This is a genomic window from Olivibacter sp. SDN3, from assembly GCF_014334135.1.
Taxonomy (GTDB): Bacteria; Bacteroidota; Bacteroidia; order Sphingobacteriales; family Sphingobacteriaceae; genus Olivibacter.
The window spans coordinates 1038089-1095759 of the sequence record NZ_CP060497.1 but is presented as its reverse complement, the minus strand read 5'-3'; the positions used below and the strand labels follow the sequence as shown (position 1 = coordinate 1095759).

Genomic DNA, 57671 nt, shown 5'->3' with positions numbered 1-57671 from the left:
TACACAGAAAAAAATTACCAAAGCGTTGTATGATCGTATACCAGAAGGTGATGTTCGTAGGAACTTATTCAATGGGAGCCAAAATCCAGATTTGCCTATTTATTCTCAAGTTAAATTTCAATTAAGACAACCTGGTAACTGGGCATCCGATTACCTGTTAATGAGGTTAGCCGAAATGTATCTGATAAAGGCAGAAGCAGAAGCGCGCTTGGGTAATGCAGCACAGGCTACTGAAACGCTACAAACATTGGTATCTACCCGTTATCCTGCTTATAATGCAGGAGCTTTTAGTGGTAATGCCTTACTGGAGGAAATCCTGTTGCAGAGGAAAATAGAACTGTGGGGTGAAGGCTTCGGTTTATTAGACGTGAAAAGACTAGGTAACGGTCTTAATAGGCCAACAGGCGATGGTAATCATGGTGGTGGAGATTTAAATAGTGACGCTAATGCCGCGAATTTCGCCCCTGGGGAACTTGTGTTGCCAGCAAATACGAATAGGTGGTTGTTTGCAATTCCTCAGGATGAAATAAATGCAAATGGGGCATTGACGGCCGCCGATCAGAATCCTCAATAAATGAATGCAACCTAAAAATGTAGTCGTTTTTTGACCGCATACCTATTACAAGTAAATACGGCAGTCTTTATTGCCGTATTTACTATTTAAGATGAAATAATGTCTAAACCTAAATTTCTTCTTAGCTTATTTTTCTGTGGGATACTATTCTTCACGGAAGAGTCCTTTTCTCAGGGCGTTGACACCACATACTTACCTTCCAGATTACTAAACGGAAAAGTGTACAAACAAGATCATGGTAGTTTAAAGGGCGATCCCGGTTACTTGTTTAGTACCTTTTCTGACAGTTGTGAGATTATGTATGATGGTGTCTACTTTAAGAAGGTACCGTTGTTTTATGATCTGATAAAACAGGAGGTGATTTATTATGACGTAGATAAAAACCTGCCATTGTCATTAAATAAAGATCTGATCAGTAGTTTTGTTATTGGTGGCGACAAGTTTATACATGTTTTTTCAGGTGAGGAGGGAATAGAAAAGGGTTTTTATAAAGTCATATTTTCGGGAAAGGAATTTGAAGCCTTAGTGGCCATTAGTAAGAGCATCAAGGAAAATTCATTATCAAATGAAATCGTAAATGAGGTTGTGGCGGATTCTCGGCATTATGTAAGAGTGAGGGGCCGTTTTCATAAGGTCACATCAGAAAGAGCGCTTAGTCGCTTATTGAAAAAAGATATAAAGCTAGACATACGATTTAAGGAAGAGCCTGAAGCGTACATAAAGACTTTTTTATCATTGGTTGATCATCAATAGTCTTTTATACTTTTATGCGTAAGTTATTAACTACTTTTTTATTGACCGTTTTATACGCCTCAAGTGTTGTTTCTGGCTACGCCCAACAACATAAGGAGATCAGTTTCAGAACTTATGTTCAGCATACAGAGAATCGATCATCTGTTCGGTTTTATTATGATGAAAAGTTGCTGGATACGGTTAAAGTTTCTTATGACGATGATGATGAAATTTTAGTGGCCTTTAAGGAAGTATTTAAAAAAATGGATTATGGTGTTTCTATAGATTCATCAACCAATAGAATATTTATTACCACATTACCTTTAATATCAACCTATTTGCCGAAAAAGGACGTTCGAGCAGAAGAAAAAGTTTCTGCGAATACGCTAAAAAGTCCGCTTACACCGTTGAGGGATAAGGGAAGAGTGGTGGAAAGAAATGAATTAGTTAAGCTGGGCACTCGGCAAACCAATGACATTAATGGAAATTTTTTCATAACGGGAACTATCGTTAATAAGGCAGATGGAAAGCCGATTAATCATGCAAGGGTACTTTTTGAGAATCGATTTAGGGACTCCATTTTTACTGATAAAAATGGAAAATTTAAAGCGGAGTTATTGCCCGGAAGAACAAATGTAACCATTCGAAGCTTTGGAAAAGGGCTTTTTAGCTGTCAGTTAATGGTTTACGATGATGCGACACTGATCTTTGAGCTTTTTGACGAAATGAATCTGCTTGATGAGGTCGTTATCAATAGTGAAAGGCATAATCTTGAAAGACCTCAACTTGGGCTTGAAAAGCTTTCCATACAGCGAATCAAGCAGATTCCAACGGTATTTGGCGAGGCAGATGTAACGAGAGCAATACTTACGCTTCCTGGTGTTCAGGCAGTCGGCGAAGCCGCAAATGGTTTTAACGTTCGTGGTGGCGCAACAGATCAAAATCTAGTACTATTGGACAAGGCGACGGTATTTAATCCCGCTCATTTTTTTGGATTTTTTTCTGCTTTTAACCCTGACGTAATTGAAGGAGCGGAACTTTATAAAAGCAGCCTTCCGGTACAATATGGTGGCCGTTTGTCATCTGTCTTAGAGGTGAAGGAAAAAACACCTAATATGGAAAAATTTAGTGGGTCCGGTGGAGTGGGTCCGCTGACGGGACGTTTGAGTCTTGAAGGACCAATAGGAAGTAAAACCAGTGTTTTATTATCAGGAAGAACCACTTATTCCGACTGGCTGTTGAATTTGATCCCGGAAGATCAATACAATAATGGATCGGCGCAGTTTTATGACGCTAACTTTATGATGCGGCACGAACTCAATAACAGATTTTCTGTTTCAGCCTCAGGCTATCTAAGTAGAGATCGTTTTGCTTTTTCCGGTGACACGACTTATAGCTATAAAAATCAACATGCAAACCTAAGGTTAAATAGCATATTAAGCAGTTCATTAACGGGGGACTTTGTGTTTGGTTATGACCAATATAGCTTCCAGGTTCAAGGGCAGGAGCAGGCTAACAACCGGTATCAGTTGGAATATAAAATCGGGCAGGCATTTCTCAGAGGCGACTTTAAATGGAAGAACTCCGAAAATAGCAGCACATCATTTGGTGTGAATGCTATTTTGTATCATCTAAACCCTGGAAGCTTAAGGCCCATTGGCACAGAGTCGCTTGTTCAACCCGATGAAATACAGTCCGAAAAGGCCTTAGAGACAGCATTGTACGTGGGGAATGAATGGAAAGTCAGTGAAAATCTCTTTTTGGACGTTGGTTTGAGATATGTATTGTTCAATAATATTGGTCCCCAAAATATCAATGAATATGCGGAAGGCCTGCCCGTAAGCACGTCAAATATCACAGGAATAACATCATACCAAAAAGGCCAGGTTATTAACACCTATCATGCCCCTGAATTTAGGCTAAATATACAGCAACTACTTTCAGAAACCAGTTCGCTGAAGGTCGGTTTTAACAACTCAAGACAGTATATTCATATGCTCTCTAATACTACTGCTATTACGCCTACTGATATATGGAAATTAAGCGATCGTTATATCCGTCCACTTAATGGATATCAGACTTCCTTGGGTATATATAAAAACTATAACCATCATACTATAGAAACTTCAGCTGAGTTGTACTATAAAAAAATGCATAATTTATTGGATTATAAAAGCGGAGCCTCCTTAACGATGAACCATGCTATTGAAACTGATGTGATTCCTACAGAAGGAAGAGCATATGGAATGGAGTTAATGCTTAAGAAGCTGACAGGACGACTCAATGGTTGGGTTAGCTACACTTACTCCCGGATAGAACAACGGACACACGCGCAAAACCCAGCAGATCAAATTAATCAAGGGGCTTATTATCCGGCAGGTTTTGATAAACCGCATGATTTTACGCTCGTCGGAAATTATAGATTTTCACAACGTTATGGCGTTTCATTTAATGTTACCTATAGCACGGGTAGACCAATAACATTGCCGCTTGGTAGGTATGAGTATGGAGGCAGCCAGAGAGTTTTGTATAGCGATCGTAATAGTTACCGTATACCTAATTATTTTCGGACGGACCTGTCGTTCAATTTGGAAGGTAGTCACAAAATTAAGAAGTTAGCTCATAGCTCGTGGTCGGTCGGGGTTTACAATTTAACAGGGAGGGAAAATCCATTTTCTGTATTCTATATGGCAGAGGGTGGGCAGATCAATGGGTATCAACTGTCTGTTTTTGCAAGACCAATTCCTTTTATTAATTATAACTTCAAATTTTGATCTGATAGGAATGCAAGGTAAAATAGTATATACATTATTGATTGGCCTAATGGCAATTTCCGCCTGTAGAAAGCCTTACGATCCGGTGATTGGCGAGGAGAGCAGGGTGGGAGTATTGGTTGTTGAAGGTTTTATCAATTTGACCGGTGTGACTGAGGTTCGTCTTAGCAGAACGGGTTTCTTGGATGATTCTGTTGTACGACATCCGGACCGGGGAGCTATTGTTCAAATAGAAGGGGAGAATGGAGACTTGATCAACAGCTTGGAAACAGCTCCCGGAGTATATCAAACGGATACTATAGCATTGACGAAGGAAGTTAATTATCGTATCCGTATTAGAGACCAGGAAAATGAGGAATATTTGTCAGATTTTGTACAGCTTTTAATAACACCGCCTATTGAAAAATTAACTTGGGAGGAGATCGATGCCGGGATTGATTTAAAGGTTAGTACAGATGGAGCATTAACCAATACCTCATATTTCCGATGGGATTTTTTTGAGGACTATGTCTTTTATACACCTTTCAATTCTAGACTTATTTTTGAAAATGATCAAGTTAGAAGGAGAAATGCAGATGAACAAGTATTTCGTTGCTTTAGGAATCAGCGTTCTACAAATATACTCATTGGGAATACGCATGGACAAAGTAGTTCATTGATAGACGATTTTTACTTGAAAACTATTCCTAGGGGATCAGAACTTTTAACCGAAAGATATAGTGTTTTAGTTGAGCAAACGGCGTTAAGTAGGGAGGCTTATATGTTTTGGGACCTCATTAGGAAAAATTCGGAAGATTTGGGGGATATTTTTGGAACGATGCCTTCAGAATTAATTACCAATATTCAATGCATTTCAAACGCGAATAAGCAGGTAATAGGATTTGTCGAAGGTGGAAAAAAGGCAAGTAAACGGATCTACATCAACAATAATAATCTAAGCCGTGAATGGGTGGCAAAAGAGAATATATATGGTGATTGTACACCGGAAAGTGTTTTTATTGATGAAGTCAATTCACCCCTTATTGTTTTTGCGGGGGGAATGGTTCCCGTGGATGAAATTTATAGTAACGCTACGTCTTTGTTAATTGGTTATACATACGCTAATCCTCGGTGTGTTGATTGTACGATAAGGGGTTCCGCGAGGCCGCCTATGTTTTGGAATGAAAATGAATAGCTGTATGGCATATAATTATAGATCTTTTATCATCTTATTTTTTTATGTAAGCTTTTTTCAGCTTCATCAGGCATTTGCAAATCCGGGCTGGAACAATCAGCCTGAAAGTGTTTATCTTCATATTTCGAAAAGTACTTACCTGCCTGGAGAAACGATCTGGTTTAACATTTATGAGCTTGGGAATGGAGAAACTTCTATAGGCCCTAAAATTACTTATGTAGAGGTTTTGGATGCTCATTCGTTTGTTATAGCGCAAACAAAAGTATTGCTAGATGACGGAACCGGGGAGGGAGAATTTCAGCTACCGGTGGCGATATCTTCCGGTACTTATATCGTTGTAGCCTACACAGAGCGGATGAAATCATATGGACAGGAAAGTTTCTTCCGTAAAGATTTACTGATCGTTAATCCCTCGGACGAAATAATGCCGACAGCAGAAAAATTACCTAAAAATTTGAGTGTTAGGTTGGAGAACTATAAGCTGGTGGCCGACCTGGATAATAGGATTGTGGTGCAGTTGGTGGATGAATATGGTAGGGGGCTTGATTACCAGGGAGAAATAATCGATGCTGATAAGCAAGTTATTGAAACGTTTAGTTCCTCTGCCTTTGGATTAGGACAGGTTAGTTTTATACCGAAGTTGCATCATCAGTATCATATAATAGTAAAAGATGAGCAAGGGCATATATTTGAAAAAGAAATGCCTAAAGTTGAAAGTGAAGGATTCTTGCTGCGGCTTTATCATACGACTTCATCAATAGTGTTAAAGGGTCAGTACAGTAACGCTACTACTGAAAATCAGTTTTCTCTCGCTATTTATCATAAGGGCGAAAAGGTTTTAGAAAGAGAATACGATACCGACGTATACGCTTCCCTTAACGATTCCCTTGATTATGCGGTACTCCCGGAAGGTATTTCATATGTTGTGGTTAGAAATGCAATGAACGATATCTTGGCAGAGCACGCGCTATTTAAGACGCCCGATCGTAATGGGTTTACTGTAAACGAATTACAGGATTCTTACAACCGTAGATCGTTTATAAAACCGGTTTTCGATATGGCTGATACGGACGAAAAAACTACCCGTTTTTCTATTTCAGTTTATAGAGTTGACGACTTACAGCAACAGGACGTAAGGGATATCGCCACGTATTATTACTTAGAATCAGATTTAGAAGGAAAGATTGAGCAACCATTAGACTATTTCAATGCTATAAAAGGGACAGAGGATTTTATTAATTTAGATAATCTATTGATTTTTTATAGGAAAGACCAGCGTTTTAACGAGGAGATAATGACGGATGTTATAGGCCAGCCAGCAACTTTTAAATTCACATCGTTAAATGATAATCAGCCAATAATTTTAAAGAATGCTTACATAGGGCTTGTGGGCTCCTCGCCAAATTATTACGTTTCGAAAACAGATAGTTGTGGAATGGCAACCTTTGATTTGAGGTATATTCGCGGGTTGCAGACTTTAGCCATTGGTATTCATGGAGAAAATAGCCAAATTGAGGAGGTCTCGCCTTTTTATAAGCATAAGGCTTATAAAGTATACCCGTTTAAAGAAAGGGCATTGATTTCGAAAGAAACGCTGCTACAGTATTATATAAATAATCAACTAAATCTACGGTTTAATTTCCCTGATGCAGGTGAAGTGCAAACGCAAATGATTGACACACGTATAATTCCCTTTTATTACACCCCTGATGTTAGTTATGACCTGAATAAGTATAAAAGGTTCGCAACGTTACAGGAAACTTTTCATGAATATATACGAGAGGTAATGGTGCGACGGTCACAAAATAATTTTAGTCTTAGAATTCTAGATGAAAAAGCAAATACCTTTATGGGAAACAATCCGTTAATTTTACTTGATGGGGTTCCTATGACAGCTGAGTACTTCCTCAACTATGACCCTGCAAAGATTGAAACGATAGAGCTAATCACAGACACTTATATCTACGGGCCGAATATTTATGATGGTATCTTAAGTGCTAAAACTTCTTTTTTGTCGGGCGATTATCCAATAGATGCAGAAGTGACCTTGTATAAGTATAATGGTTTATTAAACCAAAATACTTTTCAGGCCCCCTCGTATCTAAACGAGGATGAACTGAAAAGTAAAAAACCAGATTTTAGGAATCAACTTTTCTGGAGTGTCATCGAGGGGGAACAGACGAAGTCTTTTTTTTCTTCCGACTGGAGCGGAGAATATATTATTGACATTCAAGGGATAAGTGCCAGTGGCAGAGTTATGTCTTCAAGAGCCGTTTTTAAGGTGAAAGATTGATCTAATAGACAGAGCGATGAACATCGGCTAATTACATTGATTTATGTTTGGAAAACCCTTTAGTGAAAAGCTAGATAGAGATGGGTGTCTTTGACGCTTTTCAAACAATAGTTTTTGCATACCATTAATGAATTTTGATAAAAATCACCTGTTACAAACTAAAATTGATAATATATTGGATTTTATCTATGTTTGGGAAAACATTACCTTGAGTTATGCCCTATCAATGTATCATCATAGACGATGAGCCCGATGCTCTGGAGATATTGAACGATTATATTCAGCAGATATCCGAGTTGGAGGTTGCTAAAAGTTATACCGATCCTGTAAAGGCAATGGCTGAGATAGCACAAGGAGATCTGGTCGATTTTGTTTTTATGGATATTGATATGCCGCTCATTTCAGGGATCGATTTATCGAAAGCCATTCGCGCTAAAACAGAGAAGCTGATATTCACCACAGCACACACTAAATATGCCTTTGAGGCTTTTGAAGTGGAAGCGGATGCGTACCTGCTAAAGCCCTTTACTTTTGCTAAGTTTGCGTTGGCGATTAATAAACTTATTAAGACGGATATTGTAAGCGCACAAACAATAGATAAGGCTAAAGATTTTTATGTCAAAACAACAGAAGAAAGGAACCGATTTGTAAGAATTAAATTCGATGATGTTATTGCGGTGGAAAGCGTCAAAAATTATATTAAGATATATACAACCACCGAAGAAGTAATTACCTATCTTACTTTGAAAGAGATAAAAGAGAGGTTAGATGAAACCGCAAATTTTATTCAGGTACACCGCTCTTTTGTTATTTCAAAGGATTACATTGAAAAGGTAGAAGGTAGCTTGGTAAAACTTCCCAATAACATGTTAGTACCCATAGGAACTTTTTATAAAGATCCATTTTATGAGTACTTAGCAAAAAATACAATAAAGACTGGCCGTCACAACTGACCAGCCTTTAACCAACCAACTAAAACTATAGTATAAAAAGTTAAAAATAAGAAGTAGCTGAAACGGTAAAAGTCATACCCGTTGTTGTTGGATCCTTCTCGCCAGTTTTAGCTTTCTTGCTGTTTTTAAATACGAAGAGCGTTTGTTTTTTTAATTTGAATTTTTTCATAGCCTTTTTCTTTTAAAGCTCTTATTTATTTTTTTTAGAAACAAAAAGTTTACACCAAACTAGCTTTTCCTTACACGAAACTGCTATAAACAGCAACAAAATGTTCTTAACCATCCAAAAGTTCATTAAAAGAAAGAAAATACATATTGTAGCTTGGGCTTCTTTTATTATCTACGAAACATTAATAATTGGTTTTGCAACGCAAAAGTTTAGTGAGATTGGCGACTATATCATTCATTATAGTTACAATATATGTTTTTTTTATTTTCATGCACATGTTACTTTGTATCACGTATTTCGGTTTAAAAATAGAAAAACTGTTTACTGGATATTACCATTGGCTACGTTATTAGAAATAATACTGTATACCAGCTTACTTTATGTCATTAATCTAACGGCATCTACTTTCCCTTATATTACGGGTATATCAGAGGTGGTTTTTAATAAGAGCTTCATACTAAAATCTGTTTGGCGCTCTTTATATTTTGTCGGTTTTTCTAGTGGATATTATTTTCTGATCACATTTTTGAAGGAGAAAGAACATACAACTGAGCTTGAACGTCAGCGGCTCAATCAGATTATTGGCCAACAGAAAATGGAACAGGAGCTGGCAAAAGCACAAAATGCTTATTTAAGAGCTCAAATTAACCCACACTTTTTATTTAATACGCTCAATTTTATTTATAATAAAACAAGAAAGTCAGCACCCATTGCTGCTGATGCTATTCTTACACTTTCTGCCATGATGCGTTACGCTATAGAAGCGGGGGAAGATAAAGGAAACATCTTGATTGAAGAAGAAATAGAGCAGGTACATAATTTGATTCACCTGCATCGACTAAGACAGAATGATCAGATCTATTTTGAGATAGTGGCTCAAAATGATGTGAAAAAAATTCGCATTATTCCGCTGATTCTTATTACGCTAGTAGAAAACATCTTTAAACATGGAAATCTTTCGCTTAAGCATCACCCAGCAATAATTAAAGTCTACATGTTGGATGCTAAACTTTATATTGAGACAGATAACTTGATTAATGCCATACATAATAAAACTGGCTTTAGTAAAGGTCTGGAAAATATAGAAAAGCGATTAAAAAATGCTTACGGCAATGCTGCCACCTTCGAGCACGAGGCAGACGCGCGTAATCATTTCAAAACGCAGGTGATGATTAATGTGGAGACGTTACACGCTTTTGCTTTGCCAATAGATATTTTAGATGATACTGGTAAATAACGAGTTCGTGCATGCGCTGATCGGTTGGAAAAAGTCTATTAATATGCATGTGTACAATATCAACCATCAACTGTTGTCTTCGTTTATTATGGTCTATGGTGCTCAGAAGTAACACTAAATGCTGTACGGTTCGGTGATAAGCTTTTTCCAATGTTTTGTTTAGCACTGGTATACCGATGTTATCTTTTAGTGAGATGTAACTTTTGTTTATTTTTTTGAATGCAGTGGTATGTATACTCATTTCACTGGCGAAGCTATCTGCCATACGTTGTATGTACTGACGCTGATCATGAAGGGGGAGACCTAGACCTTCCAGTACATCGTTTATAAATCTTAAGGTCATACCATATAATAATTGGTCACTTCTGCAGTGCCGCAGGAGTTTTAGTACATATTTGCTATCACTACAGAAGTAACGCTGGATTTCATCCACTGTTCTTACGCCATACCGTTCAATCTCCTGAATATATGGTTTGATCTGCCAATCACTAACAATGCCCTGATTAAAATAGCTTTCAATAAGATCTGCCATCTGTTTGATTAACTGCATTGATATGTTCCCTGATTTTAACTGGAGTCTAAGTCGGATATGTGGTGCAGGGTGGGGATATCGAATGAAAAACCAATTCTTAATGAGCTTTTTTACTGATTGCAGGTACGTATCAATAAGGGCTGTTAACACCTGATTGCTACGTAAGGTATGCGAGTAGATTTCGAAGTATAACCATTCATTACCGGGTAAATGAATAGGACGTTCTTCCTGATAAATGGGAACCGGTGTTTCCTTACTTGTCGGTTCGTAAACGACCTCACTATGTGAGAAGCTTACGATGTATTCTTCTAGATAAGGTTGGTTCTTTTCGTCTTGTATCGAAGGTCTTTCGGGAAGGAAGGCCTCTGTTATATATAGATATTTCTTCCCCAAACAATAGTTTATAAAATAGTTTAAATCCTCGCTGTTGACCATATTAAAGCACAGCATTTGATCTCCGTTACCGCATTTGAAGTATTGTGGGATGTTATTTACCTTCAGCCAATTCGTTAAAAATAATAGCAGATCATCTTTGTCCGTTTGCTTATATAGTTCCTCAGGCACCTTCCACATCCGCGGAGACAATATTAGATTTTTGTAATAAATTCTAGGATAATAATCTAGAGATGGGAAAAAGTCCTTTAAATGTATATTAAGATTTGTTTGTATATGCTGATGCTGTAGGTCACAGAAAAAGCGATATACAGAAAGGTCGGATCTGGAATAGTTATAAGCGGAGGCAAGGCGGGGGATAATCCGCTTATTATACTTTTTTGATCGTAATATAATTTCGTTCTGCCGAACACTGACCATGATGTCGTTCAATGAAAGATAACCGGTGGTTTCTGGCCAGGAAAGTATGGGTAATTCGTAGTTATAAATGCATTTCCGCCTGTTTACATTGTCTACCGTTTTTTCCGCTTGATAACCAATGTCGAAAAAGAGGACTTCTGGATTGGCCTGTTCCTCCAGTAAAACAATATCCCGGCACGTTTCATTTACCTTTTCGTTTGCTAAAGTGAAGCGACCGAGTAAGGCGTTGGCCGTACTACCTCCAATGTGTTTAACGATGATATGGTTGTCTACTAATTGCACAATGGCTGAAAATGTATTAGGCAGTATTGTTGCTTCTGACGGTTTGCTCGCTGAAACAAACTCTTCCAAGCGAATTTTTTGTTTGTGAATGATTTTATTCAATATGAAATGTTGCAATGGGCCATATGTAATAGTTGTGTTCAAGGCGGGCGGGTTGGGGGACTTTAACTCATCTAACAGGGTGCTGTAAGTGGACGCTGTTTCCAAGGCACCGTAACCGATGCCTATCTCAGGATCTAGCGCCATAAGTAGGGGCACCTCTAGGTATTCAAACTTTCTAGAGAAGTTATATTTGAATGTTTCCAGATCCTTATTTTTGTGTAATGGTAGATGATCCTTTAAACATAATATTGCTTCGCTGATAATTTTGAATGGCTGCTTGCTGAGGCAGCCTGCAACGAGTTTCTTTTCTGAAATGATATAGCGTTGGTCATCGACGGTCTTTTCAGGAGTTAACTTTATTCGCTGGAAATAATCGTCACCTATAATATTGGCATTTACATCGGTAATTAATAGCTGTAAGTCGATAAGCTGTTTAATGAAGTCTTCTGCTATCGCACCTTTTAACCGATAATGTTCGGTTAGATAGGCCATCAGATTCTGCTTGCTTTGTTTGACAATGCAATAAGTAAGCGTGCTTTCTACAATTTCTTGACGCCTTGTAGTGGCGAGTTCGAAAGTGCTCCTTACTAGGTTGATATAACGTATATACGATCCGGAGGTGTAAGCAGAGGTATTACATAGAAAAAAATTCGATTGTTGAAAAGCCCGCTCAACCTGCGCTGTAAGAAAATCTTTATGCTTCCAGTCGATGAATTGGTGAAGTGTTACCTCGTTACTGATGGTAATTTTAAATGGTGCTTCTTCGCTAAAGGGAACGATGGTAACTGAGCCAAAAGCACCAAAGGGCGTTGCCCGAAAACATGCTCTATTAAAATATTTCCAACAGGCGAACTTTATTTTAGCGGGCAGTTGCGTATACTGATCACCTGTTGTTTCTTTTATAACTTCATATAGATCAGGAGAAGCATTTTTAATGGCATCCTTAAGTTCTTCCCAAATTTGGGAGATGTTTTGCTGATAGGAGAATACAGGAGTTCGGCATAATACGGCTGGCAATAGCTTCAATTTCATGTTGATAACTTTTTTATTGGACGAACAGCTAACTTCCAAGTTACATCCTGAGACTAAAAATTGCTTATTAACGCTATTAAACCTTATGGTGATTCATAGTGGTAAAAAGTTATTTACCAGCCTATAGTTTCACTGGGTAACAGTTTTAATTTATTGAAAAACAGTGTGTTGTGAATTGTGTTTTAGTTTTTTTAGCTAGTTTGTATAAAATATCTTCGGCTTGCTCTGATGATTCGAGCGTTGAAGAGCAAAAGTTTTTTTGCAGAAAACCCGATCCCCTGGGTGTCAGTAGATCGGGCTCCGAATAAATTATAAGTAACTACAAGTCACTGAAACTTAATAGTTCCATATTTTGAATCTATAGCGATATGATTGCTAGCATCTTTTCCGTAATAGCCGCTATAGCTTTTATGTAATTTGGGCCCACGGCTATCTGGGGCAGGATCTTCTTTGGTGACGATGCATTTACCTGGATTAAAATTACCATAGCTAACATTTACTTGGTAGGTGAAATTAGCGTTCGGATCTATTTTGATGTTACTGGGCGAATAGGCGGCATCCAAATTGAGCTTGTTGATGGCTTTATCTAAACCTACGCTAAAGCCTCCGGAATATTTTACGGATATATCTCCAGAGTTCATGAGTCGGCCCACATTGCTTCCGCCGCAATAACCTATGTTTAGTTTAATATTGTTTGCTTCTCCTAGATCGATACTACCATATTTAAAATCTAGCGCGGCGTCTTTAACTGAAGCTATCTTAGCCGAGCCATAGCTAGAACTTATACTAATATTATTTCCGGATAATTTTCCTGCATTTAAGCTGCCATACGATACATCAACCTTAAGGTTTCCATCCAAATCGGGCAAAACAACGCTTCCGTATTTATTATTAATTGAAAGCTCGTTGCTTTTTGGCAAGTAGATGTTATAATTTATTTCAACGCCCCTATTGCTGCCACTTACCATATTGTTCCACCAACTTGATTTACCCCTGTTGATTTGCGTGTTCAGGGAAATGCTATTCGGTGATTTTGACTCGCTAATCGTTACACTGTTTATAATTTCTTGGGCCTTGCTTCCGGAAGCTTCCACGGCACGGATAGTAATGTCTACTTTAATTTCATTCTTCGACCACGTGTTTACTTGTACTTTTCCATACCTATTATCAATAGTTAATGGGGTGTTCTTTGAGATCATATAAACCTTTTGAATCGTTTTTCTTTCCTCCACGCTATTAGCGTCTGCTTTCAGTTCATACGGCTCGATGTGTTGGAAGGGGCTATTCATCTGATCCCAGTCTATCTCTTGAAATTTATCGGCCAGTTTTTCGGCATGTTCTTCAGATAACCGGGCGATTTTTTCAGCATTTCTAACTAACTCATCTGTATCAATATCTTTTACTTTACGAGCAATACCCTGACCTAATCTTTCCGCGTGTTCCACAATCCCTAATATATGCTTCTCGAAAGCACTGTCATCCCCTCTCCCTTGAGCAGCTGCAGGAAATGAAGCAACTACTAAAGCGCAGATGTAGCAGCATAATATTTTATATGTTCTCATAAGGGGTCTTTTTTTCTTGTTGATGAATATAATTCAAAACCTCGAGCTGCTGATTCAGCACCTCTATCTGCATTTGAAGATTATTAATCATGGCTTCCAATGTTAATTCTTTATTTGGACTTTGCGCAATCTCTTCCTTAAGTTGTTTATAGTTGCTTTGCATTTTGTTAATGACATCCGAAAATTCCTGATAAAGATTGGGATCGTTCGCAGCCATCGCAGATAGCGCATCACGTTTCTCATTCACCAGCGAAGCATACTCTAGCTGTCTCTTCGCCAGGATAGGGTCGATGTTACTATAGTCCTGCTTGTTTGACTGGTTGGTTCTATAAAATAGAATACCAGCAGTACAGACTAATAAGAACATGGCCGCTATGGATATGAATGTACGCTGCTTTAGTGCTTTACTCTTTTTTTTCTGCTGAAAATTTTCCTCCAGCGAACGCTCTATGTTTCCCCAAATGTTTTCCGGCGGAACAGCTTCGTCAAACAGTTTCTTGTTTTCTGAAATGAATTTTTCTATATTTCCTTTCATCACTCCTCCTTTTTATTTACGAGCTCTAGGTTGATTTTGCCTAATTGTACTTTAATATATCCAATAACTTTTTCTTCGCCCGTGAGAATTGGCTACGGGAAGTGTTTTCATTTATTTTAAGGATGTGTGCAATTTCTTCATGGTCATATCCTTCCAATAAATATAAACTTAGTACGACACGGTAGCCATCTGCTAACTGGTTGATTGCTTTACGCACGCGTTCTACCTCAAATTGCGATGAAAATTCTTCTTCTAAATCGTCTGTTGGTATATCGTCTGCGCCACTCAACGATTCGAATTCAACTTTCCTCTTCCTCAATGCGGATAAGGATTTATTCACTACAATTTGCTTCATCCATAAACCAAAGGTACTTTCCTGTCTAAAACTGTCGAGTCTTTTAAACGCATCAATAAAAGCCTCCTGTAAAACATCGGCAGCTTCATCCGCATCGATTACAATACGCAACGCAGTATTATACATCGCTTTAGAATAAAGCTTGTATAATTTGAATTGCGCCTGTCGATTGCCCAGCTTACAATCGGCAATCAGTTGTTCGTGCGGATCGCTGTAAGTAACTTCCAAAATACTCTTTAGTTTCTTTACTAATAGACGCAAGGTTTTTTGAGATGTTGCAAAGAAATGTTTTTTTCAATAATTATTTACTTTTGCTGCGACGATAAGAAACTGGACAGATAATAAAATATTCAATAGGTTGTTTTGCGGGTGCCATGCTGTGTAATCTGTCGCTATTATTTTACCGCAGATAATGAAAGAAACGATGATTGAAATTATATTAAAAAAAGGAAAAGATAAGGCTGCATGGCAAATACATCCTTGGGTGTTTTCTGGTGCTATAGACCAGATAAGCGGTATTCCGGAAAATGGTGATATCGTGATGGTGTTAACAATCAAACGGGAATTTATTGCCTATGGTTGTTATAGCGGCGAATCACGGGTTGCTGTACGCCTACTGGAATGGAGCCCAAACAATGAAATTGATGATGATTGGTGGAGGAAAAGAGTACGGACGGCCGTAGCGGCCCGTGACATGATATTTGCTGATGGTAAAACAAATACAGCACGATTGATATTTAGTGAAGCTGACTTTTTGCCCGGACTGATTGCTGATCGTTTCGGCGATTTTATCTCACTACAGGTGTTAACCGCTGGAATTGAACGGGTAAAAGCGGTAATAGTGGATGAGTTGGGTAGCTTGTTGAAACCTAAAGGTATTTATCAGCGCCACGAAACAACAGCCCGAGCACATGAAGGGCTCGACGTTGAAGGTGGTGTGCTACTTGGAGAACATCCTCCGACATTTGTGGAGGTGTATGAAAATGATATACGGTATAAGATTAATATAGCTGAAGGACAAAAATCGGGCTTTTATTGTGATCAACGTGACAACCGATTGTTAGTGGCCAATTACGTACATAATAAACGGCTATTAGACTGCTTTTGCTACTCGGGTGGATTTAGCTTAAATGCACTTAAAATGGGGGCCGCTGAAGTATATTGTGTTGATAGCTCAGCCTTAGCTATCGAGACACTTAATCAAAATATGCACTTGAATCAATTTGAGCAAAATAAGTATACCGCTTTTCAGGCCGATGTTAATAAACAATTAAAGAAGTTTCGAGATAACGGCGATACTTTTGATATGATTGTTTTAGACCCTCCAAAATATGCACCCACTAGAAGTAGCCTCAATAAGGCGGCCAGAGCTTATAAGGAGCTGAATAGACTGGGGTTGCTCTTGCTGAAAGGTGGTGGGTTACTTGCTACTTTTTCTTGTTCGGGAGCAATGGATATAAATACGTTTAAGCAGATATTGGCTTGGGCAGCGCTGGACGCAGGAAAGGAAATACAATTTATTAGGCAGTTTGCTCAACCAGAAGACCACCCGGTAAGAGCTTCATTTCCTGAAGGAGAATATTTAAAAGGACTGCTATGTAGAGTGATATAAACAGCAGCTAGTGTTTATTCTTTCGTAGGTATTGCAGATAAGCTTTCATATAAAAGAAAGTTTATCTAAGTTTGTGCATGAATAAATTTGCGCTCGCCCTAGCTATCTTATTTTGCTTAAAAGTTACTGCACAAACTCCTGAAAATAGCAAGGAGATATTTAATCTTATCAATCAAGACGTTCTCCATAATACCGAAGCCTATAATAATCTAAAAAATGCAACCGAACAGATCGGTCATCGGCTTACGGGTTCAGAAAATGGTCAAAAGGCCGAGCAGTACGCATATGATTTGCTTCAATCTTACGGTTTAGATGAAGTAACCTTTCAACCTTTTATGGCGGATAGTTGGAGTAGGGAGTCGCTCCGTTTTAAGATTAAAAAAGGGAGTGGTGATTTTGAAGAGATAAAAGCAGTCTCTTTAGCGCACTCTCCTGAAAAAGTAAGTTTAACAGGAGATATAGTTGATATGGGAAGTGGGACGGAAGCAGACTATCTGGCCGATGTGGAGAAAGCAAAAGATAAAATTGTATTAGCCTACCTAGGTGTTTTGCCTGATGCAAAAGAGGGTACGAAAAATCTCCACCGTTCGGAAAAAACGGCCTTGGCTATAAAGTACGGCGCAAAAGGAGTGATTTTATACAATACCGTTCCTGGGGGAGTTTTGTTAACAGGTACAGCCTCTGTAACAGGATCTTTAATACCAATACCGGCCATCTGTATCGGATTGGAAGATGGGCTTGCGCTTAAGGAGAACCTTGTTGGTAAAGATCAGTTAACCGCTGCAATAGATATGACTAATCATGCCGGTAAAATTACTGCAAGGAATGTAGTAGCACGGATAAAAGGAGATGGGTTACCTGACGAGAAAATTGTGATAGGTGGGCATTTGGATAGTTGGGACTTAGCTACGGGTGCAATTGATAATGGGATAGGGTCTTTTGCCGTGATAGATATGGCGCGTACCTTAAAAAAACTTGATGTTAGACCGAAAAGAACAATAGAGTTTGTGTTGTTTATGGGAGAGGAAGAAGGGTTATTGGGATCAAAGGCTTACGTTGAGCGAGCCATTGCTGATAAAAGTATTGATCATATTAAATATATGCTGAACTACGATATGACCAATGACCCGAAAAGCTTTCAGGCTAGTACCGAGGAGAGTAGAGCCCTGTTTGAATCGATCGGCGCAGAGGTGAAATCAATAGATACGACATTTAAAAATAACTTTGAAGCAAGAGCGGGATTGCACAGTGATCATCAGCCCTTTATGCTGGAAGGAATACCTACGGGTGGTGGCGGCGATAGTTATTTAAGTAAAGATGTGCTTAATTGCTATCATGCCGACTGTGATAGTTTCGACCTTGTAGATAAAAACGGAATAAAAAATACGGTAAGGTTTAATGCTATGCTGGCTTTTGGGCTAGCAAATGCCGGGAAGATCACAGCGAAGAAACTATCCGATGAGGAAGTTAAAGATCTTATGATCAAAAATAATCTGGAAGAAGCTTTGCGTATTTCTGGCGATTGGAAGTGGTAGCTTACTTTGCTGCTGTAAATTGATCTTTATTTATATAGTAAAAGTCAAAGATACTTTTTCTTAAAGTCTTCATATGCTAATGTTATACCTTTGGCTAAATCGATGTTATGTTGCCAACCTAAATCACGAAGTTTACTTACATCCATTAATTTACGCGGAGTTCCGTCAGGTTTTGATGTGTCAAAAACTAATTCTCCCTTGAATCCGACAATTTTTTTTATGAGAATTGCCAAATCCTTTATACTGATATCGCTTCCGGTTCCAATATTTATTAAGTGCGCATCGTTATAATGCTCCATTAAAAAAAAACAGGCATCTGCCAGGTCGTCAGCAAACAAAAACTCCCTAAGGGGAAATCCTGAACCCCAGATGGTTACCTTATTAGACCCACTAACTTTTGCTTCATGGAAACGACGTATAAGTGCAGGTAACACGTGCGAGTTCTCTGGGTGGTAATTGTCATTATAACCATAGAGGTTTGTAGGCATGACAGAAATAAAGTTACAACCGTATTGCGCCCGGTAAGCATCACACATTTTAATGCCTGCAATTTTTGCTATAGCGTAAGGCTCATTGGTTTCTTCCAAGGGCCCTGTTAATAAATAATCTTCACGTAATGGCTGGGGAGCTAGTTTGGGATATATACAGCTGGAGCCTAAGAACATGAGTTTTTCTACATTATTTAGAAAAGATTGGTGGATGACGTTGTTTTGGATGGCCAAGTTTTCGTAAAGGAAGTCTGCGCGATAGGTGTTGTTGGCAACAATGCCCCCAACCTTTGCCGCGGCTAGGAAAACGTATTTAGGCTTCTCCTCAGCAAAGAAACCGGCAACGGCGTCCTGATTACGTAGGTCTAACTCTTGCGAGGTTTTTAAAATAAAATTGGAAAAGCCTTCTTTTTTAAGTTTACGATGGATGGCTGACCCTACCATACCTCGATGGCCAGCAATGTATATTTTGTCGTTTTTTTCCACGATTATGATGTTAAAGAATACAAAGATAAAACTATTTTTCCACGATATAACTGTTTTTAAAGGCGATGAAGCTTGCATGAGCTGGAGTATGCATATTCGGCAGCTCATGCAGCTTTCATCTATAGATGAAAGCTCTAGAAGGTAGATGAGAGATCAATAATTGCAAAGCAATCATGAGTTCCCAAGAAAGCAAAGCACCGCGAATAAACCACTTTTTTCATCGGTGTTCATTTCAATTTCGTTCAAGCTGGCTTTGCCGGTATATGCGGGTTTGCATATTGCATATACCTCCGTCATTTAATGACGGAAGCTTGAACGCCAAAAGAAATGGACACTTGTGAAAAAAAGGCATTTTATCTAAGTTTGCCGGGAAATGGGAAAAGATAAATTAAGAAAATTTGCCGAGATTGCAACGTTTGCCAACGTATTACAATTGGATGAAGGAAAGGTAATGAAAGGGGGGTGGGCAAAGAAACATTTTGGAAATGATTGGCCTGTGGTGCTTGAACTTGCGTGTGGCAAAGGAGAATATACGGTAAACCTTGCTAAACTTTTTCCCGAGAAGAATTTTATAGGGATAGACTATAAAGGTAATCGCATTTGGAGAGGAGCTAAAACAGCATTGGAAGAAGGTATTTCGAATGTTGCTTTTTTACGGATACAGATCGAGACGCTGCTCGAGTATTTTGCGTCAGGGGAAATTGACGAAATCTGGATTACTTTTCCTGATCCACAACCACAGTTGAGCAGAGAAAAAAAAAGGCTTACGTCTGATAAGTTTTTGGAAAAATATAACATTGTTCTTAAAGATGGTGGATTTGTTAATCTCAAAACGGATAATGATGGCCTGCACGCTTATACGCACCATAAAATACTAGAATGGAAATTATCTGTTCATAGTAAGACGGAGGACTTGTACCGCTCCGATTTAATCGACGATGTTCTGGCTATCAAAACTTACTATGAAAAGAAATATCTAGCACATGATAAGAACATCAATTACCTGAAGTTTTCTTTTACCGGGCAATAAGTTTACCTTTGTAAGGTCAGATCTTAATTTAAAACAAACATGATGGAAAAGATGAAGTTCTCTACCATGGTATCCCTTTTGCTTTTATTTTGCCTTCCTATGCGCACACGCGCGCAGGATAGTCTGGCAATAATTCCAAAGCCGACACATATTCAAGAAAAGGCGGGCTACTTTAACTACCCTGAACAGGCCGAAGTATATGCAAGTATAGACTTCCACGAGTCTGCAGAACTTTTGCGCGCACATCCCTATATTGATTTCGGAGAAGTGCATAAACTGAAATCCACGAAAAAATTACCTGGTCAAGGTATCTTTTTATTGAAAGCCGATGCTGATGATAACCTGCCCAAAAATGCCTATCGTTTAGTCGTCGATACCGATAAAATAGTTGTTACGGCACATGAGTATCAAGCGCTGTTGTATGGCATTGCAACATTGGAACAAATAGCGCTCACACAATCTAATGGGCGACTAGTACCTGCCGTTTTTATTGAAGATGAACCTCAGTTTACCTATAGAGGGCTGATGTTAGACGTTTCCCGTCATTTCTATCCCCTATCTTTCCTTAAAAGATACATCGATTTAATGGCGCTGTATAAATTGAATACTTTACATTGGCACTTAACAGATGGAGCAGGATGGAGATTGGAAATTAAGAAATTCCCGGAACTCACCAGCAAGGCGGCATGGCGCAGCTACCCATCATGGAAAGATTGGTGGAACAATGGGCGTAAATATCTTGATATGGGAGATCCTAATGCCTATGGAGGCTTTTACACCCAAGAAGAGGCCCGCGAGTTGGTGGCTTATGCTGCTTCAAAGGGCATTAATATTATACCTGAAATAGAAATGCCGGGGCACAGTGAAGAAGTGCTTGCCGTTTATCCAAATCTTTCTTGCTCGGGAGAGCCTTATAAAAACGCTGAATTTTGTATAGGTAACCACGAAACTTTCACTTTCTTAGAAGGTGTGCTTCAGGAGGTGCTTGAAATTTTCCCTTCGACCTATATCCATATTGGTGGAGACGAAGCGGATAAAACAGCGTGGAAAAATTGTGCTAAGTGTCAAAAAGTTATTAAGGAGAATAATCTGGAAAATGAAGAAGAGCTACAAAGTTATGCGATTAAAAAGATAGAAACCTTTTTAAACGATAATGGGAGGAAGCTAATTGGGTGGGATGAGATATTAGAGGGAGGGATAGCTCCCGAGGCTACTGTGATGAGTTGGCGGGGGGAGGAGGCAGGAATTGAAGCGGCTAATGCAGGACATGATGTGATCATGACACCGGGAGGATACTTGTATTTTGATTCCTATCAAACAAACCCTATCGGGCAACCTGAAGCCATAGGTGGGTTCCTACCTATTGAAAAGGTATATAATTATAATCCATTGTCAGCAGCTATAGCAGAAGATAAGCGAGGACATATTTTAGGCGTGCAGGCTAATGTTTGGACGGAATATATATCCACGCAGGAACACGTAGATTACATGGTTTTCCCGAGAGCTTTGGCTTTGGCAGAGGTCGCTTGGACCTCTCCAGATCAAAAAGATTGGCCTGATTTTCAGCACAGGCTGCAGAAACATTATTTGTTAATGCAGCGTTTAGGGATTAATTATTATCGTCCTGCTTACGATGTGCGTATATCAACAAGTTTCGATGCTGAAAATAAAAAGAATATCGTAAGCATAACCTCTGAACAAGACAATCCGGTGATTCGTTATACAACAGACGGAACGGAACCCGACGCCATGTCTACATTGTATGCAGAACCGTTCACTTTGGTTAACACAGCAACAGTCAAAGCCGCGATTTTTAAAGATTCTGTTCGCTTTGGAAACGTGCAAACTTTTACCGCAGACATACACAAGGGTATCGGTAAGAAGATTTTGTACAATAATCCTTGGAATGAAAAATATCCTGCAAAATTTGACTCAACATTGTTAAATGGACAATATGGCGGAGTAAGCTATGGGGATGGGGAGTGGCAGGGTTTTTTGGGTGACTTTGACGTTACCTTGGATTTTGAACGAAGGGAAGAACTTCATCAGGTAAGACTACGCTTTATGCAAATAGCTGGCCCCGGAGTTTACATTCCAAGTAATGTTAAGTTATTAGCTTCGGACGATGGTAAGCACTTTCGCGAACTGCAAACGGTAGTTAATGATGTACCGGTTACTGATTCGTCATTGCGCTTCAAAACGTTTCGTTTTGACCTTAAAGGCCGCGCGGCCCGTTACATCAGAATTATAGGTAAGAACGAGATGAAGGGTTTTCTATTTACGGATGAAATTGTGGTGTATTAGGCTTTGTCTTGGAAAGGCTAGAGGAATTAATTTATGTTAATAGCTCCTTGATATCTTCAGTAGATAACGATTTTACAAAACTTTCTTCCGTAGTAACGAGTTGTTCGGCAATAATTTTTTTCCGATTTTGTAGTGCCAGTATTTTTTCTTCTACAGAGTCTTTTGTGATAAATTTATAAATGAAAACACTCTTAGTTTGACCAATACGGTGAGAGCGATCAATTGCTTGCTGCTCAACGGCAGGATTCCACCAAGGATCTAAAATGAAGACATAATCTGCTTCAATAAGATTGAGACCTACCCCGCCAGCTTTTATGGATATTAAAAAAAGCTTGATGTTGGCATTCTTTCTAAAGTCATTCACAACCTCTTTTCTGTTTTTGGTAGCTCCATCAAGATAGGCGTACTGAATTTTCTTTTTATTGAAATATTTACGATAGATGTCGAGTTGTTTAACAAATTGTGAAAAAATTAAAACTTTATGACCCCTTGATAATATGTTCTCCAATGTATGGATTACATTTTCGAATTTACCTGATTCACCACTATAATGCTCGTCTATCATAAGCGGATGATTAGCTAATTGCCTCAGTTTGCTCAGGCCCTGTAATACCTGTATTTGTGATTTAACCACCAATTCGTCGATTGATTGCTCCAATAATATATTTCTATATTCCGACTTGACCTTTTCATAGTATTCCGTTTGCTCATCAGTCATTTTACAATAGAAAATATGCTCAGTTTTTGGAGGTAATTCAGTAGCGACCTGATTTTTCGTACGCCTTAAGACAAAGGGTTTGATAAGCGCTTGAAGCCTTCTTGCTTTCTCCTCGTCTTTCTTTTTTTCTATTGGAATGACGAACTCACTTTGGAAATGGGAGTGCCCCCCAAGTAAACCAGGGTTTAGGAATGACATTTGTGACCATAGATCGCCCACTGAATTTTCTACAGGTGTTCCGCTTAATATTAATCGATTTTTGCTGTTTAGCTGCCGCACTGCTTTGAATGACTTCGAACTGGGGTTTTTAATGTTTTGGCTTTCATCTAAAATGACGTAATGAAAGTAAAATTCTTGTAATAACGATTCGTCGATTCGGGTAATTCCATAAGTAGTGAAAATGATGTCGAAAGGAGCAAAGGTACTAGCTGTTTTTACTCTATTTGGGCCTGTATGTATCAATATTTTTAGATCTGGTGTGAATTTTTCAGCTTCACTCAACCAGTTGTAAATAAGTGATGTAGGCATGATTATTAACGATGTTTTATGATTGCCTGCTGTAAGGTGCTCTTCTTTTTCCTTTTGTAGCAGGGCAAGTGTTTGAATCGTTTTACCCAGACCCATATCGTCGGCTAAACACCCCCCAAAATGATAACTTTTTAGAAAATGAAACCAGTTATATCCTGCTTTTTGGTAGCTCCTCAGGTTTCCCTTAAAGTACTCTGGAACACTTACGTCTTGGATACTTTCAAAATCATGCAAGCGTTGTAATTTGCGTTCCATAGCTAGTCCGTTGATAGGATGCTCGTTTAAGTCGCTAATAAGGCCTATGTGATGCTTCTGTAACTGGATTTTACTTTTACTGACCGAAAAATGGAAAAAATTGCTAAACTGCGAAAACCAGGCCTCAGGGATGATCGCTACCTCTCCCGATGGTAAAAGATACTCCCTCTTTTGGCGTAATATATGATCTCTAAGGTGTGTGAAAGGAATCTCAAAGGAGCCGAAACGAACAATTGCATTTACGTCAAACCAGTCATTCTTTTCATCGATCTCTAAGTCTATTTTAGTATTACCCAAAAGGAATTTTTTAGGGTTGTCATCTTTTTGTTCTATATGGTATCCCTTCGTTTTTAGTAGGGAGTGGTTGACATTTATCCAGTTAATCAATAAATGTGTCTTAGATGGTTCCTGAGAACTTTTAGTCGGTTTAACATTTAAATTATTGAACAAAGGATCAACCTTATATAGGCCAAGATCAAGTAGGTCTTGTAAGTGTTTCTCCTCCCATCTGAGTGAACGTTTGATGCGATGGAAGATATACAGATCTTCAGATGCTTTATATTCCATACGAACAGTAACTTTATGGTCACTTCCTGCATCGAAGACGTAAGGACCATATTTAAACTGTAGCTGGGCAAAAGAGTCGCCAAGTGGGGTGGTTACCAGTTTCAAGATAGGGGAGGCCTCATGTTGATATGTTTTAATTTCAAAGCCTTCTGCATAAACGTGATGTTTAGTTACCAACAGACGCACAAACCTGTCGAAGTAATTATATTCTGTATTTCTGGGGATACTGATGTAACGTTTATTTAAAAATGGAGAAAGCTTTTTGCCATCTAATGCTTGATCAAAAAAGTATAACGTATTTTCCAAAAGAAGCCAGGCTGGCTCATTGCTCACTACTTGCGCATTTTTAAACATAAACTCGATGCGCATACCCTTAAATTTAATTGTTGGGAAGTAACGTGTCTCTTCTTCGTTACGGCGGAAATGAAATAAAACCGAAGCAGGCTCATCCGCAATTGTCAATGTTCTTTCGACAGGCCAGCCTTCTTTACTCATGAGATATAACGGCTTCTGTTTAATGAGTGTCAAAACATCAGACAGCTTTCTGTCAATTTTAGGTCGTATATAGTCGAATAGCTTCTTATCGAATACCTTACTAAAGAATTCTCTTGGACGGATCGTTTTTTTATGCATCTTTTTTATCAGCTCAGATTGTTCCAATTCATCTAAAAGACGGATGATTTTGCGATCGCTTTCGTCTATCGCTGCGGCATACTCTTCCGCAGTATTGGTGAAAATACGCTGATAGGTGAGAGAAAATTCACCATTTGGATTCATCTGTACAATGTGAGGTTCGATTAAATACCCCAAAAATTCATGCTGGCAAAGAGAATAAACTAATGTATATGGTTTTTGCGTATCTATCCTTAACATCTGAACAATTAAAAAAGCATTAAATATAAAGAATTTTAGTGATATATTGCATTATATTGATCAACAACAACAAAATGAAACTTAAATCGCTGATTATTTGCTTGGTTATTTGGCTGAACCTACCTGCACAGCAAAAAGAGAATCCCGATTACCAGGAAGTACTAGTGGATCTTCACAATGATGTTCTCTCCGAAACGATTATGAGGGGGAAAGATATTGCTAAACGATTAACAACAGGACATACTGATATTCCGAGATTGAAGGAGGGAGGGGTGAATGTTCAGTTCTTCTCTGTTTGGTGCGATGGCGAGAAAGCCCAACCTTTTCGGTATGCAAATCGGCAGATTGATGCGTTGTATAATGTTGTTAAGGAGAATGGCGATTATATTATGTTGGCACATAATGCCCAGGACATAGAAAATGGATTGCGACAGCATAAAATAGTAGCTATGATTGGCGTTGAAGGTGGGCATATGATAGAAAATCGTATAGACTATATTGATAGTTTATACCAACGAGGGGTACGTTACCTAACGCTTACTTGGAATAATAGTACAGATTGGGCTTCATCCGCGATCGACGAAAGTAACAAAAAAGCAAAGCAAAAAGGCTTAAACGATTTTGGAAGAAAAGTAATCAGGCATATGAATACATTGGGAATGATTGTTGATTTATCACATGTTGGAGAGCAGACATTTTATGATGCGCTGGAGATAACAACCAAACCTGTTTTTGTTTCGCATAGCGACGTATATGCAATAAACCCGCATTATAGAAATGTAAAGGATGGTCAAATTAGGGCTATTGCAAAAAATGGCGGTGTGATCGGCGTAAATTTTTATGCCGACTTTCTGGATCCGAGCTACCGGAGAAAACTTTCCGTACTTTATAGCAAGTACGTTTCGGAAACGGATAGCGTTAATAGGCCCATCGATGAAAAATATAGATTATTACCTGCCGAAGCTAAACAGCACTTGAGACCCCCTTTATCTTTATTGGTTGATCATATTGATTATCTAGTAAAACTAGTTGGGATTGACCATGTAGCGATAGGTGCAGACTTCGACGGAATGAGCATTACGCCACTGGAATTAGACGATGTGTCTTCTTACCCGAATTTAGTACGGGCGTTAAGGCAGTGTGGCTATAGCAGGCAAGATGTTCGTAAAGTGTTAGGTGAAAATGTGTTACGAGTGATAAAGGCACAGGAGCAATAATTTATTTTAAGTGTCTTTGGACTGATCGTTATTGTCACGCCTTCCGGGCTTAAAGCGAGGTTTGAATCCGAGGGGTTTGGGCGTTGGTTCTTTTGTTGCTTCCGATGTACCTTCTGTTTTATTTTCCTGGGTTTTCGTTTCTTCACTTTTCTGAGCCTCGCTGTCTTCAGGTGTTTTGGATTTACCGGTTACACCGGGCTTAAAGCGAGGTTTGAATCCGAGGGGTTTGGGCGTTGGTTCTTTTGTTGCTTCCGATGTACCTTCTGTTTTATTTTCCTGGGTTTTCGTTTCTTCACTTTTCTGAGCCTCGCTGTCTTCAGGTGTTTTGGATTTACCGGTTACACCGGGCTTAAAGCGGGGTTTGAATCCGAGGGGTTTGGGCGTTGGTTCTTTTGTTGCTTCCGATGTACCTTCTGTTTTATTTTCCTGGGTTTTCGTTTCTTCACTTTTCTGAGCCTCGCTGTCTTCAGGTGTTTTGGACTTACCGGTTACACCGGGCTTAAAGCGAGGTTTGAATCCGAGGGGTTTGGGCGTTGGTTCTTTTGTTGCTTCCGATGTACCTTCTGTTTTATTTTCCTGGGTTTTCGTTTCTTCACTTTTCTGAGCCTCGCTGTCTTCAGGTGTTTTGGACTTACCGGTTACACCGGGCTTAAAACGAGGTTTGAATCCGAGGGGTTTGGGCGTTGGTTCTTTTGTTGCTTCCGATGTACCTTCTGTTTTATTTTCCTGGATTTTCGTTTCTTCACTTTTCTGAGCCTCGCTGTCTTCAGGTGTTTTGGACTTACCGGTTACACTGGGCTTAAAACGAGGTTTGAATCCGCTGGGTTTAACTGCTTGCGGAGCTTCTTTTGAAGCAATAATTTTATTTTCATCAAGGGGTGATGTCTTAGAGGTAGTGGGTTTAGAGTCTTCTAAAACATCTTTTAAAAGAAAATTTTTTCTAAGGCGATTGAACCAATATTTCTTCGTATGATCAAAACTTCTTTCACCCATTTGCTCAAAATGGCTTCTAAATTCCTGATATAAAAGAGGTTCTACTTTTTTCAAAAGATGTAGATCTATTTTCTTTTTTACGAAGAATTCTTCAAATGTCATGAGCGAAAATCAAGTTCCCTAATATACAAAGGATTTCGATAATGAAGCATAAACCATATACAACAACAAATACTCGGCTGTGTGACGATTACTTTAAACCATATTGTGATAAACAGCCTGCACATCATCATCCTCCTCAATTTTATCTATGAGTTTCAGCACTTCGGCCGAGGCTTCTTCCGAAACTTCAGTTGTCGATAAATTAATTCTTTCTAATTTAGCACTTTTAACTTCTATGCCTTTTTGTTCAAGAAGTTTCTGCATGTTTCCAAAGTCTTCAAAGGAAGTTTGCACGACTACAACGTCATTTTCCTCTTCGTCGGCTTCCACATATAATTCTTCTAAACCACCATCAATTAATTCAAGCTCAAGCTCCTCAATATCTAAATCTTCGGTTGCGGTGAAACGGAAAATCGATTTGCGTTGAAAAATGAAATCTAGGGAGCCTGTTTTTCCTAAAGATCCCCCAGCTTTTGTAAAATAACTTCTAATGTTTGCCACTGTTCTGTTGGTGTTATCCGTCGCGGTTTCAATCAAGATAGGGACTCCGTGTGGCCCATATCCTTCATACACATGTTCTTCATAACCTTTTGCATCTTTTTCCGAAGCTCGTTTTATAGCCGCCTCTATACGGTCTTTAGGCATGTTGACCGCTTTCGCGTTCTGAATAGCAGTACGTAAACGGGAGTTAGATTCTGGGTGTGGACCGCTTTCTTTTACTGCAATAGCAATTTCTTTCCCTAAACGGGTGAACTGAACAGCCATTTTGGCCCAACGTTTAAATTTTCGTTCTTTTCTAAACTCAAAAGCTCTTCCCATAGATGATGGATAATTACGTGGTTTCTAAATTTTGTTTGAGGTTGGTTAACATCTCGTTCGTTAATGCAGTGATATCAAACTCAGGTTTCCACCCCCAGTCCTGTTGTGCATAACTGTCGTCAATTGAGGATGGCCAGCTATCGGCAATAACTTGACGAGGATCATTCTCTTTATAAGAAATAGTGAAGTCAGGAATATGCTTACGGATTTCAGTACTTAGCTCCTGGGGCGTGAGACTTATCCCAGTTAAATTATAGCTGCTTCTTATGCGAAGATTTTTTGCAGGGGCTTCCATAAGGGCTAGTGTACCTCTTATGGCGTCTTCCATGTAAAGCATCGGTAGAGCAGTGTCCGCAGAAAGGAAACATTGGTAGGAAGCTTTGCTCAAAGCTTCATGGAAAATATGAATAGCATAATCAGTTGTGCCACCGCCTGGAGCAGCTTTCCAGCTAATTAATCCCGGATATCTAATGCTTCGTACATCTAAACCATATTTATTAAAATAATATTCGCACCAACGTTCACCCGCTTGTTTACTAAAGCCATAAACAGTATTTGGATCCATTGTACAGTATTGAGGCGTACGCTCTTTTGGTGAATTAGGACCAAAAACAGCGATAGAGCTTGGCCAGAAAACCTTACGCACTTTAAATTCAACGGCTAGATCCAAAACGTGGAGTAGTCCTGTCATGTTAAGATCCCAAGCCATCTTTGGATTTTGCTCGCCGACAGCAGAAAGTACCGCTGCCAAAAGGTATACTTGAGTCGGTTTGTATTTGTCAAACATCGCTTTCAGGAGTTCCCTATCCAAAACGTTGATTAGCTCAAAAGGACCTGCTGAGGCTACGGAGGGTTGCCTAATGTCTGATGTTACTACGCTTTCCTGTCCATATTTTGATCGCAGGGCCAATGCTAGCTCTGTGCCTATTTGACCGTTTGATCCTATAATAATAATACGCTCTTCCATCGCCCACAAACTTAGATAAATTGCCTTTTATATGCAACTTGTAGCACCTTATATACGGTTAAAATCTATCGGCCAAAACGCAACTTATCCTATAATGTTTTACGCTATCGATTGCGTTGAATATTTCTAAATGAATAATGTAGATACCAACGGGAACTAATTGATTCCGGTCGTTAAGTCCATCCCATAAAATACAACCCTCAGTAGCTAGGCTTTGGTTGAAAAGTAGGTTTTTTATCAATTGTCCACGATCGTTGAAAATCCTGATATTCGCGCGATAACCGCCCTCTTTGAACCGATAATTTATCTCCAATTTATCTTCAAATCCGTCATAATCAGGAGAAAATGTTTTGGATGTTAACCATACTTCGTGATCCTCAGCTTTTTCTTGCTCAGCATATTGCGAATTTTGGTATCCAGGTGTTGCAAAACCTACTATAGCCGCAGCGGATGTAAAATTCCCTGGCTCATTCGTACTTACCGAAAAGCGCTTTCTTTCCAATGAAACGCCTTTCGGATCCTTAATAAACGGATCGTGCATTTTCTCATTATATAACAGCAAATCAATCACCTTACCTTGACTAAGCAATGCGATCCCACCACTTCGATTATTCATCTGAGGTAATGCCTGCATAGTCACAAAAGCATCTTCATTTGGAGTGGTGTATTGTTGCTTCACCTTTTCAGGATCAATAGTTAAGACCTTATATGTTCCAGGTAAAACCTGATGCGGGAAAGCTGTTATTTCTCGGGGAGTGATAATACTATCTGAGCTGACAATTCTTGCTAACTGTAGGTTTTTTAACTCCAGTGATTTTTTGGAGTTGTTATATAGTTCTATGAAGGGTACACCCTCATTTCTTGGATTAGGTAGAACTTCATTGATTAGCATGTCGCCTGGTAATATGTCTTCAGCGATATAAAAGGTTTTCGTCAGGTTGGTTAGCTCGCCTGAACAGTCGGAGATCCCCTTTAAAGTAAGTTGATAGGTGAGGCCTTTCGGTAGTGGTTCGGAAAATGAAAGATGAACGGTATTAACACCTATTATATGTATTTCATCAGGGCGTGATAAGTTGTGATTGATTTGATATAAATCAGTTTGTTTCGCAAATAGCGTATCAATCTGCATGTTAAATTGAAGCGCTATCGTCTTTTCCTCAATAACCTGGATGTCCAATATGTCTAATTCATCTGATAAAGGATGATAAATACTATTTATTGTGCCGGGTGTTCCTCCTAATCGGTGCTCTGCGCTGGCCCAGTTGGTCTCGACTAAGCAAGGTGTTTGATAATCGATGCGTTCCAGGCTCCATCCTCCCGCTCTTTTGTCAGTAGAACTATGCCACGATTCGCGATAGCTAACCTCGTCTATAATAAGCCCTTCTTCACTTATCAGGCTTAAGGTGGTTCCCGCGTTTGTTGGAACTGGCCATGGAGATAAACCAATTGTTTTACCGAAATTTTTCCATGTGCTAGTATCTCGTGAACGGCATAGAATTAAATGCTCACCAGCGTTGATTACCCCTTTATTAAAGGTATATGATGTTGCTAATGATTTATAGGTCATACCGGTCAGTGCTATGTTTTTGTCGCTTCTGTTAAAGAGTTCTATATACTCTGTGGCGGGCAAACCGTTTGATGGATGAGGTCTGGCCATTATTTCGTTTATGACAATGTCAAACTGCTGTAACTGATGTGGTTCTTCGTAGTGAAATATAACGGAGTCTTCACTGGTCGCATTACCGTAGATGTCATAAAAATTATGAAGTTGTAATGTATAATCGCCAGGCTCGAATGGTTCCTCAAATGTAAGTATAATTTCACTTTTGTCTACTTTAACATTTTCAGGTGACCGGTAATTATCTGCGATAACAAAATCTGTTAAGCTTATGCCGTAAGGGTTGATTGGTTTATTGAAAATCAATTGGAAGGTGTTTGAAGTTAACGGTTTATACGAGACAACTTTTAAGGGTAACATTTCCGACGAAAGGTTTTCATCTAGGCGTCGCGATAATAAATAATCTATTTTATAGTCTGCTCGTCTGGTAATAGAATAATTGATTAGCATGCCCATTTGAGTACTACTGGAATAGGTGCTGTCGAGTACATTCTGTAATCCTTGGTCGTCGATCAGTGCTTTATAAATTCCTTCGTCATATTCATCTGCATAAATATTCCAGAGACCATTTTGATCACAATTTATCTTGAGTCTGACGCGGAGGCTGGTCTGTTTATTTTCTAATGGAATACTCTGAAAAATTTTCCTACGGGAGGAGCCATTTTGTCTCCATAGCTGATAAGTATGCTGAGCGCCGCTCCCATCGATCTGCAAATGGTAACCTAGGTGTGATTGCATGTTGCTTTCTGAACAAGCTAAATATATTCTGATATTGTTCGTTGAACTTAGGTTTCCGTCAATTTGTATTCCTGTTTCCCAAATGGTGTTACGTATACGCTTGTTAGGGGTCGTCAATGTAACAGGAGACACGTGCTCACCGGAAATTTGAAGCCGTTCGTTAACAATGGTAAAATTACTCGTGTTTCCCTGCCAAAATTCATCCAAACCAGTAGAAGAAAAAAACTCGGAAAAGATATAATTCCCTGAGGAATCAGGTAAAAGCTTGTTCTGATCATTAAATGTGTTGCTTATAGCAAAAGTTTTATCACGCCATATCGTGCTGTTTGACTGGCGCTGAATAAACGTGTAGGTGTACGGCATATTTTTATCGCGGTTTGTAACTGTACTTCCATACAGGTTAGTTGTTTTATGAACAAAAAATACCATAAGGTATAAGAGCTTAATAACAAACGCTAAGTAGAATTTCATATTTAGATTAATCGTTATCTGTACTGCATCTGTGGAATTAGATAGATAATAGAAGGGAAGATATGGAAGTTAATGGAATCTTTCCCGCCCATAGAGTCTTTTAGTCAAGAATGAACAAAATGAACAGGTATAAGGGCTAATTCTTCTATTTTTTCAAATTTTTACGTGAAATTTTGTATGTTTGAAGGTTTATAACGTTTGTTCAATAAAAAAATTGAAAACAAAAAACAAAACAATGAAACCTGCTTAATCGCTGAAATAGTTTGGGTAGTTTTCGTCATCATTTTAAAAAAATAATTATATCAATGAAAATTGCAGTCGTTGGCGCTACCGGGTTAGTAGGCTCGGAGATGTTAAAAGTATTAGCAGAGCGCGATTTCCTCGTTACAGAATTAATTCCGGTAGCCTCAGAAAAGAGTAAGGGTAAGGAAATTGAATTCAAGGGGAAGATGTACAAAGTGGTAACCCCCAGCGAAGCAATAACATTAAAGCCTGATATAGCATTATTTTCGGCAGGAGGAGGAACGTCTACAGAATACGCCCCTAAGTTTGCAGAGGCAGGTATTACCGTAATCGATAACTCTTCTGCTTGGCGGATGGATCCCACAAAAAAATTAGTAGTTCCTGAGGTAAATGCATCTGTTCTTACAGAAGCAGATAAGATCATAGCAAATCCTAATTGTTCTACTATTCAGATGGTTGTTGTATTGAAACCCCTGCATGAAAAATATAAGATCAAAAGGGTGGTAGTTTCGACGTACCAATCGGTCACCGGTACTGGTGTGAAAGCGGTTCAGCAGCTTAACGACGAGCGTGCAGGCGTGGTTGGAGAGAAAGCTTACCCCTATCCAATTGACCTAAATGTAATTCCTCAAATTGATGTTTTTCAGGATAACGGATACACAAAGGAGGAGATGAAGATGATCAAGGAAACTAATAAAATTATGGGTGATGAGCGTATTCGCGTGACAGCAACTACCGTGCGTATACCCGTTATAGGGGGGCACTCCGAAGCGATAAATATTGAATTTGAAAATGATTTTGACCTAGAAGAGGTAAAAGCAATACTTGCAGCGCAAAGCGGAGTTGTTGTAGTGGATGACCCTGCCAATTTAAAATATCCTATGCCAAAGGATGCGCACGGAAAAGATGAAGTATTCGTGGGTCGTATCCGTAGAGATGAAAGTCAAGATAAAACGCTGAATTTGTGGGTTGTGGCTGATAATTTGCGAAAAGGAGCCGCTACGAATGCCGTACAGATTGCGGAATATTTAGTAGAAAAAGGACTTGTATAAAACGGTTATTCAGTTAATTAATGGGGGAGGAGATCTGTTCGCCTTCCCCATTTTATTTTTTTCACAAGATCAGAAGAACTTGTGAAGGAAGTATAAGGGTTTATTTTGAACATACAGATAAAATAAGCTGCTGCCATATATTTCACAGGATGGTTAAAATTATATCAATAGTAAAACAAATTATTATGTTAACTAATAGCAAAACTTTTTTTGGAACAAGCTTGCTCTCTTTATTGCTAATCTTACAGGTATTATGCGGTTACGCCCAACAACATACTTTGAAAGTGATGACGTATAATATGCATCATGCAAACCCACCCTCTAAACCAGAGTTAATAGATATGCAAGCAATAGCCAAAGTGATTAACAGCTATCAACCGGATCTTGTTGCCTTACAAGAGGTTGATGTTAACAATCGTCGGTCGGGTGAAAGCTTGGATCAAGCAGCTGAATTGGGTAAATTAACTGGAATGGAGCATTTTTTTGTAAAGGGAATAGATTATGAGGGGGGCGCGTATGGAATTGCTGTCTTATCGAGATTTCCCATATTAAAGGTCGACAGCCTAAAACTACCAATGGATCAAAATAGCGGCGGAGAACCAAGAGTTCTGGCTGTAATCACAGTAGAAACCGCCAATGGTGATTCATTGCTGTTTGCCTGCACCCATTTGGATCTTAAGGAGGAAAATAGGATGTTGCAGGCGAATGCTATAACCGCAAAATTTAAAGATACCTTACTTCCTGTCATCATAGGGGGGGACTTTAATGCCAAGCCTGGATCCGACGTTATCAACCATTTTGACGAGCATTTCAAAAGAAGTAGCGTTCCGGGTGTAGCAGCCTTTACTATTCCGGAAAAGCAACCTAATAGAGAGATCGATTTTATTATGTATAAACCAAAGGATGCCTTTAAACCGGTGAAGCACGAGGTTGTTAAAGAACCTTATGCTTCTGATCACTTACCGGTATACGTAGAATTCGCCTATAAATAAAATCATATAAATAAGAAGCCCGGTTTAGTATAAAAGTGGGCTTCTTATTTGACTAAATATACGAACTCTTTAACTACTAACTATTTACTACCCGGTTGGAGTGTTATTCTTATCCTTTCTGATAGGTCTTGTAAATGATATTTGCTTAACGTATCTGTCGTTCCGGTGATTGCACCACTGATATTTTTTTGAAGACTGATGAGCTGTCCCCTAGCAACACTCGATACATCCGATTTTGTAGGGTCAGCAGAGGATTCTCCGTTTGTTGGAGGAGATAGGAGTTTTATTAGATTGTTTACATAATGTTTCTGAAGATTTCTTTTATAAACATCTATTGCCTTCTTACTATTGAGCTCGCTCCAAATGCCGGCGTCGAAATCGGTGAATAAATCCTTTATTGTATAAGCCCTGCTACCTTCTTGTACTTCAGCTTGAATAAGGTTGCTTAAGGTGCGTGTTGATAATATACGGTCTAAAGTGCTTTTTTGAACCTTACCGATCAATTCAATAGGATCAGAGCCACTCAGGTTGCCGATCTCATAATTAATTAGCCATTTTGGAGCATCAAATATTTCCGTTGACAGGAAGAGCATCGCTTTGTGCTGTTTGTTTTTAGATACATGTTCGTAAACGGTTCCCGATTGTTCAATTGTTTTCGGCGTTTCATAAATTCCTCCGACATTTTTTGCTACATGGCCGGCGTACCTTCCAAATTGATTGATGAGCTCGCCATACATTGTCCCGAGATTTTCATAGTCTTTATTTGGTTCGCTTGTCCACTTCTTTAAATTAGGAAGAATAAATCGGAGGTTTTTAATACCATAGGTACTTGCTTGCATCGCGTCGTCTCCTAAATCTTCATTCTGCGAGCGTGGATCATTGGGGTTGCTCTCGGTTCCAAACCAGTATTTTGGATCGTCAGCCTTTCCAAGTACCCATTGATTGAGTATGGGGGTTTCTTGTGCCGCATGGTGAGCTTCAGGAATCAATTTGTAGCCCCATTCAATTGCCCACTTGTCATAATAGTTGATTTTTGGATACAGATCTTTGCCAGATATGCCATCACCTGGCTGGGCAACGTAGTTGAATCGGGCGTAGTCCATAATAGAAGCGGCATGACCGTGCTCCTTGACCCATTTTGCGTCACGAAGCTTCTCTACGGGATATGCAGAACTTGACCCGAAATTATGCCGTAACCCAAGTGTATGTCCTACTTCATGGGAAGATACAAAACGAATAAGCTCTCCCATAAGTTCGTCGTCGAATTGCATTTTTCTGGCGCGTTCGTCATTAGGTGAAGCCTGCACAAAATACCAGTTTCGTAAGAGGTACATTACATTGTGATACCAGTTGATATGGCTCTCAAGAATTTCCCCGCTTCGAGGATCATTCACGTGTGGACCACTGGCATTAGGTATAGTGGAAGGTTTGTATACAATGGCTGAATAGCGGGCGTCTTCCAGTGACCATTCCGGGTCTTCTTCAGGTGTTGGTGCGCGTTTTGCAACTATGGCATTCTTAAAACCAGCTTGTTCGAAGGCCGACTGCCAATCGTTTACGCCGGCAATAAGATAAGGGACCCATTTTTCGGGGGTTGCAGGGTCTATATAATAAACAATTGGTTTTATTGGTTCCACAGGCTCGCCCCTTTTATACCTTTCTAGGTCTTCTTCTTTTGGCTCTAAACGCCAACGGGTAATAAGGGATTGCGTTTTAACACCTTGAGGATTCAAATCAAAGTCCGTATACTTCACCGTGAAATAGCCTACTCTTGAATCGAAATAACGTGCTTGCATAGGCTCTCTAGGTAAAAGGACCAACGAGGTGTTCAACTCCAATGTTGCTGTGCCCGAGCCCAATTGCGCGGCTGTGGGTCCACTGGTTCCGGGAGGAGGAGTTCTTCCGTATGTTTTGACAGTGCTAACTTCCGTGTTCATGGGGTAGGTACGAATACTGGAAATATATGATTTATCTGCCTGTAAATTTCCGAGTCTTAGCGTGCTTTTGTAATAAGGGGCAAAAAAGAGAATATCGTTATCGCCATTAATGAAGCCGGTCATATCTATCACTGAGCCGGCGGAGTCTTTCGAAAATGCAACAATATCAAAACTTCCTGCAATAGGCTGGATATTTGAATTCATGACAGCACGGTACATGGCCTGTGTGCTGTCTGAGGAACGCTCGGAAAAGGAGATCTTACGTAAAAATATTTTATTTCTAGGCCCTTTTTCAAAGCGGATAACGTTTTTGTTTATCTGGTCTCCTGCATAACCACTCATTCCTGTTCTCAGATCAGCACCTGACTTAGTAATTCGATTGACTACGAGTAGGTCACGTTCCAAAAGACTGTCTGGAATCTCAAAATAATACTTTTCTTCTTGATGGTGTATGGTAAAAAGGCCTACGTTGCTTTTGCTGTCTTTTTTCAGAAAGTCCTCAAATTTTTTTGGTTCTTTTTTTGGTTCTTTTTTTTCGGGAGCTTTCCTTGTACTGTCGTCTGCAATTGTTGTTTTTGCTGGCTTTCGTTTTGGTATTTTGCGGTGTTGGGCAAAGCTGTTTAGGGATATTAATAGTGATAGACCTAATCCTAAAAGAATAAATTGTTGTTTAAGCATATGGTTTTATAGCGTGTGAATAGATATGGTTTTTGAGGTTGATGTATTTTTTCTACAAAAATGTCATTTTTTAGGTAGAAATGGATGGTTATGACCGTGTTTTTTGTAAAAAAAATATGGATATTGGCCGTTCGTGTAAATTCGTTGTTTATGATTTGTTTTGATATTAGAAAATGTAGCTGTTTGCTTGGTTTATTGCTAGTAGTTCTCCATAAACCAGTCATTGGTCAGTCCCTTCAAAAAAAAGTAGCTGCAGCCTATCAGCAGTTTGAACAGGATAAAGATCTAAAATATGCATCAGTCTCATTTACAGTATTGAATGCGCAAACCGGAGAAACCGTTTTCGCTAAGAATGAAGCTTTAGGGCTTGCTACAGCTTCTACATTGAAAACGATTACTTCTGCAGCAGCTTATCATATATTGGGGGCAGACTATAGTTATCAGACGCAGCTCTTGCACACGGGTAAAATCAGTGACGACGGAGTGCTTCTCGGAGATATTATTATTCGTGGAAGTGGAGACCCGTCGTTGGCAAGTAACAGATTCGAAACAACGAGGGAAGCATTGCTGCTTGGTCAGTGGACTGCCGCCATAAAGGCTGCGGGGATAAAAAAAATCGAAGGTAGTATCATTGCCGACGATGCTGTTTTTGGTGGACAAACAGCTGCCCCTCGGTGGATTTGGCAAGACTTGGGAAGCTACTATGGAGCAGGGCCTTCTGGTTTAAACTGGCGCGAGAATTTAGTGGATATTCAATTGCGCCCAGCGAGTCGGGTAGGAGAAACTACAACATTGATTGCTACCAAACCAAATATTTCATATATAAAGGTAGTTAATGAGTCGACAACAGGAGCGGCTGGGTCTGGAGATAAGGTTTATCCCTATGCTGCGCCCTATTCATCTATTATTTACCTCCGGGGAACCTATGGTATTGATATGAAAAAAAACATACAGGCTGCGTTGCCAGATGCGGCCTATGATGCCGCATTGCGTCTACAGCTGGCTTTAGAAGATCAAGGTATTACCGTTAATGTTCCTGCAACAACATCAAAGATGTTAAGCCTTTCGGGTAAAATTAAGATATCGGAAGGCAAGCTGTTAATCACGCATAACTCTCCTGCGTTAAAAGAATTGGTGTATTGGTTTAATCAGAAAAGTATCAATTTATATGGCGAATCATTCTTGAAAACAATGGCTATTAAACAGGGTAAGAATATTGATACAGAAAACGCAGCCCAGTTGTTAAGCGATTTTTGGGCAAGCAGATTAGGTATTCCGAAAGGAGCCCTGCGTATTTTGGATGGTAGCGGCCTTTCACCCGAAAATAGGGTCACTACTGATGCTATGGCACGTATTCTAGCTTCCGCGAAGAAAGAATCTTGGTTTGATAGCTATTACAAAAGCTTTCCAACTTATAATGGTATGCGTATGAAAAGTGGTACGATTGGCGGAGTACTAGGGTATACAGGATATCATAAAAATGCGTTGGGTACTGAATTGGTGTTTAGTTTGCTCGTTAATAATTATGAGGGGACAGCTTATAATATGCGACAAAAAATGTTTAAGCTGCTTAATACCTTGAAATGAAGAAAATGCTTTAATTTAAGGTGTTAAGTTTTTAGTAAATAAAACCTTAACTTTGCATTATGGGACAGAATCTGCAGGTTGCCATTGATAAGGACTCTGGCTTTTGCTTTGGAGTGGTTTATGCAATCGATATGGCCGAAGAAATTTTAGAAAATGACGGCTATTTATATTGTTTAGGCGATATTGTGCATAATGACGAAGAAGTAAGTCGTTTAAGAGCTAAAGGCTTAAGGATAATCTCCCATGAAGATCTGCCTACTCTCAGCAATGAAAAAGTGTTAATTAGAGCACACGGAGAGTCGCCTGAAACCTATCGCATTGCATTGGAAAATAATATTACCTTGATAGATGCTTCATGCCCGGTGGTTCTAAAACTCCAGAACAGAATAAAAACATCCTATGACGAAAAAGAAAAAATCTTGATTTTCGGTAAACATGGTCATGCTGAAGTTATTGGACTGCAAGGGCAAACTAATAATGAAGCAATTGTTTTTCAGGATATAGCGGAATTAGAGGACGTTGAACTGCCTGATAAATTTACTTTATATAGTCAGACCACTAAAAGCACGGAAAAGTTTTATAGCATCAAAGAAGAGCTGCTGAAAAGGGGGTATGAAGTGAAGGCAAATGATACGATTTGCAGGCAGGTTTCCAATAGGTATGAAGACCTTGCGGGTTTTGCGAAACAATATGATAAAATTGTTTTTGTCTCAGGGAAAAAATCCTCCAATGGTAAGGTATTGTTTAATGTGTGTCTTCAGCATAACCCAAACAGCTATTTTATATCAGATTCTAAAGAATTATCACCAAGTATGTTCAACGCTAATGAAACGGTTGGCATCTGTGGGGCAACGTCCACTCCTATGTGGTTGATGCAAGCAGTGAAAGACGCATTGGAAATGTTCTGAATAAGAAGTAGGTTGTTGTATCATGTAAACCTCACATTATTAAAGATTCAAATCAGTCAACGTACAATTGCTTATCTTTGCAGGAGATATGGCTTTTTTTATAAACATATGTGGAATGCGGCGTATCGAACATTTTTAAAAGATTTGGTTATTAATGAAAACTAAAAAAGGCGTATTGCTGATTAATTTAGGAACTCCTGATAGTCCGAAAGTTTCGGATGTTAGAAGGTATCTAGATGAGTTTCTTATGGATGGTAGGGTGATTGACGTTGGGGTTATTCAGCGTAATTTGCTTGTGCGTGGAGCTATAGTGCCCTTCCGTAGTCCAAAGACAGCTAAACTTTATAGTGAGATCTGGGATTCCGATACTGGGTCACCTCTTTTACACATCAGTGAGATACAAACAGCTTTGTTAAAGGAAGAGTTGGGAGATGATTACCAGGTAGAACTGGCCATGCGCTATCAAAAACCATCCATTGAGGATGCCTTGGAAAGACTTAGGGCAGCTATGGTGGACAGTATTATAGTTATTCCGCTGTTTCCGCAGTATGCATCCGCAAGTACTGGCTCTGTCATTGAAAAAACAATGGGCTTGATGCGAAAATGGCATACCTTTCCACGAATTTCTATCGTTAATCAATTCTATGATAATGATCTCATGATAGCGGCTTTTGCGGAAAATGCTGAAAGCAAAACTCCAGCCTCTTTTGATCACGTGCTTTTTAGCTTCCACGGCCTCCCTGAAAGGCAGATGAAAGAAATAAATAATTCTGGTGAACACCGTTGTGAAGCTTCTACATGTAAATACGAAATAAATTCAGCCAATAAATTTTGTTACGTAGCACAGTGTTATGAAACAGCGAGACTTATAGCTGCAAAGCTCAATTTGGATCAAGGAAAGTTTACCGTTTGTTTTCAGTCAAGACTTGGAAAAGAACCTTGGATTCAACCTTATACCAGTGACGTCCTAGAAGATTTGGCAAAAAAAAATACAAAGAGACTGTTGGTTTTATGTCCGGCATTTGTCGCAGATTGCTTGGAAACGTTGTATGAAGTTACTGTTGAATACGGCGAAGAATTTAAAAAGTTGGGTGGAGAGCATGTAGAGCTTGTTCCAAGTCTAAATGATCACCCTAAATGGATCGAAGCCCTTAAACAAATGGTATATGCTTATGATGCCACTGTACATCCTCAAACTAAGCAGGCAGTATATCCATAAAATGAGGGAAAGTAATTTCTTTTTTGTGTTATGAGACTTATTCTATTAAATGTTTTTATACTCCTTTTAATAGATTTTTATATTTATTATGCGCTACAGAAAAGCAGCATAAAATGGGTTAAGAGCAAGCTGTTCAAATCGTTGTGGTGGACCTACAATATAGCCTTGTTTTTTGGCGTTATTGCTAGCATTCTTTTGAATATACCGTTAATGTTACGATCGGTTATATTGGTTGCATTTTTTCTTACTTTCACCAGTAAGGCTGTCTATGTCCTTGTATTGCTGATAGATGAAATTAGGAGGGGGAGTGTTTGGGTCCGTAGAAGAGTTATAAGCGTAATAAAGAAACCGGGCAAGGAGGTTCGTCAGCAGGAGCTTGACGCTAATACTATTAGCAGATCGCAATTTATAACGCGTGCCGGAATTGTTGTAGCATCGGTACCCTTTGCAACGCTAAGTTGGGGAATTGCGGTAGGTGGTTACGATTATCAAGTGAGAAGGCAAAAGCTGTATCTACCTAACTTACCGAAAGCCTTTCATGGTATAAAAATCGGGCAATTATCAGATATTCACTCTGGCAGCTTTTATAATAAAAAGGCGGTATTGGGGGGAATAGACATGCTTTTGGCAGAAAAACCTGAAGTTGTTTTTTTTACGGGTGATCTCGTGAATAATAAAGCCGAGGAAATGCGAAACTATCAGGATCTTTTTTCGAAAGTTAGCGCTCCGTTGGGGGTTTTTTCCACATTGGGTAATCACGATTATGGAGACTATTTTTATGGGAAAGAAGATAGTCCAAAAAAGCGTAAAAATCTGCAGCAGATAAAAGAAATACATGGATTAATGGGCTGGGAATTGCTGTTGAACGAGCATCGAAAACTTCAGGTTGATAATGAGCAAATAGGTGTTTTAGGTGTAGAGAACTGGGGAACGGGCAGATTTCCAAAGTATGGTCGAATAGATCTGGCGAAAGAAGGGACAGAAGATCTGCCTGTTAAGCTTTTGTTGTCGCATGATCCATCACATTGGAGAGCTCAGATACTGGAGAACAATAGGGATATTGACGTAATGTTTGCAGGACATACACATGGCATGCAATTTGGTGTGCGGGGAGAGCATTATCAATGGAGCCCAGCGGAATACGTTTATAAAGAATGGGCGGGCCTGTATCAAGAGAACCAGCAAAAGTTATATGTGAATGTAGGTTATGGTTTCTTGGGGTATCCCGGACGGGTAGGTATCCTTCCGGAAATCACTATTTTTGAACTTATAGCGGGGAACGATCCTGTTGAACACACATAAAAAGAAATTCTTCTTGTAACAAAGCTTTTCTGCAGTTGTCTTAATGCAAACAGAGATTGCTATGTCGGTAAAAATGCCTTATCGGGAGAATATAAGACTCTCATTAGAATCTATTTCCAGTAACAAGCTTCGAACATTCTTAACAGCACTTATTATAGCGATAGGCATTACGGCGCTAGTGGGCATTTTAACATCTATTGACGCCATACAGAATTCCTTGACTGATTCTTTTTCAGCAATGGGAGCGAACTCATTCAATATTCGTAACAGGGGCATCAATGTGCAGATAGGGGGTGGTGGTACCAGACCTAAAGTATTCCAGAAAATAACTTATCGTGAGGCTATGGCCTTCAGGGAAAGATTTGACTATCCCGCTACAGTATCTATCAGTGCATATGCGTCTAATTATGCAGTAGTTAAATACGGTAGTGAACAGTCGAATCCTAATATTTCCGTTTTGGGAGGTGATGACGATTATTTGCAAACCGGAGGATATAAGCTGGAAAGCGGGAGGAACTTCACCCAGAGAGAGCTGGAGACGGGAGCTAACGTCGTAATTATAGGAAGTGAAATAAAAAAACGTCTTTTCAAAAATGGAAGAGATCCAATAGATAAAATGCTAACTATTGGAGACGCTCGGTATTTAATTATTGGTGTGCTGGAAGACAAAGGGTCAAGCGCGGGTATGGGTGCAGATAGAACATGTATTATCCCTCTTTATAGGGCAAGAGCAGTGGTCCAGGGAGAAACGCCATCTTATACCATTACGGTGATGAGTAGCAACGCACAGCATATCGAATCGGCTATAGGCGAAGCAACCGCATTGTTTCGGAAAATTAGGTCTTTAGGCGTAACGCAGGAAAACAACTTTGAGATTACAAAGAGTGATGCTGTGGCGCAAATATTAGTAAGCAGTTTGACCTATGTGGCGTTGGGAGCATTTGTCATTGGGATTATTACATTGATCGGCGCTTCCATTGGTTTAATGAATATTATGTTGGTATCGGTTACTGAACGTACCCGTGAAATAGGCGTTCGCAAAGCGATTGGAGCAACACCAAGCGTAATACGGATCCAGTTTTTAACAGAAGCCATTGTTATATGTCTTATCGGGGGACTTGGGGGGATTTTTCTTGGTATTCTAATAGGTAACTTGGTAGCAATGGCGTTGGGGACGAGCTTCATAATACCTTGGCTATGGATGGTTTTGGGAATAACGGTATGTATTTTAGTGGGAATACTTTCTGGTTTTTACCCGGCCTCAAAAGCTTCTAGATTGGATCCGATAGAAGCGCTCCGCTATGAATAGATAATACTTCCTTTATAAAATAATTTCATGCTTGCTTTTTTGGCAGATGGCACATGCCTTTTGCATTTAGTTCAAATACCGGCGAGAATAGCTTGAACAAAAAACTAACACTTGTAAAAAAGTGTATTTTCCCTAAGTTTTTACTAGTTTTAGCTCATGCAACAAGAGATAAACTGGAACGATTTTGAAAAAGTAGACCTTCGTGTCGGTACGATATTAGAAGTGCAGGATTTTCCTGAAGCACGTAAACCAGCTTATAAACTAAGTATAGATTTTGGCCCGGCAATTGGCGTGCTTAAAAGTAGCGCGCAGATTACTAGGCATTATACGAAAGAGGATCTCGTTGGAAAGCAAATTATAGGAATAGTCAATTTTCCAAAAAAACAAATAGCTAATTTTTTTTCCGAATGTCTAGTTACAGGATTTGCTGACGAGCATGGAGATATTGTTTTGAGTACAGTTGCTAGCACTGTTCCCAATGGGGCAAAGTTGATATAATTAGGTATTCCGGGCATGCCAAATACATGTTAATAAAAAATATGAAGTACATTAATTTTGAAGATACCGCTGATACGATATCAGATGAGTTTTTTATGAAAGAAGCGTTAAAAGAAGCGCAAAAAGCTTTTGATGCCGATGAAATTCCTATAGGAGCTATAGTTGTTCATGGCGGAAATATTATTGCAAGGGGACATAACCTTACGGAAACTTTAAATGATGTAACGGCCCATGCAGAAATGCAAGCGCTTACGGCGGCAGCTAACTATATTGGTGGAAAGTATCTGAAAGATTGTACATTATATGTCACTGTTGAGCCTTGTGTAATGTGTGCCGGTGCGTCGTATTGGGCGCAGGTACAACGGATTGTTTTTGGCGCAAAAGATGATAAAAGAGGCTACACGTCCATTTCCGAAAATATCATACATCCTAAAACTACCATTATCAAAGGTGTTCTAGATACAGCATGTAGTTCTTTAATGAGAAAATTTTTTGAATTAAAAAGGTAAGTACTTGTTAAGGGAATGTCATTCGTATTTCATCTCCCAATAAAAACTGAAATTGTAAAGAACAATTTAAAGAACTATATCGTTATATTTGTAATATAACAAATCAGAAAATAAAAAAACATAAAATTATGGCATTTTCACTTCCTGCGTTACCTTACGCATCAGATGCATTAGAACCTCATATCGACAAAGAAACAATGGAAATCCATCATGGCAAACACCATCAGACATATGTGGATAAATTAAATGATGCGGTTTCTGGTACAGATGCTGAATCGCTTTCTATTGAAGATATCATAAAAAATATCTCAAAGTATCCAGCAGCGGTACGTAACAATGGAGGAGGGCATTATAACCATTCATTATTTTGGACTATTTTGTCCCCTGACGCGGAAACAACACCAAGTGGAGCCCTTGCTTCAGCTATTGATGAGACATTCGGCTCGTTTGGAGAACTGAAAAAGAAATTACAAGAAGCCGGTGCTACCCGTTTCGGGTCCGGATGGGCTTGGCTAGTTGTTGATAGTGCAGGAAAATTGCAAGTAACTTCAACACCTAACCAAGATAGCCCCTTAATGGATATTGCTGAAATTAAAGGTACACCTATTCTTGGGATAGATGTTTGGGAGCATGCTTATTATTTGAAATATCAAAATAAGCGCCCATCTTATTTAGAAGAGATTTTCAACGTTATATGCTGGAAATCAGTCGGTGAGCGCTATGCTGAAGCAAAAAAATAGGCCTCTCACAACCATTTAAAAGATTTATTAAAGGCAGTGTTTGCGTTGGCTAACACTGCCGTTTTTATATCATGCTCTTTGATGAGTGCAAAAATAGCGCTAAGGACCGTCCATTTGTATATTTCATTTGTCACATTTTGGGATATAAATTTTGAAAATGGTAGGAGGCCTATGCCGATGGATTAAAAGCCGCAGAGCGGTTCATGAGTGCTTTTAAGATGAATATTTACAAAAAATTATTTACAGATGAAAGCGATTGTGTTAGATGGAATTAATTTACCATTAACAGTAAAATATGTGGATAAACCACAGTTAAAAGCAAATGAAGCATTGGTTAGAATAAAGGCCGCGGCATTAAACCGAAGAGATTTTTGGATACAGAAAGGGCAGTACGCAGGTTTAAGGTTTCCGATAATTTTAGGTTCGGATGGTGCGGGCGATGTGGAAGAGGTAGGGAGCGAATCTGAAGGGGAGTGGATAGGAAAAGAGGTGATGATTAATCCTGCTATCAATTGGGGCGATAATGAGGCTGTTCAGGGAACCGATTTCAATATTTTGGGGCTTCCACAAAACGGAACTTTCGCTGAATATGTTAAAATACCAGTGCAGAACCTTTATCCTGTCCCGGCACATTTGACTGTAGAGGAGGCGGCAGCTTTTCCCTTAGCGGGCTTAACGGCTTGGCGAGCTGTTTTTTCTAAGGCAAATTTACAGAAAGGCGAAAAGATCTTAATAACAGGCGTGGGAGGTGGTGTTGCCACTTTTGTTTTGCAATGGGCAATACACGCCGATGCAGAGGTTTACGTAACTTCTGGAAAAAGGCAAAAAATAAAAAAGGCGATAGATGTTGGAGCAAAAGCGGGTGTATTGTATACGGACAAAAATTGGCCAGAAAAAATAAAGCCCGACGGAGGGTTTGATGTAATTATTGACAGCTCTTTAGGCACAGGCTTTGCCCACCATATAGATTTAGCGAAGCCTGGAGGAAGAATTGTGTTTTTCGGAGGAACTGCCTCTGGAGACTTGCCGGAGCTCAATGCAAGGAAGATTTTTTGGAAACAGTTAAGTATATTGGGAAGTACTATGGGCTCTCCAAAAGACTTTAATCAAATGATGACATTTGTAAATAAACATCAGATAAAGCCCTTAATCGATTCCATCCATCCGTTGGCCCATGCAGAAGAGGCTATCAGAAAAATGGATAACGCCGATCAATTTGGTAAAATTGTTATTCGAATAGATTAGATGTGTTTTTTGTGGTATAAATTTATTTAGATTGTAAAATCATGCAAGGCAAAACTTTAATCCTATGGTCTGTCGTTATTATTGCATGCCTTGCATGCGCTAATGGGCGTAATGAAAAACCATCTGTCCATTCGGAGCGGCAGGTTTTACCAGGATCGGGAAGTCAACGGGGTGATACAGCTACTTTCGCGGCTGGTTGTTTTTGGTGTGTAGAAGCACAATTTCAAGAGCTTGAGGGGGTAGATACAGTAATTTCCGGATATACAGGAGGTCATTTGAAAAACCCAACCTATAAGCAGGTAACCGGTGGGAACACGGGACATGCCGAGGCTGTCAATATCTTGTATAATCCAGAAAAGATTACTTATGACGAACTTCTTGAAGCTTTTTTTGTGGCACATGATCCAACACAATTGAATAGGCAAGGGAATGACATCGGAACACAGTATCGGTCGGCTATTTTTTATCACAATCAGGAACAGAAAGATAAAATAGACTTTTATATAAAACGCCTAAATGAAGAAAAAGTTTATGCCAAGCCCATAGTAACAGCTGTTAAACCATATGGTCCGTTTTATATAGCAGAAGACTATCATCAAAATTATTATAGACTTAATCCTGATCAAGGATACTGCCAGTTTGTAATAGCACCAAAAATGGAGAAGTTTAAGAAAGTTTTTAAAGCAAAACTGAAAAATTAGCGTTTCTGATTAAGGACTGTATAGTAAAATAATAGTTATACCGATGGTTGTTAGCAAAATTTTACTAAGGCGATGCATTATACTTAAATATACGTTTTTGAAGGACAGACCCGAAAATTAAAAGCTTACCGCCGCAAATTATACGGGAAAGGATACCAAGGCGAGACTAAACGATTTAAAACTAGTATAAAAAACTTATTTAATATTAAAAGGGGGCCACATGAACTAACTAAGCCCCCTTTCGTTTCCTTCTATATTAAGATAGTATGTTTACTATTTTTAATAAACTTGGGGTAAGGGAGTCGATATGCTTAATAGCTTTATCGAATGAGGTAAAAGCAACTGTTCCATTGATAAGTCCTACCATCTCGCCCTTACGGCCTTCCAGCAACGCTTCTACTGCCGCTACTCCAAGCCGACTTGCTAATACTCTGTCCATACAGGTTGGACTGCCCCCTCGCTGAATATGTCCCAATATTGATACCCGAGTATCATAATTTGGGAATTTGTCTTTTACCATTTCTGCAATAGTAAATGCGCCCCCTTCTTCATCACCTTCCGCAACTAATACAATTTTTGAAGATTTGTTTTTTCTCCCGTGGGCTAGTTTGTCCAATAAAGCACTTGAATCAGTAGCACTTTCCGGTATGAGAATGGCTTCTGCTCCGGTGCCAATCCCACTTCTCAAAGCGATTAAGCCTGAATCACGTCCCATAACCTCCACAATGAATAAGCGATCGTGTGATTCTGCCGTGTCTCTAATTTTATCTACTGCATTTATAACGGTATTAATCGCCGTATCATAACCAATGGTAAAGTCTGTGCCGGCAAGATCATTGTCAATTGTACCTGGTAAACCCATTACCGGAATATCATGTTCCTGAATAAACTTAGCAGCGCCCGTAAAAGTGCCATCACCACCAATAGCGACCAAGCCATTAATGTTGAATTCTCTTAATTGCTCGTATGCTTTTTGTCTCCCCTCTGGAGTCATAAATTCTTTGCTGCGAGCCGTTTTTAAAACGGTTCCGCCACGTTGAATGATATTAGCAACCGACTTGGCATCCATCGGAAAGATATCTCCGTTTACCATACCGTCATAGCCACGCTGTATTCCAAAAACATTTAAATTATAATGTAGCGCTGTTCTTACAACGGCTCTGATTGCGGCATTCATGCCTGGAGAATCTCCTCCTGAAGTAAATACGGCTATATTTTTTATTGTGCTCATGTGGTAAATATAAATTCTTAATAAATAATAAGTAAAAGCTATTGTCGATTTTTATAAGCTGCTATACCACTTTCTAAAAATGTGATATAGTTTTCAGGATCATAATTTGCACCCTGAGGAGGAACTAGAACACTGCCATCGCCATCAACGATTACGTATAAGGGCTGCGAATTACTGTTGAATTTAGCTGCCTGAAAGTCGCTCCATTTTTTACCAATCGAATTGATCTTTTTATTGCTATAGGTAGAAACATATTGATCCTCTTGTGGAAGAGCGGTCTTATCATCTACGAATAACTCAGCCATTACAAATTCGTTGTTGAGTAATTCCTTAACTTTAGGTTCTGTCCATACGTTCGCTTCCATTTTTCGACAGTTCACGCAGTTCCAACCGGTAAAATCAATTAGCACGGGCTTATTTATTTGTTTAGCTACTTCTAAAGCTTGATCGTAATCATAAAATGGGTCGAACCCCTTTGGCGTACCTCGGTCGTGGAAGATTTCCGCATATTTCTTTTTAATATCAGCATTATTAGGTGATGATGCGGGTACGGAAACACTTGCACTAAGGTCAAAATCCTGCGTTGCGCTGGGAGGTAAAAAGGCGCTCACAGATTTAAGCGGAGCTCCCCACATGCCAGGAATCAGGTAAACAACAAAAGAAAAAACGATGATCGCAAAAAATGTTCTCGGGACAGAAAGATACTTGATTTCGCTATCGTGGGCAAACCTGATGATTCCAAGTAAATAAAGACTCATCAGGGTGAAAATAGCAATCCATATAGCAAGAAATACTTCACGGTCTAGCCAATTCCAGTGATAGGCTAAATCAACATTCGATAGAAATTTTAAGGCAAAGGCTAGCTCGAGAAAACCCAAAATAACTTTTACACTATTCAACCATCCGCCAGATTTTGGTAACGACTTGAGTAAGGACGGGAATAACGCAAATAGGGCAAAAGGAATGGCCAGAGCCAATGAAAAACCGAACATCCCTACTGCCGGACCTAAGCGATCTCCTTTAGAGGCAGCGTCAACTAAAAGTGTTCCAATTAGTGGTCCTGTACAAGAGAACGAAACCAGTGCTAGGCTAAAAGCCATAAAGAAGATGCCAACCAGACCGCCCTGATCAGATTTAGCATCAATTTTGTTTACAAATGAGCTAGGCAATGTTATTTCAAAAGCGCCCAAAAATGATGCGGCGAACACCACTAGAAGCAAGAAAAAGAAAAAATTAAAAATGCCATTAGTAGAAAGTGCATTGAGGGCATCCGAACCAAAAAATATAGTCACTAACATGCCCAGTCCAACATATATTACGATAATAGACAATCCATATATAATAGCCTGGCCAATCGCTTTTGCTCTACTTCCGGCTCTTTTTGTGAAAAAACTAACCGTTAGAGGAAGCATCGGGAAAATACAGGGCATCAAAATCGCCGCGAAACCAAATAGCAGGCCATTGATAAAAGTTTGCCAAAGCGACAGTTCATCTTTTTCTGTTTGTTGAATTTCGGAAGAGTGCAGTTTTGAATTGCCTTGTTGCTGGACGGCAGGCTCATCCTCTACTATGGTATCTTCTTGGATGTCAGTAAATTCAATGTCGTCAAAAGATATAGTGTCTGCCTGCAAAGTAAAGCTAAATGCACTCAATGCTAAGGTGCTTAATATACACGTTAAGACGGCTATAAAAAAAATCTTATACATCGTTTTTATTTAAGGCGTGAAATTAGTAATTATTATCGACTGAAAGGCGATTGATCAGTCGCATTAATGTAAATAAAGTATAGTAAGTTAGGCTATTAGATGGGTTTTTGTTAAAAAAGGCATCGGTTACATAACAGATGCCTTTTTCTCTATTTAATCGGTATATTGAAACTAACTTCATCGGGAGGTAGGCATTCTTTATCATTACATACCATAAACTCAACAGTACCTTTAACAGTTGTAGCGGGTTTGTTCAGCTTTAGTTTTTGCTGAAAGACAACTTCATTCTCAAAGTATATGACATCCATGTCAAAAACTTTCTCAAAATGATTGATCCCTTTAGGTTCAGAAGTTTCTCCATCTGTGGCGTAGTCTCCAGATGAGGTGAATGAAAAACTTGTAGGCACAGGCCCTCCCGGTTCTATGTGCTGTGAATAAATATGCCATCCCTTTTCAATGGTAGCTTTAATTAATACGACAGCTTCCTGATCATTTAGCTTTTTTGCTGCATATGACCATTTTACTGGAGTCTTGATCTGAGCAGATACGGTTAGTGTTAGTAATATGTATGCTACCAATACACTTAATTTTTTCATAGCATTTTGGATTAATTAATCTTTAGACAGTTTCGTCTAAAATGGTTTAAAATGTGTGAATATGTTACGCAGATTGCTGGTTATATCCAGCAATTCGGTTAGCCGCAAAGATACAATTGCTGCTATCATATTACAAAACTAATTTCTTTTATGCAGAACTTGGTTAGATGGCCGTCAAAATCAATAATAAGCTTACCCTGATCGTCTACATCTGTTATCGTACCGATTACTTGTACGCCATCTATTAAAAATGAGCTAGGTGTGTTAAAGCGAAACAAACATTGTTTATACAGCTCCCGCTGTAAGAGGTGACCTCCTTTTTTAAGAACATGATATTGCTTGCTAACTGCGGCGCATAAAAGCTTTAATAACTTGTGTAGATCAAAATCTTTGTTCAATAATTTTTTTAGTGAACACGCTTTTGTTTTTTGGATGCCAAAAGATGTCTGGTTGACATTTAGTGCAATGCCAATGATGGCATGCTTCCACTTGCTACCGCGGATAATGTTTTCAATTAAAATGCCACCGATCTTTTTATTGTTGACGTAAATATCGTTGGGCCATTTGATTCGTACAGATTCTCCCAATATTGGCTTAATACACTCTATAATGGCTAAACTAATTGCTATATTAAGCCTGAACTGCTCCTTGGGGAGTAGAAAAGTGGGATTCAATAATATGCTAAGGGTAAGATTTTGGCCTGCCTCACTTACCCAAGTGTTGCCCGCCTGACCCTTACCTGCATATTGTTCAACTGCCATTATTACAGTTCCTTCTTGGTATGGCGTAGAATTTGACAGTTTAGATTTCAGGTAATCATTTGTTGAATTTACGCGTTGAAGAGTAATCACATTTTCTCCAACAATAAGTCCTAAAAAAGTGTTACTTTGCAAAGTCTTATTGACATTAGATGAAAAACTGTTCAAAATTATAATTTTTAATGGTAAAAAATAAAAAGGTTAAAGAATCTACCTATCTCTCAGAAGTTATTATACATGGTATTCAGGAGAAAAAAGGTAATGAAATAGTTAGATTAGACCTGCAAAATGTTTATAGTTCTGTGTCTGATTATTTTGTGGTATGTCATGCGGAATCAACAACTCAGGTAAGAGCAATTGCAAAAAGTGTAGAGGAGGAAGTTTATAAAACATTGAAACAAGATCCATGGAGAAAGGAAGGTTTGGATCACGGCGAGTGGATTTTACTCGATTATATAGATGTGGTGGTGCATATCTTTAAAACAGATAAAAGGCAATTCTATGCAATTGAAGATCTGTGGGGCGATGCAGAATTAAAGTATTTTCAAAGTGCGTAACGGGTTCTCCGCAGAATAAAACAAACAGCAAAAACAATTTATGAAAGAAAATATGTCAAATCAACCTGGGAAAATGAAGAAAATTCCGGGGAAAAAGATAGCCCCAAAGCCCCCAAAGTTTAACATTATGTGGCTTTGGGTAGCGATGATATTGGGCTTTATAGCATTACAGTATGTATTTACAGGAGAGAATGCAAAAGAAATCACCTATCAGCAGTTTGAGAATAAGATGCTTAAAGCAGGTGATGTAGAGAAGTTGGTAGCGTATAAGAGAAATGAGTTAATTGGTGTTGAAGTATATATCAAGAAAGACAGGCTCAAAGAAGACAAATACAAGGATGTTCAACCGAAGAGTAATAGCTTAAATTTATCTTCGGGAGATGCAGGGCCACAATATTTTTTTCAAGATGGTTCTTTTGATGCACTTGAACGAAAATTAAATGCTGCACAAGAAGGGTTAGCTGAAAATGAAAAAATTAATGTCACACTTCAAGAACGTAATAGCCCCTGGACCGGCTGGCTGTTGTCCATTATTCTACCTTTAGGGCTAGTCATACTGTTTTGGGTATTTATTATGCGCAGAATGGGAGGGGGTGCTGGCGGAGCTGGAGGCCAAATTTTTAATATAGGAAAATCAAAAGCTCAGCTTTTTGATAAGGAATCACAGGTAAATATAACATTTAACGATGTTGCCGGTCTTGAAGAAGCAAAGCAGGAAGTGATGGAAATTGTTGATTTTCTGCGAAATCCTAAGAAGTATACTAATCTTGGGGGGAAAATCCCCAAAGGCGCGTTGTTGGTAGGATCGCCGGGTACCGGTAAAACGTTATTGGCAAAGGCTGTAGCAGGTGAAGCTCAAGTACCTTTTTTCTCGCTTTCCGGTTCCGATTTTGTCGAGATGTTTGTAGGTGTTGGCGCTTCACGTGTAAGAGACTTATTTAAACAAGCGAAAGATAAGGCGCCATGTATTATTTTTATAGATGAAATTGATGCCATAGGCAGGGCTCGTGGAAAGAATAATATTGTTGGTGGAAATGATGAGCGTGAAAATACACTCAATCAGCTTCTAGTGGAAATGGATGGTTTTGGTACGGATTCAGGTATTATAATTTTAGCGGCAACCAACCGACCTGATGTGCTGGATTCGGCACTGCTAAGACCGGGAAGGTTTGATAGGCAGATATCTATCGATAAACCAGACCTTGTAGGACGTGAGCAGATATTTAAGGTCCACCTTAAACCAATAAAGTTGGCGGCTGATGTAGAAGCTAAAAAGTTGTCTGCGCAAACACCTGGTTTCGCTGGTGCAGAAATCGCCAACGTATGTAATGAAGCCGCCCTAATTGCCGCAAGGAGAAATAAAGAAGCTGTAGATATGCAGGACTTTCAAGATGCCATAGATAGGGTTATTGGTGGGCTTGAGAAGAAAAATAAAATCATATCTCCGGAAGAAAAACGTATCGTTGCCTATCACGAAGCCGGTCACGCTATTGCGGGATGGTTTTTGGAGCATGCCGACCCATTAGTAAAGGTTTCTATAGTACCAAGAGGGGTAGCTGCCTTGGGGTACGCACAGTATTTACCCAAAGAGCAATTTCTCTATACTACCGAACAGTTGATAGACGGCATGTGCATGACAATGGGGGGGCGTGTTGCTGAGGATTTGACCTTCGGAAAAATTTCTACGGGAGCACAAAATGACCTTGAAAGGATCACTAAACTAGCATACGCGATGGTGGGGATTTATGGTATGAACGCCAAAGTGGGAAATGTTTCCTTTAACGACAGCCAGGAGTCTCAATTCCAAAAGCCATATTCAGAGAAAACTGCTGAACTTATTGATCAAGAGGTCCGTAATTTGATCGGTGAAGTTTACGAAAAAACAAAACAATTGCTAACCGACAAGGCTGAGGGGCTTAAGGCGCTTGCCGAGAAATTACTGGAGAGAGAGATACTTTTCCAATCCGACTTAGAGGAGATTTTGGGTAAACGTCCTTTTGATCATCGTACAACGTATGATGAATTCGTTAATGGAGATGAAGGTTCCTCTGATCAACGGAAGGCGGCGGAAGGTCTAGTCCACGATGGTGTAGGGGATAACTCAGGAACATTTGAAAAGAATCAAAGCTCTGAAGATAAAAGTGTGTCTTAAGAATTGTATAGACATATTTGTTTAGTAAAAAATTGGTTCCAGAAGAACTCGAAAGCATTACTTTTTAAAAAGTAATGCTTTTTTATTACAGCGTCGTGTTCTTTTATAAAGGTCTTGTTAACGTGTGCTTGATGTTGAAGAAGTAAAAATAGATTATAGGGATTGACCATTTTCAACAAAATACTGTTAAATTGCAGTTTTTAATAATTAAGGATTTAATATGGAGGAAGCGACGGCCAAAGAAAGGATGCTCAAAAAAATTAGAAAAGCGCTTTTGACGAAACGGGATAATCCCTATCCCAACTTGGAGGAATTACCTTTGTACAAAGAGACAGAGGAAACACTTGAAGTACTTTTTGCTAAGAATTTTACAACTGTTGCTGGGAATTTTGTGTTTTGTGACGATGAAATCCAATTGATCGAGAATTTGTTGGCAATAGTGGAAAAGGAACATGCTAGGAGAATCTACGCGTGGGAAAAATCTATGCAGGAGCTATTGGATCGTTATGAGTTTCCTTATTTCAAATCGGATGCAGATTTTATCAATGCCCAAATTGGTATTACTGCTTGCGAAGCATTAATCGCTAGAACAGGAAGTATTCTTGTAACCAACGGGAATGCTTCGGGGCGTCGGATGAGCATATATCCCCATGTACATATTGTAATCGCCTATACTTCCCAAGTGGTAATGGACTTGAAAGATGGATTTAATATTGTGCGTGAGAAATACGCGGATAGTTTACCGTCAATGATTAGTACAATAACGGGACCTAGCAGAACGGCTGATATAGAAAAGACTCTTGTCTTAGGAGCGCATGGACCGAAACAATTATACCTGCTGCTAATGGATGATGGTATTTATGATGAGTAGTTAGCCAGCGGGAAAAAGTAACGCAAAAAAAGCTTTTTCAATACCAACCACCTATTTTGATGTAAATATTGCTAATCTACATGCTAATATAAATAGTTTTATTTACTAAATATATTAGTATATTTGCTGTATGGATTCCGTACAAAATGAAGCGTATTTCAAGGGGCGGGGAGCTCAGATTAATACACACAACAAATTCTTTAAGAATAAGTACGTTTGCGAACATATAGAAGGGTTGGATGAAGCATTTTTGGAAAATAGTGACACACAAGTTATAGAGACGCATCCAAAACATATTATCAGCAAAACGGATAGCCCAGACCTACGTCACCTGCAATCTATTAATCCCTACCAGGGATGCGAACACGGGTGTATCTATTGTTATGCCCGGAATGCACACGAGTATTGGGGTTACAGTGCAGGACTTGATTTTGAACGCAAGATCATTATAAAGAGAGATTGTGCAGAATTGCTTGAGCGGGAGTTTAACAATAAGCATTACGAGCCTTTAACAATTATGCTTTCTGGTAACACAGATTGCTATCAACCATTAGAGCGAAAGCTTGGGTTAACGCAATCGCTTTTGAAGGTTTTTTTAAAGTACAGGCATCCTGTGTCTATTATTAGTAAAAACAGTTTGATATTGCGGGATATTGATATTCTAAAACAGCTAGCTAAATTACAGTTGATACACGTGGCAATTACGATTAATTCCTTAAATGAGGATTTACGCCAGAAAATGGAACCGAGAACCGTAACAGCTATGGGGAGAATGAGGGTTATTGAGCGATTAAGCGAGGCAGGTATCCCCGTTATGCTGATGTGTGCACCGATTATTCCGGGATTAAACAGCGATGAAATGCCATCTTTAATTGAAAAGGCAGCGGAGCATGGTGCTCAAGCGGCTTCTTTCACGTTAGTACGACTCAACGGGGCGATTGGAGAAATTTTTAAAGATTGGATCTATAAGGCCTATCCGGATAGGGCAGAGAAAGTATTGCATGGAATTGCTTCCTGTCATGGAGGTAAACTCAATGATAGCCTGTTTGGAAGACGAATAAAAGGCGAAGGGAAGTTGGCCGAGAGCATTCACCAATTGTTTAAATTGGCTGCAACCCGATTCATGGGAGATAATAGGCTAAAGGAATTGAGAACAGATTTATTTACGCCTTTACGTGGAAAACAGCTTGACTTGTTCTAAAAAGTGCTATTTTTTTGGTATTTTCACGCACATTTAAGTTTACTCGATGGAAGCCTACATAACGCAAACGCCTGTTGCAAGTTTATTCTTTATTTTTACGATAATTACCAGCATATATGCCTTCTCAAACCATGAGGTTTTTGGGAAATTTATGTTGCACCCCTATAGTGTCAGCAGAGGTCAACGAATTTATACATTGCTTACCAGTGGTCTTATTCATAGAGATTGGGGGCATCTGTTATTTAATATGCTTACCTTTTTCTTTTTTGGTTTTCAATTGGAAAGGATTTTGGCATCTGTAAGCAGTTGGGGGCATACGCAATTTGCTTTGATATATATTGTAAGTTTGATACTCAGTGATATTACAACCGTTGTTAAGCAAAAAGACAACTACAATTACCATAGTTTAGGTGCTTCAGGAGCTATTTGCGCAATACTATTTAGCTTTATCCTTTTTCAGCCTACCACTTCTATTTTTCTGTTTTTTATCCCTATCCCAATTCCCGCAGTAATTTTTGGTCCTCTTTTTCTTCTATATTGCGTTTGGGCAGCGAAAGCGGCAAGAGATAGCATTAACCATGACGCTCATTTCTATGGTGCGCTTGTAGGAATTGTTATTACCATTATTTTGTACCCACAGGTTATGGGACATTTTTTCAGCGCAATTCAGCAGTTGATTGCTTAAAAAAATACGAAGTTCTTACGAACGCTTTAATACTAACTTTTAGAAAGCTCAATTTCTTCTGAACAAAGGAATTTGCCTCCTTGATCCGTTAAGAAGGTCATTGGATTTTCGGGGTCTTTAATGATTTCGAATAGCGTAAAGCCCCATGGTTTCCAGAAATTTTCCAGGACCTGTCCGTAGGTTTTTGCTTGGAAATTATCAAAAATTGGACGTATGTCCATTCCCATCAACGGCATGGGTTCAATAAAAATAATTTGTTCTGTCGGAAGTATGGTATACTCCGGTAATCTGTTAAATAGATACGCTGAATAGAAATACCTTCCGCAAATTTCTTCAAATTGAATAGGATGTAATTTGTTCCCATTTACCTTGTTTAACGTTTCGTGGTTATAGCGATCATTAGCACCGTTATCCTGTAAACATGCTACAATGCCAAAGTCTTTCATTCTCAATGAGAAGACCAGTGTATTTATCTCATCACGATAACTGAAGGTGTCTGCTGGATTGTCAACTTCAAACACGTTAATGCTGAAAGGTAGATTCCCCTCAAACTC

46 protein-coding genes (2 of these 46 running past the window's edge) are annotated in these 57671 nt (G+C 39.1%); 29 read left to right on the top strand and 17 right to left on the bottom strand.

Annotation, left to right across the window (positions count from 1 at the left end):
- From H8S90_RS04400 to H8S90_RS04375, 6 genes are all read left to right on the top strand, one after another.
- Window positions 1-574, top strand: the 3' end of a protein-coding gene (locus tag H8S90_RS04400) for a RagB/SusD family nutrient uptake outer membrane protein (RefSeq protein WP_187341374.1). It extends 929 nt beyond the left edge of the window; the window shows 574 of its 1503 coding nt (coding positions 930-1503); the start codon falls outside the window, past its left edge; it ends in the stop codon at window positions 572-574.
- 99 nt (window positions 575-673) lie between these two features.
- Entirely contained in the window at window positions 674-1327 is a 654-nt protein-coding gene (locus tag H8S90_RS04395) for a hypothetical protein (RefSeq protein WP_187341373.1), read from the top strand.
- A gap of 14 nt (window positions 1328-1341) precedes the next feature.
- On the top strand, window positions 1342-4080 hold the full coding sequence (locus tag H8S90_RS04390) for a TonB-dependent receptor (RefSeq protein ID WP_187341372.1): 2739 nt from the start codon (window positions 1342-1344) through the stop codon (window positions 4078-4080).
- Between the two features lie 10 nt (window positions 4081-4090).
- Window positions 4091-5254 carry a DUF4249 domain-containing protein gene (locus tag H8S90_RS04385; RefSeq protein ID WP_187341371.1) on the top strand — a complete coding sequence of 388 codons (1164 nt, stop codon included), beginning with the start codon at window positions 4091-4093 and terminating at the stop codon, window positions 5252-5254.
- A gap of 4 nt (window positions 5255-5258) precedes the next feature.
- Window positions 5259-7547, top strand: a complete 2289-nt coding sequence (locus tag H8S90_RS04380; RefSeq protein ID WP_187341370.1) for a hypothetical protein — start codon at window positions 5259-5261, stop codon at window positions 7545-7547.
- A 215-nt stretch (window positions 7548-7762) separates the two neighbouring features.
- On the top strand, window positions 7763-8500 hold the full coding sequence (locus tag H8S90_RS04375; RefSeq protein WP_187341369.1) for a LytTR family DNA-binding domain-containing protein: 738 nt from the start codon (window positions 7763-7765) through the stop codon (window positions 8498-8500).
- A 40-nt stretch (window positions 8501-8540) separates the two neighbouring features.
- Here the strand turns inward: H8S90_RS04375 and H8S90_RS26120 are convergent, their stop codons facing one another.
- Window positions 8541-8669 carry a hypothetical protein gene (locus H8S90_RS26120; RefSeq protein WP_255501811.1) on the bottom strand — a complete coding sequence of 43 codons (129 nt, stop codon included), beginning with the start codon at window positions 8667-8669 and terminating at the stop codon, window positions 8541-8543.
- 100 nt (window positions 8670-8769) lie between these two features.
- Here H8S90_RS26120 and H8S90_RS04370 point away from each other — a divergent pair, with 100 nt between their 5' ends.
- Window positions 8770-9906, top strand: coding sequence for a sensor histidine kinase (locus H8S90_RS04370; protein WP_187341368.1), 1137 nt, complete (start codon window positions 8770-8772; stop codon window positions 9904-9906).
- Here the strand turns inward: H8S90_RS04370 and H8S90_RS04365 are convergent.
- The 4 genes from H8S90_RS04365 to H8S90_RS04350 all read right to left on the bottom strand — a co-directional run bounded on the left by H8S90_RS04365 (window position 9842) and on the right by H8S90_RS04350 (window position 15347).
- Window positions 9842-12667 (bottom strand): lantibiotic dehydratase, encoded by a 2826-nt coding sequence (locus H8S90_RS04365; protein ID WP_187341367.1) that lies wholly within the window; start codon window positions 12665-12667, stop codon window positions 9842-9844. The two genes, H8S90_RS04370 and H8S90_RS04365, sit on opposite strands and share 65 nt — an antisense overlap.
- A gap of 326 nt (window positions 12668-12993) precedes the next feature.
- Window positions 12994-14229, bottom strand: a complete 1236-nt coding sequence (locus H8S90_RS04360) for a hypothetical protein (protein ID WP_187341366.1) — start codon at window positions 14227-14229, stop codon at window positions 12994-12996.
- Window positions 14216-14764 (bottom strand): hypothetical protein, encoded by a 549-nt coding sequence (locus tag H8S90_RS04355; protein ID WP_187341365.1) that lies wholly within the window; start codon window positions 14762-14764, stop codon window positions 14216-14218. Before H8S90_RS04355 ends, H8S90_RS04360 begins: the two co-directional genes overlap by 14 nt.
- A 40-nt stretch (window positions 14765-14804) precedes the next feature.
- Window positions 14805-15347, bottom strand: coding sequence for an RNA polymerase sigma factor (locus H8S90_RS04350; protein WP_187342920.1), 543 nt, complete (start codon window positions 15345-15347; stop codon window positions 14805-14807).
- A gap of 196 nt (window positions 15348-15543) precedes the next feature.
- On the opposite strand from H8S90_RS04350, the gene H8S90_RS04345 reads away from it, so the two are divergent.
- Entirely contained in the window at window positions 15544-16731 is a 1188-nt protein-coding gene (locus tag H8S90_RS04345; protein ID WP_187342919.1) for a class I SAM-dependent rRNA methyltransferase, read from the top strand.
- Between the two features lie 77 nt (window positions 16732-16808).
- Window positions 16809-18266 (top strand): M20/M25/M40 family metallo-hydrolase, encoded by a 1458-nt coding sequence (locus H8S90_RS04340; protein WP_187341364.1) that lies wholly within the window; start codon window positions 16809-16811, stop codon window positions 18264-18266.
- Window positions 18267-18310: 44 nt separating this feature from the next.
- On the opposite strand, the gene H8S90_RS04335 is transcribed toward H8S90_RS04340, so the two are convergent.
- Entirely contained in the window at window positions 18311-19240 is a 930-nt protein-coding gene (locus H8S90_RS04335; protein ID WP_255501809.1) for a GDP-L-fucose synthase, read from the bottom strand.
- A gap of 373 nt (window positions 19241-19613) precedes the next feature.
- On the opposite strand from H8S90_RS04335, the gene trmB reads away from it, so the two are divergent.
- Window positions 19614-20270, top strand: a complete 657-nt coding sequence (gene trmB / locus H8S90_RS04330; protein ID WP_187341363.1) for a tRNA (guanosine(46)-N7)-methyltransferase TrmB — start codon at window positions 19614-19616, stop codon at window positions 20268-20270.
- A gap of 39 nt (window positions 20271-20309) precedes the next feature.
- Window positions 20310-22574 carry a family 20 glycosylhydrolase gene (locus H8S90_RS04325; RefSeq protein ID WP_255501808.1) on the top strand — a complete coding sequence of 755 codons (2265 nt, stop codon included), beginning with the start codon at window positions 20310-20312 and terminating at the stop codon, window positions 22572-22574.
- Between the two features lie 31 nt (window positions 22575-22605).
- Here the strand turns inward: H8S90_RS04325 and H8S90_RS04320 are convergent, their stop codons facing one another.
- Window positions 22606-25515, bottom strand: a complete 2910-nt coding sequence (locus H8S90_RS04320; RefSeq protein WP_187341362.1) for a DEAD/DEAH box helicase — start codon at window positions 25513-25515, stop codon at window positions 22606-22608.
- 74 nt (window positions 25516-25589) lie between these two features.
- Here H8S90_RS04320 and H8S90_RS04315 point away from each other — a divergent pair, with 74 nt between their 5' ends.
- Entirely contained in the window at window positions 25590-26732 is a 1143-nt protein-coding gene (locus H8S90_RS04315; protein ID WP_187341361.1) for a dipeptidase, read from the top strand.
- A gap of 6 nt (window positions 26733-26738) precedes the next feature.
- Here the strand turns inward: H8S90_RS04315 and H8S90_RS04310 are convergent, their stop codons facing one another.
- The 4 genes from H8S90_RS04310 to H8S90_RS04295 form a co-directional block, all read right to left on the bottom strand.
- A complete protein-coding gene (locus tag H8S90_RS04310; RefSeq protein ID WP_187341360.1) occupies window positions 26739-27827 on the bottom strand; it encodes a hypothetical protein in 1089 nt (362 codons plus the stop codon).
- A gap of 93 nt (window positions 27828-27920) precedes the next feature.
- Window positions 27921-28646 carry a YebC/PmpR family DNA-binding transcriptional regulator gene (locus tag H8S90_RS04305; RefSeq protein ID WP_187341359.1) on the bottom strand — a complete coding sequence of 242 codons (726 nt, stop codon included), beginning with the start codon at window positions 28644-28646 and terminating at the stop codon, window positions 27921-27923.
- A 13-nt stretch (window positions 28647-28659) separates the two neighbouring features.
- On the bottom strand, window positions 28660-29613 hold the full coding sequence (locus tag H8S90_RS04300; RefSeq protein ID WP_187341358.1) for an NAD-dependent epimerase/dehydratase family protein: 954 nt from the start codon (window positions 29611-29613) through the stop codon (window positions 28660-28662).
- A 58-nt stretch (window positions 29614-29671) separates the two neighbouring features.
- Window positions 29672-32332: a lamin tail domain-containing protein gene (locus H8S90_RS04295; protein WP_187341357.1), complete on the bottom strand. Its 2661-nt coding sequence runs from the start codon at window positions 32330-32332 to the stop codon at window positions 29672-29674.
- Window positions 32333-32745: 413 nt separating this feature from the next.
- Here H8S90_RS04295 and H8S90_RS04290 point away from each other — a divergent pair, with 413 nt between their 5' ends.
- Window positions 32746-33735, top strand: a complete 990-nt coding sequence (locus H8S90_RS04290; protein WP_187341356.1) for an aspartate-semialdehyde dehydrogenase — start codon at window positions 32746-32748, stop codon at window positions 33733-33735.
- A gap of 185 nt (window positions 33736-33920) precedes the next feature.
- Complete coding sequence (locus H8S90_RS04285) at window positions 33921-34727, top strand: endonuclease/exonuclease/phosphatase family protein (RefSeq protein WP_222852236.1); 807 nt, start codon at window positions 33921-33923, stop codon at window positions 34725-34727.
- Window positions 34728-34807: 80 nt separating this feature from the next.
- Here H8S90_RS04285 and H8S90_RS04280 read toward each other — a convergent pair whose 3' ends face one another.
- Complete coding sequence (locus H8S90_RS04280) at window positions 34808-37342, bottom strand: zinc-dependent metalloprotease (RefSeq protein WP_187341355.1); 2535 nt, start codon at window positions 37340-37342, stop codon at window positions 34808-34810.
- A gap of 90 nt (window positions 37343-37432) precedes the next feature.
- On the opposite strand from H8S90_RS04280, the gene dacB reads away from it, so the two are divergent.
- From dacB to msrA, 10 genes are all read left to right on the top strand, one after another.
- Window positions 37433-38929 (top strand): D-alanyl-D-alanine carboxypeptidase/D-alanyl-D-alanine-endopeptidase, encoded by a 1497-nt coding sequence (gene dacB / locus H8S90_RS04275; RefSeq protein ID WP_255501807.1) that lies wholly within the window; start codon window positions 37433-37435, stop codon window positions 38927-38929.
- Between the two features lie 59 nt (window positions 38930-38988).
- The gene (locus tag H8S90_RS04270) at window positions 38989-39837 is read left to right on the top strand and encodes a 4-hydroxy-3-methylbut-2-enyl diphosphate reductase (protein WP_187341354.1); all 849 of its coding nucleotides are present in this window, start codon (window positions 38989-38991) and stop codon (window positions 39835-39837) included.
- Window positions 39838-39991: 154 nt separating this feature from the next.
- Window positions 39992-41056 carry a ferrochelatase gene (gene hemH, locus H8S90_RS04265; protein WP_187341353.1) on the top strand — a complete coding sequence of 355 codons (1065 nt, stop codon included), beginning with the start codon at window positions 39992-39994 and terminating at the stop codon, window positions 41054-41056.
- 30 nt (window positions 41057-41086) lie between these two features.
- Window positions 41087-42358 (top strand): metallophosphoesterase, encoded by a 1272-nt coding sequence (locus H8S90_RS04260; RefSeq protein WP_187341352.1) that lies wholly within the window; start codon window positions 41087-41089, stop codon window positions 42356-42358.
- A 61-nt stretch (window positions 42359-42419) separates the two neighbouring features.
- Entirely contained in the window at window positions 42420-43667 is a 1248-nt protein-coding gene (locus H8S90_RS04255) for an ABC transporter permease (protein ID WP_187341351.1), read from the top strand.
- A 156-nt stretch (window positions 43668-43823) separates the two neighbouring features.
- Window positions 43824-44165, top strand: a complete 342-nt coding sequence (locus H8S90_RS04250) for a tRNA-binding protein (protein ID WP_187341350.1) — start codon at window positions 43824-43826, stop codon at window positions 44163-44165.
- A 41-nt stretch (window positions 44166-44206) separates the two neighbouring features.
- Complete coding sequence (locus H8S90_RS04245; protein WP_187341349.1) at window positions 44207-44674, top strand: nucleoside deaminase; 468 nt, start codon at window positions 44207-44209, stop codon at window positions 44672-44674.
- 128 nt (window positions 44675-44802) lie between these two features.
- Complete coding sequence (locus H8S90_RS04240; protein ID WP_187341348.1) at window positions 44803-45414, top strand: superoxide dismutase; 612 nt, start codon at window positions 44803-44805, stop codon at window positions 45412-45414.
- A 246-nt stretch (window positions 45415-45660) separates the two neighbouring features.
- Window positions 45661-46659, top strand: a complete 999-nt coding sequence (locus H8S90_RS04235; RefSeq protein ID WP_187341347.1) for a zinc-binding dehydrogenase — start codon at window positions 45661-45663, stop codon at window positions 46657-46659.
- A 41-nt stretch (window positions 46660-46700) separates the two neighbouring features.
- Window positions 46701-47360 (top strand): peptide-methionine (S)-S-oxide reductase MsrA, encoded by a 660-nt coding sequence (gene msrA, locus H8S90_RS04230; RefSeq protein WP_187341346.1) that lies wholly within the window; start codon window positions 46701-46703, stop codon window positions 47358-47360.
- Between the two features lie 256 nt (window positions 47361-47616).
- Here the strand turns inward: msrA and pfkA are convergent, their stop codons facing one another.
- The 4 genes from pfkA to H8S90_RS04210 all read right to left on the bottom strand — a co-directional run bounded on the left by pfkA (window position 47617) and on the right by H8S90_RS04210 (window position 51819).
- Window positions 47617-48591: a 6-phosphofructokinase gene (gene pfkA / locus H8S90_RS04225; protein WP_187341345.1), complete on the bottom strand. Its 975-nt coding sequence runs from the start codon at window positions 48589-48591 to the stop codon at window positions 47617-47619.
- A 38-nt stretch (window positions 48592-48629) separates the two neighbouring features.
- Complete coding sequence (locus H8S90_RS04220) at window positions 48630-50297, bottom strand: protein-disulfide reductase DsbD (RefSeq protein WP_187341344.1); 1668 nt, start codon at window positions 50295-50297, stop codon at window positions 48630-48632.
- Between the two features lie 149 nt (window positions 50298-50446).
- Window positions 50447-50893 (bottom strand): protein-disulfide reductase DsbD N-terminal domain-containing protein, encoded by a 447-nt coding sequence (locus H8S90_RS04215; protein WP_187341343.1) that lies wholly within the window; start codon window positions 50891-50893, stop codon window positions 50447-50449.
- A gap of 125 nt (window positions 50894-51018) precedes the next feature.
- Window positions 51019-51819: a biotin--[acetyl-CoA-carboxylase] ligase gene (locus tag H8S90_RS04210; RefSeq protein WP_187341342.1), complete on the bottom strand. Its 801-nt coding sequence runs from the start codon at window positions 51817-51819 to the stop codon at window positions 51019-51021.
- 14 nt (window positions 51820-51833) lie between these two features.
- On the opposite strand from H8S90_RS04210, the gene rsfS reads away from it, so the two are divergent.
- From rsfS to H8S90_RS04185, 5 genes are all read left to right on the top strand, one after another.
- On the top strand, window positions 51834-52208 hold the full coding sequence (gene rsfS / locus H8S90_RS04205; RefSeq protein ID WP_187341341.1) for a ribosome silencing factor: 375 nt from the start codon (window positions 51834-51836) through the stop codon (window positions 52206-52208).
- Between the two features lie 40 nt (window positions 52209-52248).
- Window positions 52249-54360: an ATP-dependent zinc metalloprotease FtsH gene (ftsH, locus tag H8S90_RS04200; protein WP_187341340.1), complete on the top strand. Its 2112-nt coding sequence runs from the start codon at window positions 52249-52251 to the stop codon at window positions 54358-54360.
- 220 nt (window positions 54361-54580) lie between these two features.
- A complete protein-coding gene (locus tag H8S90_RS04195) occupies window positions 54581-55231 on the top strand; it encodes an LUD domain-containing protein (protein ID WP_187341339.1) in 651 nt (216 codons plus the stop codon).
- A 130-nt stretch (window positions 55232-55361) separates the two neighbouring features.
- Window positions 55362-56432 (top strand): PA0069 family radical SAM protein, encoded by a 1071-nt coding sequence (locus tag H8S90_RS04190; protein ID WP_187341338.1) that lies wholly within the window; start codon window positions 55362-55364, stop codon window positions 56430-56432.
- Between the two features lie 46 nt (window positions 56433-56478).
- Window positions 56479-57117, top strand: coding sequence for a rhomboid family intramembrane serine protease (locus H8S90_RS04185; protein ID WP_187341337.1), 639 nt, complete (start codon window positions 56479-56481; stop codon window positions 57115-57117).
- Between the two features lie 32 nt (window positions 57118-57149).
- Here H8S90_RS04185 and H8S90_RS04180 read toward each other — a convergent pair whose 3' ends face one another.
- Window positions 57150-57671, bottom strand: the 3' portion of a protein-coding gene (locus H8S90_RS04180) for a hypothetical protein (RefSeq protein ID WP_187341336.1). It continues 468 nt past the right edge of the window; 522 of the gene's 990 nt are visible here — the last part of the coding sequence; its start codon lies beyond the right edge, outside the window; its stop codon occupies window positions 57150-57152.

Bases quoted from the DNA above. Each gene is read 5' to 3' on its own strand.
- H8S90_RS04325 (WP_255501808.1), top strand. From the start codon at position 20,310: ATGATGGAAAAGATGAAGTTCTCTACCATGGTATCCCTTTTGCTTTTA.
- H8S90_RS04250 (WP_187341350.1), top strand. From the start codon at position 43,824: ATGCAACAAGAGATAAACTGGAACGATTTTGAAAAAGTAGACCTTCGT.
- H8S90_RS04295 (WP_187341357.1), bottom strand. From the start codon at position 32,332: ATGCCGTACACCTACACGTTTATTCAGCGCCAGTCAAACAGCACGATA.
- H8S90_RS04245 (WP_187341349.1), top strand. From the start codon at position 44,207: ATGAAGTACATTAATTTTGAAGATACCGCTGATACGATATCAGATGAG.
- H8S90_RS04240 (WP_187341348.1), top strand. From the start codon at position 44,803: ATGGCATTTTCACTTCCTGCGTTACCTTACGCATCAGATGCATTAGAA.
- H8S90_RS04360 (WP_187341366.1), bottom strand. From the start codon at position 14,229: ATGAGAACATATAAAATATTATGCTGCTACATCTGCGCTTTAGTAGTT.
- H8S90_RS04345 (WP_187342919.1), top strand. From the start codon at position 15,544: ATGATTGAAATTATATTAAAAAAAGGAAAAGATAAGGCTGCATGGCAA.
- H8S90_RS04340 (WP_187341364.1), top strand. From the start codon at position 16,809: ATGAATAAATTTGCGCTCGCCCTAGCTATCTTATTTTGCTTAAAAGTT.
- ftsH (WP_187341340.1), top strand. From the start codon at position 52,249: ATGAAAGAAAATATGTCAAATCAACCTGGGAAAATGAAGAAAATTCCG.
- H8S90_RS04365 (WP_187341367.1), bottom strand. From the start codon at position 12,667: ATGAAATTGAAGCTATTGCCAGCCGTATTATGCCGAACTCCTGTATTC.
- H8S90_RS26120 (WP_255501811.1), bottom strand. From the start codon at position 8,669: ATGAAAAAATTCAAATTAAAAAAACAAACGCTCTTCGTATTTAAAAAC.
- H8S90_RS04215 (WP_187341343.1), bottom strand. From the start codon at position 50,893: ATGAAAAAATTAAGTGTATTGGTAGCATACATATTACTAACACTAACC.
- H8S90_RS04270 (WP_187341354.1), top strand. From the start codon at position 38,989: ATGGGACAGAATCTGCAGGTTGCCATTGATAAGGACTCTGGCTTTTGC.
- H8S90_RS04370 (WP_187341368.1), top strand. From the start codon at position 8,770: ATGTTCTTAACCATCCAAAAGTTCATTAAAAGAAAGAAAATACATATT.
- H8S90_RS04255 (WP_187341351.1), top strand. From the start codon at position 42,420: ATGTCGGTAAAAATGCCTTATCGGGAGAATATAAGACTCTCATTAGAA.
- H8S90_RS04185 (WP_187341337.1), top strand. From the start codon at position 56,479: ATGGAAGCCTACATAACGCAAACGCCTGTTGCAAGTTTATTCTTTATT.
- H8S90_RS04395 (WP_187341373.1), top strand. From the start codon at position 674: ATGTCTAAACCTAAATTTCTTCTTAGCTTATTTTTCTGTGGGATACTA.
- H8S90_RS04385 (WP_187341371.1), top strand. From the start codon at position 4,091: ATGCAAGGTAAAATAGTATATACATTATTGATTGGCCTAATGGCAATT.
- rsfS (WP_187341341.1), top strand. From the start codon at position 51,834: ATGGTAAAAAATAAAAAGGTTAAAGAATCTACCTATCTCTCAGAAGTT.
- hemH (WP_187341353.1), top strand. From the start codon at position 39,992: ATGAAAACTAAAAAAGGCGTATTGCTGATTAATTTAGGAACTCCTGAT.
- H8S90_RS04220 (WP_187341344.1), bottom strand. From the start codon at position 50,297: ATGTATAAGATTTTTTTTATAGCCGTCTTAACGTGTATATTAAGCACC.
- msrA (WP_187341346.1), top strand. From the start codon at position 46,701: ATGCAAGGCAAAACTTTAATCCTATGGTCTGTCGTTATTATTGCATGC.
- H8S90_RS04190 (WP_187341338.1), top strand. From the start codon at position 55,362: ATGGATTCCGTACAAAATGAAGCGTATTTCAAGGGGCGGGGAGCTCAG.
- H8S90_RS04305 (WP_187341359.1), bottom strand. From the start codon at position 28,646: ATGGGAAGAGCTTTTGAGTTTAGAAAAGAACGAAAATTTAAACGTTGG.
- H8S90_RS04195 (WP_187341339.1), top strand. From the start codon at position 54,581: ATGGAGGAAGCGACGGCCAAAGAAAGGATGCTCAAAAAAATTAGAAAA.
- H8S90_RS04375 (WP_187341369.1), top strand. From the start codon at position 7,763: ATGCCCTATCAATGTATCATCATAGACGATGAGCCCGATGCTCTGGAG.
- H8S90_RS04390 (WP_187341372.1), top strand. From the start codon at position 1,342: ATGCGTAAGTTATTAACTACTTTTTTATTGACCGTTTTATACGCCTCA.
- H8S90_RS04355 (WP_187341365.1), bottom strand. From the start codon at position 14,764: ATGAAAGGAAATATAGAAAAATTCATTTCAGAAAACAAGAAACTGTTT.
- H8S90_RS04285 (WP_222852236.1), top strand. From the start codon at position 33,921: ATGTTAACTAATAGCAAAACTTTTTTTGGAACAAGCTTGCTCTCTTTA.
- H8S90_RS04320 (WP_187341362.1), bottom strand. From the start codon at position 25,515: ATGTTAAGGATAGATACGCAAAAACCATATACATTAGTTTATTCTCTT.
- H8S90_RS04260 (WP_187341352.1), top strand. From the start codon at position 41,087: ATGAGACTTATTCTATTAAATGTTTTTATACTCCTTTTAATAGATTTT.
- dacB (WP_255501807.1), top strand. From the start codon at position 37,433: ATGACCGTGTTTTTTGTAAAAAAAATATGGATATTGGCCGTTCGTGTA.
- H8S90_RS04290 (WP_187341356.1), top strand. From the start codon at position 32,746: ATGAAAATTGCAGTCGTTGGCGCTACCGGGTTAGTAGGCTCGGAGATG.
- H8S90_RS04235 (WP_187341347.1), top strand. From the start codon at position 45,661: ATGAAAGCGATTGTGTTAGATGGAATTAATTTACCATTAACAGTAAAA.
- trmB (WP_187341363.1), top strand. From the start codon at position 19,614: ATGGGAAAAGATAAATTAAGAAAATTTGCCGAGATTGCAACGTTTGCC.
- pfkA (WP_187341345.1), bottom strand. From the start codon at position 48,591: ATGAGCACAATAAAAAATATAGCCGTATTTACTTCAGGAGGAGATTCT.
- H8S90_RS04315 (WP_187341361.1), top strand. From the start codon at position 25,590: ATGAAACTTAAATCGCTGATTATTTGCTTGGTTATTTGGCTGAACCTA.
- H8S90_RS04310 (WP_187341360.1), bottom strand. From the start codon at position 27,827: ATGACATTTGAAGAATTCTTCGTAAAAAAGAAAATAGATCTACATCTT.
- H8S90_RS04300 (WP_187341358.1), bottom strand. From the start codon at position 29,613: ATGGAAGAGCGTATTATTATTATAGGATCAAACGGTCAAATAGGCACA.
- H8S90_RS04280 (WP_187341355.1), bottom strand. From the start codon at position 37,342: ATGCTTAAACAACAATTTATTCTTTTAGGATTAGGTCTATCACTATTA.
- H8S90_RS04380 (WP_187341370.1), top strand. From the start codon at position 5,259: ATGGCATATAATTATAGATCTTTTATCATCTTATTTTTTTATGTAAGC.